We start from the raw sequence: 45,509 nt of genomic DNA, 5'->3' as shown, positions 1-45,509 counted from the left end.
TATTAAAGGAGTTATCAAATGGGCTAAGTAATACTTTATATAAGGAAAACGATGAAATTAATTGAGGTAAGTATTAACTCACCGTTAGGAGTTAGGAGTTAGGAGTTAGGATTAGGCGTCATTATTATTTTGAACCTTGCACTAGTGCAAGGTTAGTCAAACATTGCTTATCTACTGTTTATAACACCTCTTAAAAACACCTACTTATTACCTGTGTTTTATATGACTGATTTTTCATACATGAATGCTAAATTTCGTTTGCACACCATAAATATGCGACTAATCTCATATTTGAGTCATTTTTAATTACCCAAAAGGATATTCGTATGGCTGACACTAAAAAACCTGAAGGAACAACTAACTACGAAGCAGGAACAGAAAGTGAGGACTTTATTGTTGGTAGCCAAGACAATGATTTAGTCACCGCTGGTGACGGTGATGACATTGTTCTGGGTGGTGACGGTGATGATCAGCTATACGGTGAATCCGGTGATGATGTATTGGAAGGTGATGCGGGCGATGACACGATTGCAGGTGGCGATGGTGATGATTTAATTGCTGGTGGTGAAGGCAATGACACGCTTTTTGCTGATAGTGGTGATGACTTAGTTGAAGCAGGTTCTGGCGATGACACTGTTTTTGGCGGTGAAGGCAGTGACAGCATAGATGCTGGTGACGGAAACGATACGGTTTATGGCGGAGAAGGCGATGACATTATCCGCGGCGACTCAGGTAACAACGAGTTATATGGTGAGGCTGGCGATGACAAAATTAGCGCTGGCGATAATGCTTCTAGTTTATTTGGTGGTGAAGGTGACGATCAGCTTACCGGCTCGAATGAGAATGACACTCTAAGTGGTGGTGATGGCAACGATATTCTCTCGGGTAAAGCGGGGAATGACAACCTTGAGGGTGGTGCGGGCAATGACCAACTTATGGGTGGTGCGGGTAACGACACCTTACTTGGTGGTGAAGGCAACGATACTTTAGTTGGTGGTGAAGGCGCAGATCATCTTGCTGGTGGTGCCGGAGATGACCAAATTACCGATGAAGGTGGCGACACCGTTCTTGGTGAAGCTGGGGACGATACCCTTGTTGCGGCAGATTCAGGTAGCCACCAGATTTATGGCGGTGAAGGTAACGATACCCTAGTCGGGGGCGGTGCCAGCGATACCCTGTACGGTGGCGAAGATAACGATACCATTACTGGCGGCGGTGGTGACGATACGCTTTTTGCCGATGAGGGTAATGATAACGTTGAAGCAGGGGCTGGTAACGATACTGTTTTTGCGGGTACAGGCGACGACGTAATCGCGACGGGCGACGGTGCTGATACCGTTTATGGTGAGTCTGGCGCTAATCAGATTGACGCTGGTGCGGGCGATGATCAGGTCTACGGTGGTGTTGATAACGACACAATCACTGCGGGTGAAGGTAACGACACTGTCTATGCTGGCGACGGTAATGACAATGTTGATGGCGGTGCGGGCAATGACCAACTTGAAGGTGGCGCAGGTAACGATATCCTATCTGGTGGTAGCGGTGATGATGTACTGCTCGGCGGGGCTGGAAACGATAATTTAACTGGCGGTGAAGGAACAGACTTCCTTGCTGGCGGTGACGGCGATGACACCATTACGGGTGACGGCAACGATGTATTGTTAGGTGAAGCTGGCGATGACACCTTGATTGCAGCAGCGGAGGGGAGCCATCAGGTTTATGGTGGTGAAGGTGACGATACCTTAGTAGGAAGCGATGCCAACGACACTCTGTATGGTGGCGCCGATGATGACCAATTAACGGGCGGTGGCGGTGACGACCAGCTAGATGGCGGTGCGGGGCGCGACCGTATCTCAGGCGGCGCTGGCGCTGATGTATTACTTGGTGGGGCGGGTAATGACAGCCTATCTGGCGGTGATGGTGACGATAAGCTCTTCGGTGGCGAAGGCGATGACTTGCTAGAAGGCGGCGCAGGTAACGATGAAATTCATGCCGAATCAGGCAGCAATACTATCAATGCTGGCGAAGGTGATGATTCTGTATTTGGTGCCGCGGGTGATGACATTATAGATGGCGGCTTAGGTAATGACAGCCTGCAAGGTTTTGCGGGTAACGATACTATTCGCGGAGGTGAAGGTAACGATGTCATTCAAGGTGGAGAAGGTAACGATGTTCTTTCTGGCGATGCTGGAGACGATACCCTTATCGCAGGTACGGGTGATGACATACTCGATGGTGGAGCAGGTAACGACACCATTTATGCTGAATCCGGCACCAACCAGATAGATGCTGGCGAAGGTGACGATGAGATCTACGGCGGCACTGGTGATGACACCATTGATGCTGGCGAAGGACACGATAAGGTTTTCGCTGGTGAAGGAGATGATGTCATCAATGCTGGCAGCGGCGATGACTTCGTTGATGCAGGTGATGGTGATGACGTCATTGTGGGTGGGGAAGGTAACGATGTGTTATTCGGTGGTGCGGGTAATGACCGCATCACGGGTGGACAAGGCAGTGACTTCTTGGCTGGTGGAGCTGGTAATGATCACCTAACCGATAGTGGCGGTGATGTCCTTCTTGGTGAAGAAGGCGACGATACTATGGTCGCTGCAGCAACGGGTAGTCATAACATCTATGGTGGTTCAGGCGACGATACCCTGATTGGTAGTGATGCTAGCGATACTCTTTATGGTGGTGCCGACGACGATACCATCACTGGTGGTGGTGGCGATGATGTGCTGTTTGCGGGTGAAGGCAACGACAAAATTGATGCGGGTGAAGGCAATGACACTGTTTATGGTGAAGCCGGTAATAACACCATAGATCTCGGAGAAGGCAATAATACCCTTTATGGTGGCTCGGGTAGTGACACAGCTGTTGCTGGCTCTGGCGATGATTTGATGTACGGCGGCGAGGGTGACGATAACCTTTCTGGCGGTGCAGGTAATGATCAATTAGAAGGTGGGGCAGGTAACGACACCTTAGATGGCGGTGAAGGTGATGACCTGCTACTCGGTGGCGAAGGCAATGACACCCTGTTGGGCGGCGATGGTGACGACAAACTCTTCGGTGGGGAGGGAAATGATCACCTAGAAGGTGGTGCCGGTAATGATGAAATTCATGGCGAACTTGGTGATAACACCATTTTGGCAGGTGCTGGAGACGACGTTGTATTCGGTGGTACGGGTAACGATACTATCGATGGTGGTGAAGGTAACGATCATCTTGAAGGTGGTGCTGGTAATGATGTTATCAGTGGTGGTGAGGGTAATGACTTCATCGATGGCGGTGAAGGTAACGACAAGCTATCGGGGGGTGCAGGAGATGACACGATTGTCACTGGCCTTGGCGACGACAAGGTAGATGCTGGCGCAGGCAATGATGCCATTTATGCTGAAGGTGGTACTAACCAAATCGACGCTGGTGCAGGCGATGACCAAGTTTATGGTGGCACAGGCGATGACACCATCACTGCTGGTGAAGGTCACGATACCGTCTATGGCGGTGCTGGTAATGACCAGATCGATGGTGGTCAAGGCAACGATGTGCTATTCGCTGGCGCAGGTGATGATAAAGTCACTGGCGGTGAAGGCAACGATGAAATCTATGCTGGCGAAGGTAACGATAATATTGATGCTGGCGCGGGTGACGATACCGTTTACGGTGAAGCCGGTAATAACACCATTAACTTAGGTGAAGGTAATAATACCCTGTTTGGTGGCTCTGGTGATGATATTGCAACAGCTGGTAGCGGTGATGACGTAATGCACGGTGGCGCTGGTAATGATCAGCTAAGCGCAGGCGCAGGGAATGACCACGTTGAAGGTGGTGAGGGCGACGACAAAATTGACGGCGGCGCAGGTGATGACTTGCTGTTTGGTGGCACAGGCAACGACACCATCGCTGGTGGTGAAGGTGACGATAAGATCTTCGGCGGTGAGGGTGATGACACCTTAGAAGGCGGGGCAGGTAACGATGAGATTCATGGTGAATCGGGTGCCAATACCATTGATGCAGGTGCCGGGGATGACTTTGTTTATGGTGGTGTAGATAACGATACGATCACGGCTGGCGAAGGGAATGACTCCGTATTTGCCGGTGACGGTAATGATGTTATCGATGCAGGCGCAGGCGATGATTTTGTTGATGCTGGCGCAGGTAATGACACCATCGAAGGCGGTGCCGGTAACGATGTGCTATATGGTGGCGCAGGCGATGACAAGATGATTGGTGGTGAAGGTAATGACTTCCTCGCTGGTGGTGAAGGTAACGACTACATGGTCGATGATGGTGGCGATGTCTTACTCGGTGAGGCTGGCGATGACACCATGATCGCTTCTGATAGTGGTAGTCAGCACATCTACGGTGGTGAAGGTAATGATACGCTGGTCGGTGGCGCAGGGAATGACACCTTATACGGTGGCGCCGATAACGATAATATCACTGGCGGTGCGGGCAACGATACATTGTTCGCCGGCTCGGGTGATGACACGATCAACGCTGGCGAAGGCGATGATGTGGTTTATGGTGAAGCTGGCAACAACACCATTGATTTAGGTGATGGTAATAACACCTTGTTTGGTGGTTCTGGTGATGATACTGCAACAGCAGGTGCTGGCAATGACTTAATGTACGGCGGTGAGGGGAACGATAACCTTTCAGGCGGTGCAGGTGATGACCAACTTGAAGGTGGCGCGGGTAACGACCAACTACAAGGTGGTGAGGGTAATGACCTACTGTTTGGTGGCGAAGGTGATGACAAGCTATCAGGTGGTGAAGGCGACGATAAACTGTTTGCTGGTGAAGGTAATGACACCCTAGATGGTGGTGCGGGTAATGATGAAATTCACGCTGAAGCCGGTGATAACACGATATCAGCGGGTGAAGGTAATGACGTTGTTTATGGTGGTACTGGTGCAGATACTATTGATGGTGGAGCGGGTGACGATCGCTTAGAAGGTGGCGCAGGCAATGACACCATCAGCGGTGGTGAAGGCGATGACATTATTGACGGTGGCGAAGGTGACGATAACCTTTCTGGCGGCCGTGGTAATGACACCATCAGATCGATGTCGGGAAATAATACTGTTGATGCAGGTGAAGGTAACGACACTGTGACAACTGGTGCCGGTAATGACGTAATTGATGCTGGTGACGGTGATAATGTTATTGATGCTGGCGAGGGTAATAACCAAGTCACCGCAGGTGCTGGACGCGATCAGATTAATACAGGATCAGGTGACGATCGCATTAGCTCAGGCGATGGTAGTGATGTGATCAACGCAGGTGATGGTAACAACCAGATTGATGCAGGTGCTGGCAGTGACACCATTCTAACTGGTGCGGGTAATGACACTATCGTCGCTGGTGAAGGCAACGATGTGATTCGTTCTGGTGCTGGTGATGACAATATCGATGGTGGTGAAGGGCGCGATACTATTTATGCTGGAGATGGCAATGACACCATAGCAGGCGGTGAGGGTAATGATCGCCTATATGGCCAAGACGGTGATGACACTATCGATGGTGGTGCGGGTGATGACTATCTGGTTGGTGGAGAAGGCAATGACACCATTACCGGAGGCGAAGGGGACGATACCATTAAAGGAGACGCTGGTGACGATGTCTTAAGTGGTGGTGCCGGTGATGATCTCGTCTTTGGTGGTGAAGGTAACGATACCCTTGATGGTGGCAGTGGCATTGACCAATTATTTGCTGGTGACGGTGACGATATTTTGGTTTACGACAGTGAAGACCTTGCTGGTAGCGGTGGTGATAGCGTTACTTACAGCGGCGGCGATGGTTTCGATGTGCTGACTGTTGGTGCTGACAGCGGCGGCCAAAGTATCGATATGACCCAAACCGCATTCCAAGAAATTGAAGCAGTTAATTTAGATGTCAGCGATGCACAAATAAAACTGGCTTTGGATAACGTACTGGATAATGACGGTGCTGGTGATGTAAGTGGCAACTTTGTAGTTCAGGGCGCTGAAGAGGTGGAGTTAGAAGGCGATGGCTGGTCACTAACCGGTACAACCAATGATATGTCAGCAGAGCTACTTGAGTCGCTAGAAGGCAGTGATATTGATGCTGAAGCACTTAATGGCTACACCTTTAGCAATGAAGAGGGACAAGAAGTCACGATTTGGAGCGACAGTGATGCTGATAGCATCAGCTTCAATGGTTCAGATCTGTAAAGTGATAAAGCCCAGAGCTTAGCTCTGGGCTTTTCTTTACTTCGACATGCTCACAGGATGTGAGTAACGGAGGTATACCTTGCTTCGAAATGAATTGAAAAAAGCATTCGGCTTTTGCCGTCGAGATCTACGTTATGTTGGCCTATTCAGTCTTGCCATTAACTTTCTAGTCTTAACGCTACCTATGTACAGCTTACAGTTGTTTGATCGAGTTATGGGTAGCAGCAGTATTGACACATTAGTTGCGTTAGTCGTTATTGCCGTTGGCTTGTTAACCGTTCAAGCAGCGCTCGAGCATACTCGAACTGTATTGCTACAAAAATCAGGCCTAAAGCTAGATGAACGTCTTAGTCCATTTATGCTTTCAGAGAGTATTCGCCGCTCATCCACATCCAATCGTATCCAAAAACAGGGATTACAAGATTTAACCGAAGTGAAAAACTTATTGGTTAATCCATCACTAGCCGCGGTTTTTGATATTCCTTGGGTTCCTATCTTTTTACTCATTCTATTTATGCTTCACCCTGTTATTGGCATGATTGCGCTAATGGGTATGGCGGTGTTTATTGGGTTGTCTACTGTTGTGATGCTAGCGGCAAAGAAACCGAATGAGGAATCCCAAAGTCTCACAAATCGAACCAATATGGAGCTAAATGATTACCTACGTAATGCACCCATGTTGCGAGCGATGGGCATGGCAAATGATATTGGCCGAGTCTGGCAAGACAAAAACTCAGAGTTGCTTCAGTTACAGTGGTCGCTGAACTCAAAAATCGGCAAAGTGCTCACTTTTAGTCGTTATGCTCGTACCATTTTGCAAATAGCAGTGCTCACAGCAGGGGTGTACTTGGCGATAAACCAAGAGTTGGGTGCTGGGGCAATAATTGCCAGTTCTATTATTATGTCACGAGTATTAGCTCCCTTTGAGCAGGCCGTCATGGGCTGGAAAAGCTGGTTAAGTGGGTTTAAGGCATATCGGCGCTTAAAAGAGATGGATGATGATTACGCTCACGCGAAAACAGCCCTGCCAGAGCCTAAAGGTGAACTCAACTTACAGAATATTTCGGTTCGAATGAAAGGGCACAAAAAGCCTATTCTGCAGAATATAAATTTCAAGCTAGGTGGTGGTCACGCGTTGGCAATCATGGGGAATTCGGGTTCAGGCAAATCGACCTTAGCCTCTGTCATCATGGGTATCGTAAAACCCGCAGCGGGCAGTATTAAGATTGATGGGGCAGACATTGAGCAGTGGCCGGAAGATCAATTTGGTCAGCATATCGGGTTCTTACCGCAGGATGTTGGATTGTTGGCTGGCACCGTTGCGGAAAACATTTGTCGATTTTCTGATGCAAGTGACGAATCAATTATTCATGCCGCTCAGCTAGCCTGTATTCATGAACTGATTGTCTCATTGCCACAGGGGTATGATACTTACTTAGGTGAAGGTGGAGCGCAGCTTTCTGGTGGGCAGCGTCAGCGTATTGGCCTCGCTAGGGCTATTTTTTCAAACCCAAGTATCTTGATCCTCGATGAACCCAATTCAAACCTCGATCCTGAGGGTGAAATCGCACTCTCTATCGTGTTGCAATATTGTAAGGAAAATAAAATTACCGTCGTGATGATAAGTCACCGTCCTGGGTTCTTGCGTCAGATGGACTGGGTTATCTTCCTGAATGAAGGGAAAATTGAAAAAGCAGGTACTTGTGACAAATTCTTAGGTGCAATTGGTGGCATTGACGACAAAAAAGCCGTTGAGAAGTCCAAGTCTAAAGTGGTAATGAGAAAACAGGGAGGTGCAGCATGAAGTCAGTTAGCTTTGATACCAATAAGCCCATTATAGCTGGATGCCTGTTGATCCTCTTTGGTGTGGTTGGCTTCTTCGTATGGTCAATGACCGCGAAACTGAATGCCGCCTCAATTGCTAGCGGTACGATTGTGGTGGAATCTCAGCGCAAGAAAGTTCAGCACTTACAGGGGGGCTGGGTAAAGGCTATTTATGTTACTGAAGGGCAAAAAGTCAGTAAAGGGGATGTGTTGCTTGAACTTGCAAATAGTAAAGCAGAAGCCGACTTTTCGCGCTTATCCATTAAACACTACACCTTACTCACCCAGCAAGCGGAGATTAAGGCTGAACTTGATAGCAGCCAAGCTGCTGTAGATTGGCCAAAGAGTGATGGCCATTGGGCGTTAGCCCCGACCGAAGCAAATAGCATCTTAAATACTCAAATCATCAAACATCAACAAAGCTTGATGAAAGAGCAGCTAAGAAATAGTTATTACCAACAAAAGCGTCAATTGTTAGTTGAACAGCTACAAGGTAACCGTTTACAAGTCACGGCAGTAAAAACTCAGTTTGAGTTGATTAATGAAGAAATTGATATGACGAAAGGCTTAGCCACTAAAGGTTACGTCTCGAAAACAAAGATGTTGGAGCTAAAACGACATCGTGCAACGGTACAGGCTAAGTTGGCCGAGCTTAATTCAGAAACGGAGCTAGCAGCGCAGAAAATCTCATCACTCGAGTATGACTATAAAACTGAAACAGCAGAAATGCGGTCAGGGCTAATGGGCGAACAAGAGAATGTCGGTAGAGAGCTGCGTGATACAGAAAAAGCCTTAATAGCGGCTAGCGAAGTGAGGGATAGAATAACGATCCGTAGTGAGCATGAAGGAACCGTCGTGGGGATGAATGTTCATAGTATTGGCGGTGTCGTTAATTCAGGCGATGTCATTATGGAAATTGTACCGGATAGCGATGATTTAATTATTGAAGCGGTACTTAAATCAGAAGATATTGATGTTGTTCACCAAGGGTTAGCGGCAAAGGTAAGATTGAGCGCATACAACGCACGTAAAACTCCGCCAGTAAATGGTGAAGTGATTTATGTCGCAGCAGATAAAATTGAACCGAAGAATGCGCAAGAACAAAGTGGATATTTGATTAAAGTCCGGTTGAATGCAGAGCAGATTGCTTCAATGGAAGATATTGAACTTTATCCTGGAATGCCCACAGAAGTATTTGTTTTGTTGGAAAGCCGGACACTATGGGATTATCTAACCGCTCCATTAATGAGCTCTTATTATCGGGCGTTTAAAGAAGTATAAAGTGTCAGTGTTAGTACAGACATAATAAAAAAAGACACAAGGTGTGCTGCCTCGTGTCTTTTTTATTTTTGGGGTATTTGCGAGCGTTTTCTTATTTGAGTAATTGTTGTTACCCCGTATGTTGAATTTATAGTCAATGCCGCCTATGTTTTTTGCATCTAGATAAAATAAAAAAGCGAGAATACGGATGGATTCAATAGCTAATTTTATTTCTGTAATTAATGGTTTTGTCTGGGGTGTACCAATGTTGGTACTTATCCTTGGGGTTGGCATATACCTCACGCTCGGCTTGAAACTAATGCCGATTGTAAAAATAGGATCAGGCTTTAAACTCCTTTGGTCAGGCCGGATCCCAGAAAAGGAAGAAAACGTAAAAGGTGAAATTAGTCCATTTAACGCTTTAATGACCTCATTATCTGCCACTATCGGTACGGGGAATATAGCCGGTGTTGCCACTGCAATATTTTTAGGTGGGCCTGGCGCATTGTTTTGGATGTGGTGTACTGCGCTTGTCGGCATGGCAACGAAGTTTGCAGAAGCAGTATGTGCGGTGAAATATCGTGAAACGGATGCTAACGGCAACCATGTTGGTGGCCCTATGTATTACATCAAAAATGGACTTAGCAGCAAGTGGGCGTGGCTGGGTACGGCGTTTGCTATTTTTGGTGGGCTAGCCGGATTTGGTATTGGTAACACGGTACAGTCTAATTCTGTCGCTGCTGCTGTTGAATCAAGTTTCGGTGTTTCTCCCATGGTATCTGGCCTAGTTATGATGGTTTTGGTCGGTCTAGTTCTTATGGGGGGGATAAAGCGAATTGCCGATGTTGCCGGTAAGCTAGTACCATTGATGGCTGCTTTTTATATCGCTTCAGGAATTATCGTTTTAGCGATGAATGCCTCAGAGCTTCCCGCTGCTTTTAGTTTGATTATTACCAGTGCGTTTACACCCGTTGCTGCACAGGGAGGCTTTGCTGGTGCAGCTGTATGGGCTGCGATTAGATTCGGTGTCGCCCGTGGTATTTTCTCGAATGAAGCCGGGTTAGGTAGTGCGCCTATTGCACATGCCGCCGCACAAACTAAAAACCCTGTAGCGCAAGGGCTGGTGGCAATGCTTGGTACATTTATTGATACCATTGTTGTTTGTAGTATCACAGGTTTAGCCATTGTTGTATCAGGGACGTGGCAAAGTGGTGAAACGGGCGCAGCATTGACATCGGCGGCATTTGCTTCTGCACTGCCAGGTATAGGAAATTACGTGGTGGCAATAGCCTTATCTATCTTTGCCTTTACAACCATATTAGGCTGGAGTTTTTATAGTGAAAAGTGTGTCCAGTATCTCTTTGGTGTTAAGGCGATAGTCCCGTTTCGGGTGTTGTGGATTGTCGCAGTGCCCATTGGGGCAACCAGTTCATTAGAGTTTATTTGGTTATTGGCCGATACGTTGAATGCCATGATGGCGATCCCGAATTTGATAGCGTTGCTATTGCTAAGCCCCGTTGTATTTAAGTTAACAACGGAATACTTTACATTGCTGGCGCAAGAAAAACTGGAAAAGTCGGGTAAGGAATAATGCTCGTTAAATCTTTATAGTAGCTTTAAAGCCTGCTCACTGAGCAGGCTTTTGACCATTTGTAACTCCAATTACATGCTTATAAGGGTATAAAGCATGCGTGTAGTCATGGTTAAAAATGCTATCGAATAGCTGCTCTAACACATCACCCCCCTCAACATAAATGCAGTTAAGCCGCTGGGGATTTGGCGCTGTAATCCCAAATAATGAACTATATTCAAATACAAATTTAGTGGCTAATTATCAAGGCAAATGGTGCTGGTAGTTGTTCGAACATCTCAAGTGGCCAAGAAGGTAGTTGCATGAAAGCTTCAGATTTATTAGTGAAGGCGTTAGAAAATGAAGGGGTTGAGTACATCTTTGCCGTTCCTGGTGAAGAAAACCTTGATGTACTGGAATCACTTAAAGACTCTTCTATTGAGTTGGTTCTAACGCGCCATGAGCAAGGAGCTGGCTTTATGGCTGCGACCTATGGTCGCCTGACAGGAAAAGCAGGAGTCTGTATGGCAACACTAGGCCCTGGTGCTACCAACTTTTCGACACCTGCGGCCTATGCTCACCTCGGTGCATTTCCACTCATCATGATCACAGGACAAAAACCGATTAAAGCATCGAAACAAGGGCAGTTTCAGATCATTGATGTGGTTAAGCTGTATGAGCCTATTTGTAAGTTAAGCAAGCAAATTGTTCACGGTAATACTATTCCTTCTCTGGTTAGAGAAGCATTTAGAAGAGCTGAAGAGGAGCGGCCTGGTGCCATTCTTCTTGAGTTGCCTGAAGATATTGCCGCTGAAGAGACCAATGCAAAAATTATAAAATCGAGTGTGCGCCAATATGCCGTGGCAGATGAATATGTGCTTGATGAAGCGGTAAATAAGATCAAATCTGCTAACCAGCCATTGATCCTTCTGGGGGCTGGGGCTAATAGAAAAACAGCTTGGAAAGCATTAGAGCACTTTGCCAGTGACACCGGTATTTATTTTTTTAATACCCAGATGGGGAAAGGTGTGGCTGATGAACGTTGTAATTTTTTTCTAGGAACAGCTGCACTTTCTGAAAACGACTATCTACACTGTGCTGTTGCGAGGGCGGATTTAATTATTAATATTGGCCATGATGTGGTCGAAAAACCACCATTCTTCATGTCCGACAATGATAAAACAGTGATCCATTTAAATTACAAATCGGCTCAAGTCGATGAGGTGTATTTCCCTCAACTTGAATTAGTGGGCGACATTAGTCGAACCGTTGAACGCCTTAGCGAAAAACTGGCTGGTTGGAAGTGCCCTGAAGTGGCGTACTTTAAGCGGATTAAGGGCGAGATTGACCACCACACAGCAAAAGGCAACCAAGACGATTCATTTCCGATAACGCCACAAAGGCTTGTTGCTGATACCCGCAAGGTGATGGGCGAAGATGGGATTATCGCCCTAGATAACGGTATCTATAAAATTTGGTTTGCCCGAAATTATAAAGCCTATTATCCCAATACCGTATTGCTAGACAACGCATTAGCCACAATGGGTGCAGGATTGCCGTCGGCTATGATGGCAGCTCAGCTTAATCCTGGAAAACGAGTATTAGCCATTTGTGGTGATGGTGGTTTCATGATGAATTCACAAGAACTAGAAACCGCAAAGCGAATAGGATTAAACCTAGTCGTAATGGTACTCAATGATGGTTCCTATGGGATGATTCGGTGGAAGCAACAAGTTGCGGGCTTCACTGATTGGGGACTGGAATTTATGAACCCAGACTTTGTGTTATATGCACAAGCTTATGGTGTTATGGGACACCGGGTTACCAGTGCTGCAAGCTTTGAGAGCATCATGAACAATGCTTTTGAGGAGGGCGGCGTACATTTGGTTGATGTACCAGTAGATTATACTGCTAACAAAACAGTATTGATTGAAGAGTTAGCCTCGAAGGTTTGTTTACTATGACTCAAATTAATGTTGAAAATCCTTATAACCAAGCCGTAATTGACCAGGTTACACTTTCTAGCTGGAGTGAGTTAGATTCGTTTTTACAACAAGCCCATGAGACGTTTGTTGATAAAGCGCAGCGCACGCCAGCCCATGAGCGGATAGCGATACTAAATAGATGTGCTCAGCTAATGCGAGAGCAAAAAGATGATCTAGCGATGCTTATTGCTAGCGAAGGCGGCAAGCCTTTGACAGATGCTCAGGTAGAGGTCGACCGGGCAATTGATGGTGTGGAGCTTTGTGCCAAAGAGTTACTGAACTTAAAGGGTGAGCAGATCCCGATGGATTTGACTGCCGCGGGTTCGGGTAGATTGGCATTTACTTATCGCGAACCAATTGGTCCTGTTGTCGCGGTATCTGCTTTTAATCACCCGCTGAATTTGATTGTTCATCAAGTGGCGCCAGCAGTTGCGGTAAACTGTCCGATCTTAATTAAACCTGCCAATGATACCCCTTTAAGCGCAAAAAAATTTGTAGAATTACTTTATCAAGCAGGGCTAGAGCCTAAATGGTGCCGTTTCTTTTTGGCTAAAAGAGAAGATACAGAACGATTGGTGAGCGATCCAAGAACGGCTTTCTTCTCCTTTATAGGTTCGCCAAAAGTGGGGTGGTATTTACGAAGTCAATTAGCTCCTGGTACCCGTTGTGCATTGGAGCATGGTGGTGCAGCGCCAGTGATTATTGATCATACCGTTGATATCGACGCTATTTTACCTTCTATCGTTAAAGGTGGCTTTTATCACTCAGGGCAAGTTTGCGTCTCGATACAACGTATTTTCGTGGCTAACACCATTGTTGAAGAGTTTACGGATAAATTGGTTAAGCGAGTAAAAAAACTAGTCGTTGGTGATGCAAGAAAAGCAGATACCGACTGCGGTCCATTAATTCGCCCCGCAGAGTGCCAGCGCGTATCTGAATGGGTTGAAGAAGCAAGAAGCGGTGGCGCCGACATTTTGATCGGCGGGCGTGCGCTGTCTGCGACATTGTATGAACCAACGGTAATACTTAACCCTGCCGAGACCCTTAATGTTTCGTTAAAAGAAATTTTTGGCCCTGTAGTGTGTGTGTATGGTTTTGATCAGATCACCGATGCTTATCGACGCGCGAACGACGTTCCATTTTCCTTTCAAGCCGCAGTATACAGCAATGCTTTAGAGACAGTTTTACAGGCTCAGCATGCGTTAGAGGCCTCTGCGGTAATGATTAATGATCACTCAGCCTTTAGGGTTGATTGGATGCCATTCGCAGGGCGAAAGCAATCAGGTTATGGCGTTGGTGGAATTCCCTACACAATGCGAGATTTCACCGAAGAGAAAATGGTGGTCATTAAGTTACCTATACTGCCTTTGTGAAAATAGTGTAGTCATTACTATTTACTCTCTGTTAGGGCGAATTGTGATTCAAGTTTCTGAAACAAAGAGTCAACGACAATAGCAATGAGAGCCACAATGATTCCGCCTTGAAGTAAGAACGCCATATTGTCAGTTAGTAACCCTGCAATAATGACTTCCCCTAGGCCTTTGGCAGCAACGGTTGAGCCTATGGTTGCGGTGCCGATACTGACTATGGCTGAAATTCGTATTCCGGCGATGATGATAGGCATCGCCAGTGGTAATTCGACATGAAGTAGTTGCTGTCGCGAACTCATTCCCATTCCACGGGCTGCTTCGAGTACGTTTTTTGGGGTTTGCTGAAGACCTGTAACTGTATTCTCGAATATCGGTAATAAACCATATAGAAACAACGCGATGAAGGTTGGCTTCAGGCCAAATCCAAGCGACGGAATCGCTAACGCGAGTACCGCAACTGGCGGAAAAGTCTGGCCTAAATTGGCAACGGCTCTTGCCAAAGGGAGGAAGTCTTTACCTGATGGGCGTGTTACCAGAATGCCGCAAAGCACTGCAACGGCAGTCGCAGTAGAAATTGACAATAAGACGACGAGTAAATGCCAGCCAATTAGGTTGAGAAAACTATCACGGTAATAAATAGTAGGCGCATTATTTTGGTTAAATGAGGCAAGGTAAGGCTCTAGAAGCTCCATTCTGAAGGTCAATAATAGCAGCAAGGCTAGGGGGATGATCAGCCCTAGCCATTGTTTGTATGAATGAGAGTTCATCGTTTTGCACCCTTACAAAGCATATCTTCAAGCGATACTGTACCTACTATCGTACCAATGTCATTCACAACAGGGAGTACCTTAGTGCTCTCCCAGATATGCAATGAAACGGCATCACGTAAGTTTGTGTTATGCGATATTTTGGGGCCATCAATAGTCGTGGGTAAGTATTGGGCGCTTGTCATAACATCAGCAACTTTAGTCAGTGACAATAAACGCAAAGATCGATCTAATCCACCAACAAGATCACGAACAAAACCCTCTTCAGGTTGACGAAGAAGGGACTCTGGTGAACTGAACTGCAACAGTCGTCCTTTATCCATTACCGCAATGACATCGGCCATTTTTATCGCTTCTTCAATGTCATGAGTTACCATAATTGTGGTAATACCCAAGAGCTTTTGAATGCTTAAAAGTTCGGCTTGTAAGTGCTCTCTAGTTAATGGGTCCAAAGCGCCAAAAGGCTCATCCATTAACAGTAATTCAGGTTTAGCCGCTAAGGCACGCGCGACACCTACCCTCTGCTGCTCACCGCCAGAAAGTTGATGGGGGAATTTTTTAGAAAAAAGCTGAAAATCCAAGTGGAAAAGATCCAATAATTCTCTAACTCGCGCTGTTATTTCAGCCTTATTCCAATTAAGCAGCGATGGAACCGTTGCGATATTTTCAAAAACAGTTCTATGGGGAAATAATCCTACGCCTTGAATGGCATAGCCGATACGACGTCTTAGTTTATCATTTGGTAGATGAGAGACATCTTGATTATTAATGAGTACCTTACCAGAGCTCGGTTCCGTTAAGCGATTTATCATTCTTAACGTGGTCGACTTCCCACACCCTGAAGTGCCGATTAGCATACAGAATTGGCCGGTTTCAACTTTAAAGGAAACGTCGTTTACGGCATGTTGGTCACCGAATTGTTTACATAATGCTTGAACTTCAATCATGGTCGGTCATCTTTGAGTATTGCAATAACAGTATCAATCAGTATCGCGGAAAGAAAAGAAAGAAAGAGGGTAGGGATTGCACCTAAAATTACCAGGTCAGTGGCTGTTTGACCAAGCCCTTGGAAAATATACGTACCAAATCCCCCACCACCAATAAGCCCTGCTACAGCAACCAATCCGATATTCATCGTGACGACGACTCGAAAGCCTGACAAAATAATGGGGAGTGCCAGAGGAAATTCAATTTTAAATAGAATTTGGCGTGCGTTCATTCCCATACCATAAGCAGCGTCGAGTGTTTTTGAGTCTAATTTGTCGAACCCTACAGCAGTATTACTCACGATAGGAAGTAAGGAGTAGAAGAATAAAGCGATTACCGCAGGTGCGGCTCCTATGCCTCGAATACCATATTCTGATAATACTGGATAAGTTGAAGCCAGATAGCTGAGTGGGATCATGAGGATCCCAAACATGGCTAGGCTCGGTATTGTCTGCAATAAGTTAAGTATTGGAAAAATAATCGCTCGAACTGTTTTTGAACGATGGCACTTTATACCAAGTGGGATCCCTATAATAAGCGCGGGTATTATACTGCCGAATGAAAGCTGTAAGTGACGGATAGCCTGTTGCCAAAAAGTGTGTTGATTTTGATATTCTTTAATGATGGACAAGTCATCCCAAGTTCCTGATATTAAAAGAGTTGCGATAGCCGCCAGATAACAGGTAATTAAACTTAGGCGTTTTAAAGGTGTAACCTGAAGCTTAATAAGCGCATCTGTAATTAATAATGCTAAAAAGAAGCTGCTTAACCAAAAACTACTGTCTAATGAAGCTCGCGCAAAAGGAAGGGCTTCTGCCAGTGATTCTGTTGCAGTAATACCAGCAAGATATATCAGGTAAAATGCAGCAGCTGAACTAACCATTAGTTGGGTTTTTAGCGTGTTAGCATTAGAGGCACTTACGAAGATACAGCCAGCAAGCAAGAGTAAAACAATAAGATGAACGGGCCCTAGAATATCATTCAGGAATAGCCCCTCTCCGGGAATGATACGGTTTGGTTGAAGGCTGATAAAAGGCAGGGCAAACAGCGAGAGCAACAAAAGTACACTCACTGTTAGACCTAGCTTATCAAGAGATAAGAATTTCAATCGTGTTCCTTGATACAAGTTAAATAGTGCAGATATTATTTAATAAATCCTTTTGATTGCAGGTAGCTCTCGGCCACACTTCGCGAACTTTCTCCGCCAATAGCGATACGGCTGTTTAGGGTCTGCAGTGTGGTAATATCGAGTGAAGCAAAAATAGGGCGTAGGATCTCAGCTATTTCAGGATGTGCTTTGAGGATACTTTCACGGATTAAAGGCGCTGGAGCATAGACTGGCTGTACACCTTTATCATCTTCCATGACAACGAGGCCAACGGAAGCAATAGCCCCATCAGTGCCATATACCATTGCAGTATTGGTTTGATCTGTTTTAAGTGCTGCAGCTCTAATCGTCGCGGCAGTATTGCCACCAGAAAGTACAAGTAACTGGCTTTCTTTCAATTTGAATTCATATACATCTTGAAAAGCAGGTAAAACGGCAGGGTTTGAAACAAACTCCGCGGAAGCCGCTAACTTGATGTTGCCACCACTTGTCACATAACGTCCAAAATCTGACATTGTTTTCAACTGATTAGGCTCGGCGATTTCCTTACGCACAGCCAAAGCCCAAGTGTTGTTTGCATTAGCAGGTGCTAGCCAAATAATCTTATGGGCATCGTAGTCTAATTTTTTGGCCATATCATAGCCTTGGTTGAAGTTTTTCCAGGCTTCATCGGCAGAATTATTGAAGAAAAATGCAGCATTACCGGTGTATTCAGGATAAATATCAATTTCTCCTGCAATCAGAGCCCTACGTACAATCGGTGTTCCCCCTAGCTGCACGCGATCCTCTACATTCAGTCCTGAGTGTTTTAGAGAAAGATAGATAACATTGCCGAGTAAACCACCTTCGGTATCAATCTTTGAAGATACGACAATGGTGTCCTTAGCAAAAACACTAGGAGATGCAGTTAGTGCTAAGGCAAACAAAGCAGAGGCGATTTTACTATTCATCAACATCTTTCCTTATGTAAGTTGATTTTATTCAGTATCAAGGTGCTCAGGTTTAAGTTGCTTATCAGTGAGCCATCGAGCCTAAAATAACTAATTTTACAGTTAGTTACTAGATCTACTATCGTAGTTTGGAATATTTTGGTGCATGCGTTTGTAATGTAATATCGATCTAACGCAATAACACGAACCCGCCATTAATTTCTTTAGTAACAAAAGGTCATTACACCTTTATGGTGTAGATAGGAAAGGATTGGCTTCGAAAAGCCTTTTTACTTGGTGTTGAAAGCCTGTTTACTGAGCAGGCTTTCTTATATACAAAGGGGGGGGGTTATACGAGCTGACCTTGCTGGTAATCTTGAACGGCTTGTTCAATTTCTTCCATGCTATTCATTACAAATGGACCATAATGAACAACAGGCTCGTCAATAGGGATACCTGAAAGTAAAAGCATTCCACTGTCTTTAACGCTATTGATGGCCAAACCTTCTCCATGGTCGAGTAGGGCAAGTTCGCCCACTTTTACTACTTGTCCCTCAATTTCAACACGACCTTTGTAGACATATATCATGGCTTGGAAATCTGGGTTCAGGCAGCTAGATAGCTTTGCTCCTTCGGCTGCTTGCCAATCGGCAATGGTTGTCGGAACGCCAGTTTTTTGAAGTGGGCCGTTAATGGTCTCCCCCTGAACGGTTAGATCTCCAGAAATTAACCGTAGTAACCCATTCTCACCTAATCGTTTTTCAGTAATTGCTTCTGGCTGGAAGTCAGCATATTGGGCTGGCAGCATCTTTTTAGCTGCTGGCAAGTTAATCCAGATTTGGAAGCCATGTAGAGAGCCGTCAGTCACCATCGGCATTTCACTGTGAATCACGCCTTTTCCTGCTGACATCCACTGTGCACCACCATCTCGTAGCTCACCCACGTTTCCCATATGGTCTTTATGCTGGAAGTGGCCGTTTAGCATATATGTGAGAGTTTCTATGCCGCGATGCGGGTGAGCTGGAAAGCCACCGATATAGTCATCAGGGCTTACAGATTTCAACTCATCAATCATTAAAAAAGGTGAAAAGAGACTATTATTAAACCCGTGTACACGCTGGATTTTCACACCGTCACCATCAGACGAAGAGTGTGATTGAATGATTTGCTTAATACGACGAATTGCCATGATCTTCCCCTAAATTGATTGTCTGTTTGTAGTGTAGAAAGCAATCACGACGACCAACAGAGGGTAAAAGCGAACGGCTTGTTTGAAAAACTTGAACGACTATTAAGTAGGAGATGAAGGTGATTGAATATATGAAAGGCTACCAATGTTCAGATATAGCTTACATCGATAGTCGGGGGAAAAATGTTCGTTTCATTTGCACCAATGTGACTAGAGCTGTCAGGTTGATCTGATATCGTTCTGCCCCGTGTTTGTTAGCGAAGTACAATTGTGACAAGTTTTTAGGGTACTAAAATTAAGCCGCCGAAAAACATAGTGGCGGCTTATATTTGTTTTACTTTGCGAACTCTAAAAAGTCTGCTTACTTCATTTTTCGACTACATCGACTTTCTTGCTCTGCACTTTACACTTCAAATTGTCTATTGGTCCTTTGTTAGTTAACCGAAGCATTCACCGATTCAATTAATATCCCTTCATCAGCGTCTTGGCTTGTTGATATAAAATGAAGGTAACTAACGCCATTTGGACTGGTGTTATTAATTTCAAGCCTTTCCACGAATTTTCCATCAAGTAAGACTCGAGTCGTCGAGTTTTTCTTCACGCCATTCCAATCTAAGCTGAGGGTATACCAACGGTTTGCTTCGAGTTCATGCTCACCAATTTTTTCTCCTGGAGCAACATTTAATGTATACACAGCGTAGTGCGCCGTTGTTTCATCAACAGCATTGAACAGACGATCAGTGAGGCTGATTTGAGTGCCGCCACTGTATTCATTTAGCATAAAGCGAATATCAACTCGACCGTTCTTTCCATTCGGGAAGTTCCACGTCGCACCGCCTTTTTCGTAATTGAGGTCGTTCTCGATATGAATAAGCTCCGAATCGCTCACTCTCTTGATTTGAAGCGCTTGATGTTCAGGCTTATCGATAAGATCAACAAGGTGAGACGATTGTTTACGATCATAGCTGACGTGGCCTCTTACCTCAGGGATATAGCTATGAACGGTCCAATTTTCTAGGTCGTTTACAAAATTATCACTTCGTTCTTTCTCGTAAAGCCAACGCGTATCCATGATCATCAAGCGGCGATGCTCTTTATGTTGCCCAATTGAAATAAGAACGCGATGCTCATCTAATTCTACAAATTCACTTTGTTGTTTACCTCTATCACCCTTGCCCTCTAAAAGTGCATAGTCTTCACTATTGCGGTGCTCATCTAGGATAACCTCTCGAAATCCAGTCCATGTTTTACCATCATTGTTTGAGATTGCAGCATGGTGAGAGTCACGATTGGTAAATACATCTTCCCACATATCATCTTGGGTTCCCTTATGCTCAGGTAAGGGCATCGTATTTGTCCAAAGCGCCAGTAAACGCCCATCTTTCAAGCGGCCGATGGTTGGCATCGTCAATGTACCGAAAAAACGCGAAGGCTGGGATTCTGTCCATGTATCGCCATAATCTGACGAGAACGCTTCATAGTATTGGTCTTGAGAGGTACGTACTAGAATCCAAAGTCGACCATTTCTGAGCTCAACAATTGACCCTTCAACGCCACTATTGCGCCATCGCACCCCTTGGTGAATCTCGTCTTTTTCATGCGGTGGTGCTGATATTGTGTCTTGAGAAGCGCGCCAAGTTAGACCACCATCATCTGAAATATGTAATGTTGTGCCTACGCGCATATCGTGTGATGGAATTAAAATGCGTTGACCATTATTCACGAAGGTTGGATTACGCATAATGCCACCAAGAGTCAGGAGGTTCTCTTTATCACTTTGCTCCCAGTTATAGTCAAGTTGACCATCTTTAGTAACAGCGGCCCACTCACCATCAAGTCCTCCATTGGAAATAAAAACGTAGCCATTGATTGGCTGTACTCGGATGTACTCTCCCGTATTTGGGTTAGGGGCTATAGCGGGTGACTCAATTGGAATCCCTCCAAAGTTAGGGGGGTAAGATGCTGACGCCAAGCTTTCTTCCCATGTAAGACCATTATCGGTACTTACCAACATTTTACGGCCTTCGTAACCTTCTCCACCATTATAGTGACGAATTTCATTATCACTTGCTCGCACTAAACCTCTTCCTGCATCGGCGGGAGGTATACCAACTATCTGTGGTGGTTGGATACCTTCAATGTTTGCCAAAACGGCCTGTGGTAAAAACAGCAGCAGCAATATTAATTTATGTAACTTCATTTTTTTCTCCTGATATACAACAAAATAACGCAATTATTTAGACAGCTATTAAGGTTATTCACTGCCCTATAAGTAGGGCGTGATTTTTTATATGCGTTAAACTCTTGAGTACAAATAATCACCCATTAGGCAGTAAACACATTATCGTCAATGAAACCAAACTCCGGTCAATGGTGTTATTTAAAGTGTGGCTCCATTATGTGTTTGTGGAGTTAAGCTTCAATACAAAAGATATAAAATGTAGCTTTACTTCACTGTTTTGTTGGCGAGTATTGAAAGAAATGAGATGTTGAGCTAAATAATTGCCCCCTAAATTTATGGTCTATTTGTTGGGTAGAAAGCAATCACGACCACCTGTATTAACTATGGTATTTCTGACGGTATATTTAATAAAAAGGCATATTGCTGACTATATGAAAAAAGCTATATTTTGGGGTTGTTACTGTAATTGCTCTGCTGGCGATGGCTGTTATAGGGGGAATAAAGTAATGACCAAATGTACTCTAATCCAACTATGTAAGAGATGATGAATGCTGGTGGATAAGTAAACGTAATTACGGTGTACCGTACTTAATTTCTGCGATGCTTTTTTGATAATAGGGGACATGGCGCCTTCTTTACACTTTTCACCTTTAAATTCAACACTATATTTCACGTATTGAGAAGTTGAATTATACATGTATGTAACTATGTGCACTTGAGTCAGGAGTTGAATAAAAACTCCATTTCATTGCCGTTAAAATTGATATTTGTAACATTGCTGTATAACAATAAGCACGCTCATAAAGCGAATTTCGGACGTAAATTCAAAAATTCGACTTATTTAATAATTATTCACTGAGCGTTCAAATTAATATCAGTTGGCAATAGCCTGAGCATGAATTGTGCTTAGGTTTTATTTATATTGGAGTTTATACATGACACGCATAAAAACATTATCTGGCGCTATCGCGCTAGCTTTAATGTCTTCTTCTGTATCGGCACAACTATTAATAACGGAATACGTTGAAGGTAAGAGTAATAATAAAGCGATTGAGGTGACAAACTTATCAGAGTCTGGAATTAACCTCTCAGAATATAGCATCAAGTTGGCAATGAACGGGGCTAGCTCTTTTGGTAGTCAGATTGTCTTAAATGATGTCACTTTGCCTAGTGGTGAAAGCTATGTATTTCACCACAGCTCAGCGGCACAAGAAATAAAGGATGTTGGCGATCAAGCTTCAGGTAGCTTGAACTTCAATGGCGATGATGTTGTTGCTCTATTTGATGGTGAACAATTAGTCGACAGCTTAGGTCAGCTTGGAGTGCGTGAAGATTTTGCCAAGGATGTCACTTTACGTCGTGACCCGTCAATATCTTCAGGAAGAACAGATGTTGAAAACGAGTTCGATGTTGACCTAGAGTGGGTCAGCTTCCCAACAGATACCTTTGATGGGCTAGGGTGTAGCGGTCTTGAGGCGTGTGATGGTTCAACACCTCCACCGAACCCTTTCGTTTGTGATACCGAAAATTTAGTTCCAATCTATGATGTACAGGGTGACGGTGGTAGCAGCCCGCTGGTACCAGAAGGAAGTTTTGAAAGCCCTGAGAAATATTTTGTGAGTGGTGTTGTTACTGCTCGAGGCGAGAGTTTATATAAAGGCTTCTATTTGCAAGACCCGGATGGGGACGGTAATGAAAACACATCAGATGGTGTGTTTGTCTTTTTGGGCGGAGGCACAGCACCAAATGCCATTCAACCGGGGGCTGAAGTGTGTTTGGAAGCAACCGTGAAAGAATACTACGGTAATACTCAGTTAGATGTACGTGATAGTGCATTTGAGGTATTGAGTATTGATAACCCAATTCCAGCTCCGACCCGTTTTAGGGTGAAAGAAGGTGAAGACTTGCATACGGCGCTTGAGCGCCATGAAGGCATGCAGGTTTTACTGGATGCTGATAGCCCGTTGGTTATTACGCGCAATTTCAGTTTTGACTATGCTTCATACCGCAACAACTCAATGTTGGCACATAATTCACCACTGTATAACCCAACTCATATTTATGCTGCAGAAACCGATGCCGCCAAGGCGCTAGCCGAAGAAAACGCAATTAGCCGCGTATATTTAGAATCAGATTATAAAGCAAAGGATGGTGAGCTACCTTGGTTTGATAACTTAAACCCAGTAGATGGTTATCTTCGCATGGGGGATAAACCTACAGGGCTAACGGCAATGGTCGGCTATAGCTATGGTGAGTATCGTTTAGTGACGACTAATATCATAGCCAGCGGTGATTTATTACGTTTACCTGAAAATGAAAGGGTCGATGAGCCACTATCAGCAGACGAAAATGGACTTAAAGTTGCTGGATTCAATGTACTGAATTATTTTACGTCATATGCCGAGGATGGAAATCCCAACCATATGTGTTCAGAAGCATCGGTCAGCCCTAATGACAATTGTTACCGTGGTGCGCCATCGGTTGAGGAGTTTACTCTTCAGCAAGCAAAATTAGTGAATGCGATTGTGGCAATGGATGCGGATATTGTCACGCTAATGGAGCTGGAAAATAACGGTTTTGATGAAAACAGTGCGTTGGCGTCACTAGTGAGTGCTTTGAACGACGCACAACCTGATAAGAAAGATCACTACCGCGCTGTGAAGGTACATAAATCGGATCTAACGTTTAAAAATGAGCCGGGCTTTGAGGGGGTAGAATACTTCGGTACTGACGCCATCACCGTCGGCATTATTTATCGTCATGATAAAGTTAAAGCCAAAAATCAGGCTCAGCAAATTGTTCTTCCTGAGCAGCACGCCCCACTTGATGGCGGTGGCGTCAAGAGTGCTTACCAGCGTCACGCAATGATGCAGACATTTAATATTCCGGGCGAGAAAGATGATTTAACTGTGCTAGTGAATCACTTTAAGTCGAAAGGCTCTACTTGCTGGGAAGATGATGTAATTTTTGTTGATGAAGATGATGTACAAGGAAGCTGTAATAATTTCCGCGTTTCTGCGGCAAAGGTTCTAGGTGAAGCCGTGCAAGCTATTAGTGGTGATGTGCTTGTGATGGGCGATCTCAATTCCTATGGGATGGAAGATCCAATTCTGACGCTGACTTCATTCAATGATGAAGATAGAGGAGGGAAGATCTTTACAGCGTCGTACACCACGTTAGACGGTAAAGAGTATGAGGATGAAGGCCAATTAGTCGAAAAAGGGTATGGATTGGTTAACCTCAAACATAAAACCGACTACAGCTATAGTTATGAAGGTGAGTTAGGTAGTTTAGATCATGCGCTTGCGAGCCCGTCATTAATTGACAAGGTTGCAGCTGTGGAAGCTTGGCATATCAATGCCGCAGAGACTAACTTGTTTGAATATGGCAGTGAGCACACGGGTGAATTAGAAAAATCAGACAATATTTACTCGTCTTCAGATCATGATCCGATCATTGTTACTCTGTCGTACAACGATACCGACGATAAACAGGAAGAAAACGGCTCCGGTGGTGGTGCTAGTGTGCCTGTGTCTGCTCTATTTGGTTTAATGTTAGTAGCAATACTGAGAAGAAGGCCATTACTTAGAGGGTAATCATAGGAGAAGGTAAAACCGTTGAATAAAACAGCCGACGAAAGTCGGTTGTTTTGTTTTACGCGTAGTAAGTGGTATCTGACGCTAAAAAATCAGAAGGCCATTAATTAATGGCCTCCTGTTAACTGTTGGTAGTTACTGAGCTAATGAATAGAAAATAGCCGAAATAGAAATCATACCAATCACAACAATGAATACGTTGCTAATTGCACCAGAATACTGGCGCATAGCGGGTACTTTCTTAATTGCATACATTGGCATAATGAACAATAGCATTGCGATAATTGGGCCACCAAGGCTTTCAATCATACCTAAAATGCTAGGGTTGATGGTTGCGACTGCCCAAGTTGTTAGTAGCATAAATAATGCGGTGAATGTATTAAGCGCTTTAGGCCCAACTTCCTTACCACGACTACGAGCAGTTTTAATAACAAGGCCATTTAAACCTTCACTTGCACCAAGGTAATGGCCAAGGAATGATTTTGTGATGGCAATGATAGCAACAACAGGCGCAGCATAAGCAATCATCGGTGTATCAAAGTGGTTTGATAGGTAAGTCAGAATCGAAACATTTTGTGCCTTTGCTTCTGCTAAGTTTGCTGGTGATAAGCTTAGCACGCAGCTGAAAACGAAGAACATCACCGTTACAACCATCATGATGTGGCTGCGTGCAAGAATGCGTGAACATTGTTGCTCCGCTTTAGCGCCATACTCTTTTTGTTTTGCGACGGCAAATGAAGAAATGACTGGCGAGTGATTAAAAGAGAACACCATAACGGGCAGAATTAACCAAACCGCCATAAAAACAGACGTCATTCCACCTTCAGCAGGTACTACTTGTTCAAAGATCGCGCTGTTCCAGTGAGGGACAAGGTAAAGCGCCAACATGAGCAGCACACCGACAAACGGGAAGACCAAAATACTCATTGCTTTAATGATTAGTTGCTCACCTAAACGGACAATAGCCATTAGCGCAACAATAAGTACGAGTGCAAGAATTGCTCTTGGTGGTGGCGTGATATCAAGTTGGTATTGCATGAAGCTTTCAACGGTATTAGTCAGCGCCACACTATAAACCAGCAGAATAGGGTAAATAGCAAAGAAATAAAGTAGCGTGATCACTTTACCCATGCCAGCGCCAAAGTGTTCTTCAACCACTTCAGTGATGTCTGCACCAGGGTTAGCGCTAGAAAGTACAAATCGAGTCATACCACGGTGGGCAAAAAAGGTCATAGGTAACGCCAGTAGCGTCATCACTAATAGTGGGATAAGGCCACCTACACCTGCGTTAATCGGCAGGAATAGCGTACCAGCACCTACAGCGGTACCGTATAAGCCTAAGACCCAAACAGTATCACTTTTACTCCAACCAGCTTTTGTCTTGCTTGTTGATTGAGCATGAACAGTATTATTTTTCACAGAGTCCATTATGGACATCTCCTTTATAGGTATAGTTTTTTATATAGCCTTAAAAGGGTTCTCGCTGCATATCATCCCTGCTTTGCGTACGCTCTACGTTGGCGAACAACAAAGGGATATGAGCAGAATTCAGTACAAGGATGTACTGGTGTTCAATAGAACATTGAAGAAAGCAATTGTGACTCATGAAAAAAAAGCTTACAAAAAGCAAGACTTAATTTTTTGACATCCTGGGTCTTAAGGTACATTTCCGTGTGAGCGTAAAGCAACTTTTTGATATCTGCTCGATATCTCTAATTAATCAAACCTTTAAAAATACATATGGAACCCTAAATAGGACGCAGGGAGTATAGGGGATTATCCGTAGTACAACTATGGCTTTTCGCTATATGCATGTCTGATTGCACAAATAATATGCATATGTAGTAAAGGATAAAAAGGAGAGTTATGAGTAATTGTGGTCAAAGGTAAAAAGTTGTTAATACTGGATTATTTCTGTTACAGGGAAGGTACAGTAAATTGTATCAGACAAAATAGCAGTCTGAGAGGCTGCGCTAACTCTCTATTCTATGGGTGTTTATTCGCTAAAAGGAAATACCACAAAGCCATTTTATTGAGGTCATTTTAGAGGGGGGATGATTTGAGACAATCGAGATGAAGAGAGGTGGTGCAGGGAAAAATTGCGGACAAAGGTCGAACTTTGCCCACAACTTATGAAGATGGAGTAATTAAAGAATATTAGTCACGGAAGTTATCAAACTGGAATGATTGGCCAAGTTCAGCACCACGAACGAGTGCCATAGCTGCCTGAAGATCATCGCGTTTCTTACCCGTTATACGTACTTTTTCGCCTTGAATAGAGGCCTGTACTTTTAACTTTTCATCTTTTAGCATTTTCACGATTTTTTTCGAGACCGATTGCTCGACACCTTGCTTGAACTCGACGTTACAAGCAAAAGACTTACCTGTACGGGTCGTTTCTTTTTGATCCATTGATTGTGCATCAACAAAACGTTTTGCTAGGTTGCCACGAAGAATCGCAATCAGTTGATTTAATTGATAGTCAGATTCTGTTGTGATTTTCACGACTTCTTTTTCGAGCTTGAAGCTTGCTTCGACACCGCGGAAGTCAAAACGCGTTTCTAGTTCACGAGATGCATTTTCTACAGCATTTCGGATTTCAACGAAATCTACTTCAGAAACAATATCAAAAGATGGCATGTGCTTAATCCTAGTGAGTATATTTATATGATATATCAATTATTTTATCTGGCACTGGCGAGATAAGCCAATGCCAGAGTGGTAAATTGAGTGTTATGTTACTGACGGGTTGAAATTGCTTCAGCCAGCATATCTAACATCGTTACTGTATCATCCCAGTGAATACAAGGATCAGTAATAGATTTACCGTAAGTCAGGGCATCAAGGTTGTCAGTGTCAACAGGCTGGTTACCTTCAAGGATGAAGCTTTCAGCCATAATGCCTGCAATGTAATTACTGCCGTCTTTAATCTGTTCACAGATATCGGCCGCAACATCAAGTTGGCGCTTATGCTGTTTTTGACAGTTGCCATGGCTGAAATCAACCACTAAGCGTGTTGGTAAATCGAACGAGTCTAATGTTTCACAAGATGCAGCGATATCTTCACGGTGGTAGTTTGGCATTTTGCCACCACGAAGGATAATGTGACCATGAGGGTTACCAGCAGTACGGTAAATGGTCATTTCGCCACTTTTCGCTGGTGAGCAGAAGACGTGAGATTCACGCGTTGCACGAATGGCATCAACAGCAATTTTAATATTACCATCTGTGCCGTTTTTGAAACCAACTGGGCAAGAAAGGGCAGAGGCCATTTCTCGGTGAATTTGAGATTCAGTCGTACGTGCACCAATTGCACCCCAAGTGATCAAATCGGCAAGGTATTGGCCAGTAATCATGTCAAGGAACTCAGTGGCTGTCGCCATACCAAGACGGTTAATATCAACAAGCAGTTTACGTGCAGTATGTAAGCCCTTAGCAAGGTCAAGGCTACCATCAAGGTTTGGATCAGAGACAAGACCTTTCCAGCCGACAACGGTACGCGGTTTTTCAAAATATGTACGCATCACAATGCAAAGTTGATCGCGGTATTTATCTTGTACATCTAGCAATCGTTTTGCATAGTCGATAGCAGCATCAGGGTCGTGAACCGAGCATGGACCAACGACAACGAGAAGGCGCGAGTCTTGCCCAGTTAGAATCGCTTCAACTTGACGACGAGAGCTTGCAATATGTGCTGCAATTTCATCGGTGATTGGGTAAGCCGTTTCAACCTCTTCGGGTGTTGGCATAAGGCCAAGGCTAACGGTGCGTAGTTCATCTGTTTTCATTGGCATAATCGGTTGCCTATCTCGGTATTACAAAAATTATTGACGCGTAAAGATAGCCCAAATGGCCGCAGGAATAAACCAAACTTGTGATATAGCTTAGTTTTTTATTCTTTTAAATTCATCATGTATGCACAAATTACCAATGTGGATCAATGAAAGGTTGCTTTTTAAGCAAGGCGTCGCGTTAATTGTTGATAAGAAAAGAATGGTTTGACTGTTTATGCTTTCTTAGTGGGTATATTTGCATTTTGTGGTTTTTCTGCTTGCCTCATAAACAGTGAGTGCGTATGTTGAGAATTAGACATGGAAGTTGCGATTAATTTTATTAACTTCTGATTTTGGCTAACTAAAGTTGTAATGGTGCCTTTTATGACAAACAGCACTCAGTCAGGTTTACATTTTACCGAACTGCTTAAATCCTCCTCTCAGCTTGATAAAGCAGGACTAGAAATTGGTCTAGTTTCAATGGACGATTTGATTCAAGAATTAAATATCCACCCCTATGCCGCCGCTTATGCTGTAGATTTGGCTGAAGAACCACAAAAACAGCTGCTTGAACGCTGTAATGGGAATCCCGCAGAATATTTTGTATCGACGCTTACACAGCAATTAATTACAGCTGCAAAGGTAGCGGGTGACGCACCGTTACGTGTGCGCTTAAGTGGTGCTGACTCACATCAGCGACAGTCACTATTTGGTTCTGAACTTGAAAATGATGAAATTAATCCGTTAATTGGCTTACGTGGTGTGTCCCGCTATGCGGATAAATCGACACGGAAAAGCTTTGAACTTGAATGTGAAGTGATTAAACGTGCTCGCAATGCTGAGGGCATGACGAACATTGAGTTAGTGATCCCATTCGTACGTACCTTTAGCGAAGCGGCAACCATTATTGACCTTTTGGCAGAGCAAGGGTTGTGTCGAGGGGCTGATGGCTTGAAAGTGAATTTAATGGCAGAACTGCCTGCAAATGCATTATTAGCTGAGACTTTCTTACAATACTTCGATGGCCTCGTTATTGATATCGACCAGCTAGCTCAGTTTTCCTTAGGTCTTGATCAGACGCACCCTTCATTAGAATACCTGCACGATGATCAGAACGAAGCTATTTTATTACTCGTTCGTCAGGCATTGAAAGCGGTGAGTACGACTGGTAAAACGTGCGCAGTTGTTAGTCACTACATTAATAATGCACCAAAGTTACAGCGCTGGTTAATCGACCATAACGTTGAAACAGTGATTACGCAGTAATATGTTAGGCTGCTAGTTATCTAAGGATCTGATTTTGTCAGATCCTTTTTTTTAGATTAAAAATTATTTCTCTGCCCCATTAGCGAATGAGCGGCTTTTTCCTGGCAGTAATCTTCCCCAGATAGCGATGACAATAACGGCGAAAGCGATTCGTGCCCATAGAATTGCCATGATATCTGCCCCCAGCAATAATATGAGTAACGTGTCTTCGATGACACTATGGCAAAGGCCAAGAAAGCTCATGACCAGTAATGTATCGCGCTTAGATATATGGCCTTGTTTCACTTCATCAATGAGTAATCCAGCCCCAAATGATAACCCTAATGTTGCACCAATTACCGTAATGTTTGCGGCTTCTTTCCCAAGCGTTAAGCTACGAAGTAGAGGGTAGAGCGCTTTATGCATTAAGGCTTCAATACCTACCCAACGCAAAAGTCGTAATAGCGTAATTAAGCCACTTAGAATGACCAAAATTGTTAGTAGCATCTGGATTTGATCGACTGACCAAGCGGTTAAACCTGCATCAATTGAAGCGGTAGGCTGCCAAATTAAATTAATCGGCTGCTGCTGCCAGTCTCCCCAAAGGTAGATTTGATTAAGTATGGCCCCTAGTACTATTGCTCCACCAACGCGGACAGCGATTGTTGCTCGCCACGAGACGCCTGTCGCTTTTGCCACTGCACCTTCAACAGGCAGGGCGTGACCGATAAGTATCATGGTGCCAAGCACTGAAGCATCGGCGACGGTGATAACTTCATTTCCTGCAATACTATAGAAAACAACCATCGCGGTGTAGATGTTAGTCAGAAGAGCGACAGCCCAAACAAGTCCAAGGCTTTCAGACAGACCAACCACTGACATAATGGGCGACAATAAGCTGGCAAGCCATTGCGTTGCCCCAAACATTTCAAGTACTTTGACAATAATTGTCGCGGGAATAAGTACTTTGAGTAAGGCAAAGTAGACTCGGCCAATATCTCGAAATAGTTGAGAGACAGTAGATTGAACGTTAGTTAAAGGCATTATAATCCCTGTTAATTATTCGCGCACGAGTACATTTTTCAGTGGTATTTTATCAATATCTTTAACGGTATTAGAGTCATCTTATGCATGAAGGCGGGTTTGAATTCGATTGCTGTTTTCATCTTGAATACGCCTCAGATATTGTGGGTTGACCCTACAGGATCAATGACATGAGAGCAACGGATAATGGATTAGGGGGGATGTAAGCGGCGATGTACAGTGCTGCATGTGCGTTGAACTGGCATAGTAGGGCGATAGCCTTAGCCAAGTATTGCAGCTTTAGTTAGTAACCTTTTGTTAACCACCTTACACATAGTCTTTTCTCCAAGTTAGAACGTCAATGCATTTCGACACAGGAGAGAAGATGAAATTATTCGCGTCAATACTAACAACGGGAGCCATCGCAGGTTCAATTTTGGGCTTGGTTGTTCTCCAGCCAGTCTTGGCAGAAAACGCTCAACAGGAGCAGGTCAAACCCGCCTTAGACGACATATCAATTCACACCAAGTCTTCGAAAGATACTCAGCAATTTTTGCGCGGTGTAACCAAAACGATACCACTGCAATCCATTTCTATTTTGTGGCGCGACTTCGAGAACAAGGTCGTTGAGACAAATAAGCTGCCTGCTGGGAGTGATCGAGTCATCGTTTTATATCAAAACTTTAACAGCGATTTTACTGAGGCTAAAGTGACGATAGGTTACCCAACTCAAAAAAGTGAATTGTCCAATGCTATGGTTGAGCTTCCAACCATAGAGAAGGCTGATTTGCTATTGAGTAGAGGAAAGCACAGTGAATCTGAACTTATTGATGCTTGGAGCCGAATCAACTTCCAGAAATCGGTCGAAGCGTTGGTCGAAACTCACTATCTCAGCCCACTGGGGCTGCCGGAATCTAGCCAATTGTCTGTCTACTATAAATAGTGGGCTTGAAGGAGATACATTATGGAATTTATGTCTCAAGTTTTTTCTGAAACGACAATTATCTTCGCCGAAACCTGGGTAGATGATAGCTTTGTTTTTATTGCTATCGCGTTATTCCTGATCGAGCTAGTCCGCTACGGTTTCAAAAAGAAGCTCAGTTGGAACATGGTGGGTGACAGTGCGACTAATTTCGTCACGCTGTTTTTCCTTTTGGTGACAGTATTTTTTGTCGGGTTGGCTTACGTCGCAGCGTTCGTATTTGCATATGATAATTTCAGCCTTACCCAGCTGCCACTCACCGGCTGGACCATTCTTGGATGTTTGATTTTGGCTGATCTGGCCTACTATTGGGAACATCGGTTCCTTCATAGTAATGGTTTTGCATGGGGTACCCATTCGGTTCATCATAGTTCGCCGTACTTTAACATCTCAGTCGCCTATCGGTTTGGTCCGCTTGACTGGTTCTTCCCCTTCTTTTTTCATCTGCCCTTGATTCTAATGGGCTTCAATCCATTCGTGGTGCTGATGTGTGAGACTTTTGTCCAGCTATTCCAGACTCTGCTGCATACCGAGACGGTGAAGAAGCTCCCAAGGCCGATTGAAGCCATTTTTAATACCCCGTCACATCACAGGGTTCACCATGCCACCAATAAGCAGTATCTGGATAAAAACTACGCAGGAATACTGATCATCTGGGATCGAATGTTTGGTACCTTCGCCCGTGAGGGTGAAGAGGTGAAATATGGCGTTTACCCACGGATTAACTCCGTCAATCCGTTTAAAGTATACCTTCATGGCTATGCGAAACTGATAGAACAGTTGTGGCATGCGCCAAGTTGGGGCTACCGACTGCAAATTCTGATAAAGCCGCCTATCTGGGTATGGAAACAGGAACAACAAAGGAATAAATGATAACCATGAACATTAGTGCCCTGCTAATCGAAGACGACAGAGATTTGGCTGAAGCTATCAGTGATTATATGGAACTGGACGGTTTTGAGTTTGATTTTGCCTACAATGGAGCTGCAGGGCTTACTCTGGCGTTAGCTAATCAGTACGAGGTTATTCTCACTGACATAAACATGCCAAAAATGAATGGTATTGATGTGTGTCAGTCGCTTAGAGATAAAGGCATCAGTACGCCAGTACTGATGTTAACGGCTAGAGATACATTAGATGATAAGGTGACAGGCTTTGCGGCTGGCTCTGACGACTATCTGGTTAAACCGTTTGCCATGGAGGAGCTAAAAGTCCGACTTCAGGCATTAATTCGACGCTCACAAGGTGCTGTTACTTCGTTAAAAGTCAGTGATCTGAGTGTTGATTTGGATAAACATCTGGTGGTTCGCGGAGGGCAAGCTGTAAAGCTTCCCCCTGTATGCTGGAAAATACTGGTATGCCTGATGCGCAGTAGTCCGAATGTGGTCAGCAAAGCCAAGTTGGAAGATGAGGTTTGGGGAGATGAATTGCCAAGTGCTGACAGCCTTAAAGTTCATCTGTTTAAGCTTCGTCAGGCCATTGATGCGCCATTTGAAACCAAATTAATTCACACCGTACATGGGGTGGGCATCGCAATAAGAGAGGGTGATGCATGACCAGAGTCAGTATAAAGCGCGATATCTATCTCTACCTTTTTGGCATCGTAATCAGCCTAACGGCCATATACGGGTTGATGATCAATCAGAGCTACCACATCGGGCTGAACGAATCGGCTAAATATGGTTTTCTTTATGAACTGAAGGCGTCGGAAAGTGAGTACCTCAAATCTGGCCAACTGCCCCAATCTCAGGCCAGCACGTTTCAGATTTATCTCGAACTCAATCAGATCCCGCAAAAATTCCTCACAGCTTTCGACTGGAACACATTCGTTAACGACGCAATTTATGAGCACTACGCGCCTGCGACAGGTAGTGCTACTGGCGAATATCTTTACGCCGCTTCACATTATATCGCCAGTGTGGATAAGACCTTATATGTCGTCTCTCAGTATGACGAAGCTATCTACCTTGAACTGTTCGAACTCAGCCCGCCTGACTCGGTCAGCCAGTTTAACTCTGCTTTTATTATGATTGGTGGATTATTATTACTGGTGTTTCTTATCATTCGCTTGTTGATCTATCGATTAACTAAGCCCATTTTGGCTCTGTCTCAATGGTCAGAAACGTTGGATTTAAATCAGACCGACAAACTGAAATGCTTTCGCTACCGCGAAGTAGATCTTCTTGCCAATCAATTGGTCGAAAGTGTTCGTAGTGAGCGAGATGCCATAGAACGCGAGGCGTTTTTCCTTCGAGCTGCCAGTCACGAACTCAGGACGCCAGTGTCTATTATGTCAGCCAGTAGTGAAATGCTAGAACGATTGTCTGAATCGATGCCACGAGGTGGGCAAAGAGCAGTAGCCCGAATTAAACGCTCCGTTGCAACAATGCAGACGTTGATCACCACGCTTTTGTGGATGAGTCGCAACACTCAAGATGATGTGGAGCCGACCAACATCAATGTCCATAAGTTGGCAACGGAAGTGATCGAAAGCCACCGCTACTTAATCGACAACAAAAAGATACGTATTGAACTGAACATAAAGAAAGAACCTTTGCAGATTAGGGCTCCACTAGCACTGGTTGAAATAGTACTCGCCAATATGGTTCGTAATGCTTTCCAACACAGTACGAATGGTATCGTGAGTATCTCTTTATCAACTGATTCTATTGGTGTAACGAACCCCATCGAAGACATTGCAATTCATGAGTCTCAGTCAATTGAAGCCTCATTTGGCATTGGCTTAGTTCTGATAGAAAAAGTGTGCAGCAACCAAGGTTGGCACTTCTCACATCGACAGGAAAATAGCGTTCATTTTGCCTCTGTTATTTTCCACCACGATAAAGCTCCCCTTGACGTAACCAAACGTTAACCTCTTATCTATTATCCTTGTTCCCAAGTTAAGCATTAGGAATTAAAAGCATGGGAACTTGGATTTTAGAAACACTACTTTGGTCGATGGTTACTGTCGTGGTTTGTGTGGCTATATGGGGCGTCACTCTGCCAAATATCTTGATTGCATTGGGCATTTCAGTCGGCGTATCTCTATTGCTTGGCAACAGCTGGCGCAGCTGAACGTAGTTAGACTCGCTATTTGCAGAGGAAGCGGATGATATTCCCCAACTTCCTGCAAAAGAGAATGCATCAAAGATAAAAGCTGTCGCTTTTTCTTATCTTTATCGAGAGTTAGGTGTGATCAATGAAAATATATATTATTAAAGCATCCGCAGGCAGTGATTATTCAAAATACAAGGCATCAACAGGTGGACCTCCGCAGAATATCTTTGCCGCCGCTGCAGCAACGCCGAAATGGTACTCGATAGATATGGTCGACGAAACGATTGGTGTAAAAGCGAACCTAAATACGGATGCGGACTTAATCGTGATTTTTATGTCTACGCCTGATGCCTATCGAGCCTATGAGCTATCACAAACTTATCGGGAAAAAGGAAAAACGGTTGTACTTGGCGGCCTGCACCCCACGTTTAATCAGCAAGAGGCATCACAGCACGCAGACAGCCTTATTATTGGTGAAGTGGAAAACTATTGGGTTCAGTTTCTTCGTGATGCCGAATTTGGTTGCTTGAAGGTTAAGTATAAAAGCCAAGAGCCTTTCGATTTAAGTCTACTGAATCCTTACCCAACCAATATCATTGCCCCTTCGGTATATGATTATATTTGGTCTGTTGTGGTGACAAGAGGGTGCCCATTTAAGTGTAATTTCTGTCTGGTGCCTCGATTTTTCAATCAATTTCAACAAAGACCAATTGCTAATATTGTCAAAGAGCTTGAGCACCTAAAAGCCCTTGGCGTGGAGTGGGTTGAGCTTCATTCAGATAACCTTACCCATGACAGAGAATATGCAATGGCACTCTTTAAAGCGATAGAACCGCTTAAGATGAGTTTCTATGGTGAAACCACTGTATTAATAGCACGGGATGAAGCCTTGTTGAGTGCAGCCGCTAAAGCTGGCTTTAAGTCAGTATTGTTAGGGATTGAAACGCCTTCTGAAGAAGCACTGAAAGCGCAGAAAAAAGGCTTTGTTAAGCCTTCGAAAATGAAAGAATACATTGCCACAATCAAGCAGCATGGCATTGAGGTGTGGGGGGATTTTCTATTTGGTTTTGATGAGCATGATACATCCATCTTTGAGCAGACTCAGGCGTTTCTGAATGAGATCAAGGTTGATAAGGTGATTCCACACTATATGATCCCATTCCCTGGCTCAAAGACGTATTCCAACTTAGAGAAAGAAGGGAGAATATTGACTACCGACTGGTCTAAGTACGACGGTAGCAATACAGTTTTTCAGCCCAAAAATATGACACCCAACGAGCTTGCTGATGGTATTTATTGGATTTGGAAGAACAACATTAGTATGCGGGATAAACTAAAAGCTTGGTTTAGTTAATAAGACCCATAGCATATGGAAAATAAGGTGTATGCAGGACACCTTATACTTTCGAACGACATCGCAATAGTTGTGATATCAGGTTTGTTGGGGGACGTTATCATCCCCCTGTAAATTGTTAGCGCAGTAGTACACTTCTTAGCGGTGTTTTATCTATACCTTTAACGATAACGTAAGACATTAGACAGGTCAGTATCAACACCGATACATCGGCCAGAAAGCCAGAAAACCCAAGTATACCGAACGTGTTGAATAGGTAGATAATCACTAGTAAGTGAACAAGGTAAATACCTAGAATATCTTTACCAAGCTTAAGGGCTTGAGTCGAGCGGCCAAATTCAGGCCTGCTAGCGAGCATAAAGAAGATACCGGCTGCCCAAAGCGGTGTGCCTAGCAAGAAGTCATTTATATTAAAGGCTACGTCATGTTGCTTTAGTAGGAATAGCGCTTCTAATAGGTGTAGCCCCATGCCACCTACCGCAAGTAGTGCCGCGATAGTGAATGGCAGTTGGTAGTTATGTTTTCGTGCCATAAAGCCAACAGCAACCATTAAAGTACTTAAGAAAGGACCATTACGAGTGAATATTGGAGCCTCTAAGCCAAAAATAGGCTGATAACTTCCCGCCATCAGGCCATAAAGATACAGAGCGATAGCAATAGGAAAAATCAGCTTTTCTTGTTTGAATTCACAGCACAACGCGATGATAGCCAGACCACTTAATAGGCCAGGGATATACCAAAGGTGAACTATTCCACCTTCAAATAACGTATTTAAAGGGTTTGAAGCAAGAAACCCCCAATAGCCGCTGCGCTCAGCAATATAACCTTCAGCAAAGAATTTCGATAGATTAAAAGGTAAAGCGAGGTAAATCACACTCCACGCCAGCCAAACTTTCAGTAACGGTAAGCTATAGCGCTTTAACGTACTTAAGGCACTTTCGCTCAGCTTAGGCATGATGAAATAACCGGCCAAAATGAAAAAGAATGGAACCGCAAAACGACCTAGTTGATTAAGGAGTAAGCCTACCCATGGTAGTTCATCGATCAGAGGTGCATCCATTAATGGTTTTGCATGGATAACAATGACAGCCAATAGGGCAATTAAACGCCCCCACTCAAAACTTGCAATTCGGTCTTTGTGCATATTCAAAAGTTAATCAATCAAGCGAAAAAAGTGGGGCGAATGTAGCAGCCTTAGTCGCAGAAAAGGAGTGATTTAATCAAAGAAATATCAGCTTTGTGTAAGAAGTGATTAAAGCGTGAGCTGGCTCTCAGTGATCCACTCACTGCTGTGTTCTAGGCAAGTTGAGGTGGTCAAAGTATCGACATCTCACTTTAACAGATAGCGATGTTTTGTAATTCTCACACGGATAGTATCACCTATGTAGGTCTAACTCTTTTTCTGAATTACCGACAAATAAACGCTTTCATTTCGTTTCTGGTTGAATGACAACGTTTCATAAAGGTTGTTTCGAGCCTTAACGCGTGTTTTCTTGTGCCAAATCAGGCTCTTTACTGCATGTTAATATTTCAGATCTCACTTGTGCTCGTAGTGCTAAGGCCGCGTTCCAGTCGTTGCCATTGGGCATGACGGGTTTGCTGATGATAACGTCGATATGCCCACGACGAGGAAATAATGATTTATCTCTTAATATTGAGCGAGTGCCCCGTAAGGTAACCGGCAGAATGGGCAACGTGTGTTGGGCCGCAATTTGAAATGCCCCCATATGAAAGGCATGGATTCCCGCCATACGATATAACGTGCCCTCAGGGAAAAGTGTCAAAGGGCTGTGACTTTGCGCACTTGCGCTGAGATTTTCGGTATCTTTTAGGCTTTGTTGGGTGTCAAAGCGGTCGACAAAATGGCTGCCGAGTTTGGTTAAAAAAATGCGGGCAAACGGGTTCGCTTTGAGTTCCGCTTTAGCGACAAACTGGTGTTCTAATTCGGTCGCCGCAACCAATACCAGTCCATCGAGGTAACTTGCATGGTTAGCCACAATGATAAAGGGCTCGTCACCCTTGGCAGGAAGGTTATGTTTACCCGTTATGGTTAAGGGGATGCCTGTTAGTCGGATCAGTGTGCGAGCTCCCCAGCGCGTTACTTTCCAACATTGGTGGCGAGTCGGAATGAACGCCACCAAGCACCATACTAGCGGGGCGAGTAGTGCCATTATTAACCACATGTAAGTAGCAAAGAAAAAATCGCGGAGCAGTTGTGTGAAACGATAGAGAGAGGGACGTACCCCCGCGATAGCCATCCGTAACGTCTGTTGCCAAACAGGTCGCTGTGATGCATTCAGGTTATGGTCTTGATATAACGTTTTACAGGCAGAACGGCGTATTTTTCCGCTTGATGTTTTCGGTACGGTATGGGCTGGGCAAATGACGATATCATCAACTGGGATCCCCAATAAGTTGATGGCGAGATCTTGGATTTGTTGACGCAGTTGTTGTTGCTCGTCGGTATTGATGAGCTTTGACTCGGCTAAAACAACCAGCTGTTCGGTACCCGTTTGAGGATTATCTGCTGCAATGGCGGCAATGCAGCCTTTTCTTACGTCAGGCAGTTGGCTGATTGCTGCCTCTAATTCATGGGGGTAAATATTGCGCCCCGCTTTAATGATGATGTCTTTTATTCGCCCAGTTAGAAATAGCTCACCTTCCATGGTCAGCGCTCGGTCTCCTGTTTTTAACCAGCCATCATGGTATAGCTCTGTCGTTTTTTGCGGATCGTGATAGTAGCCCGATGTTGATGATGGTCCTTTAAATTCAAGCTCTCCCTCTTGACGTTCAGGCAGTTCGTTGCCAAGCGCATCGACAATGCGGATTTGGTGACCAAGCAGCGGCAACCCAAGCCCTACAAGCTGTAGCGTATCCGCTTCGCCATCTCTAGCGGCTACTGCGGTGCCTGAACGCATCATGACTTTTCGCTGAACGGTTTCAATGCGAGGCGGTCGGGAGTGGGCAGGGAATGTGAGTCCAACAGATGATTCGGCCAAGCCATAGACGGGTGACATTGTTTCTGGGCGAAAACCGTATTGGGAAAAACGGGCTGTAAATCTGGCCATGGTTTGTGGGCTGATAGGTTCTGCACCATTCCATGATAATCGCCAACGATTAAGATCGAGGCCTTCTAGATCACTATCTGCAATTTTATTCAGGCACAATTCATAGGCAAAATTGGGGGCTGGCGAGAGAGTACCGTTATGGCGATGAATCGCCCATAGCCAACGATGTGGCTGTGATAAAAAGGCTAAGGGGGACATAATGACGAGTGGCATGGCGTGGTATAAGCTTCCCAGCCAAGCCCCGATTAACCCCATGTCATGGTACACGGGTAACCAACTTATAAAGACATCATCAGGACTGGCTCTTACGGCCTTGCCCATCGCACGAATGTTTGCGAGTAGATTAGCATGGGTCAACATAACCCCTTTGGGAACACCAGTACTACCGGAGGTGTATTGCAGAAAAGCGATGTCATTGGTTGCAGCGTTGCCTACATAGACTGGCGTGTTGTGTTGGTGTAACTCATTGAATGTGACGACAGATGACATCGAGGGCACTTGAAGTCGCAGCAGGTGTGACAGCGGTTTTGCTTCTGTCACGGTAATTAACAACTTGGCTTCCGCATTTTGCAGTATTTTAGCATGTCGTTGGAGGTGATCTTCCAGTTGTGAGAGCCTAGCGGGGGGATAGATAGGAACAGGGATTGCACGCGCATATAAGATGCCAAAAAAACAGTAGAAGTAATCGTTACTGGTGGGCAGCATGATAGCAACGGTGTCACCGGGTTCGATGCCATGCGAAATTAACCCTTTTGCGACATTTTGCGCTTTGTCGCGTAGACGCTGATAACTGATTGTCTGCGTTTCGTTGGCATTTTGGTAAACGTAAAGGTGAGGCCGAGTTGGGTGATGGTCAACGTGCCAATCTAGTAGTTCTTGAAGGGTCATGACATGGTCAGGGGTCGCATCGACTGTATCGAGGCTGATTTCTCCAACGGTATCTTGTAGGTCTATGGGCACCTGTTGTGCAGCCAATACTTCATTGAGTAAGTCTCTTGGGGTATCAATGCGGGCGAGTGATTGATCGGAAAGGTTCAGCGTAAAACACTGCGCTGTGCGTTGAAGCAATTCGGCTCTTGTTAGGCTATCAAACCCTAATTCATGATCAAGTTTGCTATCGAGATGGATCACATTTGTGGTGTGTTGCGAGGGTTGAAGCTCTTGGGCTAATTGAGTGACAAGGCCAAGTATTCTCTGGGCGGTGTGTTTGGGATCCTGAACTGATTGCGTTGAGCTGTGCGCTGGGCTATCCGACATACTTGCCACCTTATCGCTATGGTCTTGAACAATACCAACATGGGCGCTTTCGCTAACTGAAGTTATTGTACAAAAGTGTAGCTAACATCGGTGAAAAGGTGTTGATATGACGTCAGATGTTAATAAAGAAATGTTGGCACAGATCCATTCGGCTGTAATGTAGAATAGGTATCGAGGCTTATTCAGGCTCTCACCAGTACCCTTATAGTGCTGGTGAGTAGTCGAAATGATGATGTTTATGATGAGCAGCTAATTTCGAGTTCTTTGCCCCAGTCGGGAGGTGATTGGGCAAAATGCGTAAACCGGGTATGTTCTGCGTATGGGGTTGCGAGTACTTCGAGTAGTTGTTCAACTAGGCTATTATCACCTTGCTCTGCAGCATCAATGGCTTGTTGGGTAAGGTAGTTACGAAGAATGAATTTAGGGTTGACGCTTTGCATCATCACCAGTCGCTCGCCATCAGGTTGCGGCTCTTTTTCCAACCGCTTAGCGTATTCCGATAGCCATTGTTCAAGTGGTGCCGTGTTGTGGAATAATTCAGTCAACGTATGGCTTGGGTTAGGCAGTTCAGAATGTGGGATAGAAGACAGCGTTCTGAAGAATAAAGTGTAATCAACGGCTTGCTGAGACAGAAGATCAAACAGGTGGTTAAATAAGTCGGTATCTTCTTTTTCTTTCGCGATTAACCCAAGTTTGCGACGCATATTTTGGCTATATTCACGCTGTAATTGGGTTTGATAAAGCGTGAGTCCGGCATCAATTTTGTCTTTGTGTAGTAGAGGGGTTAGTGCATAGCCTAGAGCTGACAGATTCCATAGGGCAATACTCGGTTGCTGGTTAAATGCGTATCGGCCTGAATAGTCGGAATGGTTACAAATATACCCTGGATTATAATCGTCTAAAAAACCATATGGCCCGTAGTCGAAGGTCAGGCCAAGTACCGACATATTATCAGTGTTCATTACACCGTGAGCAAACCCGACCGCTTGCCAATCAGCAATTAGCTTGGCTGTAAGTGCAACAATGCGCTGAAACATGAGTGCGTAGCGTTGTTCATCATCTGGCTCTTCGCTAATTTCGGGGAAGTGATGCTGTATAACGTAGTCAGCAAGCTGCTGTAATTCAGCATGTTGATTGGTGTAAAACAGGTATTCAAAGTGACCAAAGCGAAGGTGACTTTCTGCTACACGAATGAGCGTGGCACCACGTTCTATCTTTTCTCGATAAACAGCCGTTGAGCTGGATAAGACTGCCAGCGCATGGGTGGTTTTTATTCCTAACCCTGCCATTGCCGCGCTTGCAAGGTATTCACGTATACTCGAGCGTAATACGGCACGACCATCGCCTTGACGAGAATAAGGGGTTAAGCCAGACCCTTTTAAATGGATATCCCATTTACAGCCTGTAGACGTTAATACTTCACCAAGAAGTAGCCCGCGCCCATCACCCAAATCAGGATTATATTGCCCAAACTGATGCCCTGTGTATTTCATTGCTATTGGGTCAAAATGAGGGTGTTCATCGTTGCCTGTAAACAAGTCGATAAAATACGGTGTATTCGCCTCTGTAGGGTCCAGCTCAAGTAATTGACACACTTCACTGTTCACACTAATAAGAAATGGGTCACCAAGAGGTTGAGGTGTAATGCGGGTGCCAAAAGTGGAAGGCAATGCGCTATAGGTGTTATTGAACGTTAACTGTGACAGAGTTTTCATTGGCTGCTCGTTGATACGCTTATCTCTTCTTTAAGCGTATCAACTTATCATCAGGTTACAACGGAGAGAAAGTAGGGGTAATAATAAGGCGCTGGTGGCTAAGGCTCAATAGCTTCTATATCAATAATCTTTGAACGATTCATAATGACTTTCCAACGGCGCACACGAACTATAAACTTCATGGATCATTTTAACCATACAGTGGTCGTTATAACGTTTTAGATGAATTTAGCCTTGTAATTTGAAGCTCGCCCTAAGATATACAACACAGATAAAAAGAAAGGGTAAGAAAGGAATAAGGAAATTTTTTCATACATCAAAACTAGGCCGCTTACCGTTAGAAATGATACAAGCAGTAATAGCATTAATATTCTATGAATGTTTACATGAGCTGCTGAAAATTGTGCATATAACTTTATCATGTCTTAGTTTCTCATATGAAGTTAAAAATAATAATAAATAATAGTAGGGTTACTGTTATTATGTTGATATTTGTTTTTAACTCACTTCTGTTACGACGACTATCACAAGTTTCAATATGTTCATTTACTTCTTTGTTGATTTTTTTAGCGTATAATAATCGCTCACTCAACCAGTTAACATCAAAGGTCCCGATATTACAGATGGATTCAAGTTCAAAGTCTTTAAGCAATGCTTTGTAGTCTTGACGAAACGGAATAATTGAAAAGTCTGATGTACCATCATTGTAATAATTGTAAATTACAGAGAGGTTTGGCAGTTTAGCTGAAATCATAAACGAGTCATTATTACTCGATGTAAATATTTTCTCAAAGCCAAGGGGCGGAAATTCATTAATTGCAACTTCATACTCTCTATTCATTTTAGTCTTAATATTTAAGGTTGTAATATGTTCAAGTGAGATTAATACCCCTATCTTGTGCAGATTAGATATTTATCTTACGCCTTTCTTTCATGCGTTCTCTTCGTGCAATTCGTTCTTCGTGTACTGCCTGCTCTCGCTTTAGTACCATAAGACAATATTTTTTCCTAGATTCCGTCCAATGGTAGAAGGAGGGTGATGCGTAATTACTCGCTAAATCCCAGTGTTCTGCTGCATTTATATAATCGTTTTCTCTTTCAAATTCTGCTGCTAAATTAGCAGCGTTGAGATATTTATTTTCCATGCGCTTTATCAATTAATTTTTTCAATTCGAGTAAGGATCCTGTATATAATTTTTTTTGTACAACCATGTACCATATATCATACTGAGGGTGATCATTTAGGATGTTACAGTTTTTATATTTAACTTTGGTTATTTTTCTACTTTTCAGTTTGTTTAAGGTCGGTGTTTCAATAGGAAGATCCTTTTTGACATCTAATCTCCAATCAATACATTCTCGTACTTTATCTAGTCTACCTGTTATGAATTTGCCATTTATTTTTACTTTCCAATCATAAGGATCACCAGTTTTACTCTCAATATAGTAGCCACGATGAAAGCAACGCTTAGTATGGTTATAAGTATGTTTTTTCTTTTGTAAATTACTAAGGTGATTTTTATTCATATTACATGCCCATACAAGATCTTAGATCTCAACAGAAATTTTGGATAAAATTAACTTAACCTTTTCGGACATTAAATGATCATAGTTTTCAATAAAGAAATCTGCTTGTTTTATTGAAATTAACYGTCGTTGCAACTCACAAGCTCGATAATCCTCTAAACCCCAAGGATAGTTGGATAAGATTTTGTCTCTTAAAGTTGTTGCAATAACTTCGTCAATTGTATTTGAGGCCATTAATAATGGAAGTTTTACTTTTGTCATTTTTATACCTTTCTGTTAAATGACACCTAATCACGAAAGATAAGAAATATCCTTTTTATTTCTCGATAAAGAGTTGTTAACATTTAACGCCTCTCGAGCAACAAAAATAATCCATCGCTTAAAAGGTAGATTCCCATCTAATTTGAAAGTTTCGTCAATACCATAAGTAACTCTTGTTTCAGATTTTTGTGATATATCTGCATATGAGTTTGAATAAATAGTAGTATCAATGAAAATGAATATGTTTATTTTTTGTAAACTACCTGTAATGGCATAACCAAACTGGTCTTCAAATTGAACTTTTGCTTTCTGTATACCATGTCTTATTATTATCTCTAATGTTTCGTTAGCACTTAATGGTTTAATTGAAATTTTTCTTTTTCTTTCTTTAAAGTAATGTTCTTCAATAGATGTTTTAAATTTTGGCATGACATTGCTTAACAATTACCTTTTTACTCTATAATATAGACTGACTTATTTTCATTGTAGCGATCTAAGGCTAGATATAACTCTGAAACATTAACCGTATGAGCATCAATCAACCTCGCATACAACCACTTTCCAAATGCTTCTTGACGGTCATAAATATAAGGTAGACTTAATCTTCCTATATTTTTCCCGTTTTTAATATAAAGTTTAAAAATAATAAATCCACACTGCTCAGATGCCTTATGCAATATTATCGTAACAAGTTTTAGGTTTGCAGTTACATGAATTCCGCCATTGGAATCCTGTTCACACGAAACATGTTTAAAAGAGCTACGAGTCAAAATAGCTTCAACGTTCTTTAAATCATCAATAGAGACAGTTGATCTTTTGTTCATATAAACATGTCATTAGTTAGTTATTTCAAAGATAGGACTATGATTAGCTATATACTCACGCGATGACATAGCAATTGAATAAAATTGCACTAAATGTGACTAGCGTCACGGTGTTTTCGTGGGGTATTAACAATTTGAAATACAAATTATGCCCAATGTTTCATACTGTTAAGGTATGTTGTGTACTCTTTATTGTACAAAAGTGGTCTATTTATTGATTGAATTACATTGAAATTTAGGCAGGCGCTCGTCACATCTAGTCTTTATGTGTATTAGATTTGAGTGTAGGTAATGCATTAGGGAAGGTTTGCCGAAGTGTTGAGTATTGGGGGGCGACACTCTTAAAGCCTTAAAGTAAGGTTACACCAGACACCAGCGTTGTGACTATGAACAGCGGCCAAAAAGGTCGGTAACTTATTTGAACGTTCCACATTTTAATTTCATGTCGTACAGATT

At 43.7% G+C, this 45,509-nt stretch carries 33 protein-coding genes; 14 read left to right on the top strand and 19 right to left on the bottom strand.

Translation table 11 applies throughout. The features are described from left to right. Positions 1–326: 326 nt before the first annotated feature. From L4D09_RS22355 to L4D09_RS22330, 6 genes are all read left to right on the top strand, one after another. A complete protein-coding gene (locus L4D09_RS22355) occupies positions 327–6,200 on the top strand; it encodes a beta strand repeat-containing protein (RefSeq protein WP_428459745.1) in 5,874 nt (1,957 codons plus the stop codon). Between the two features lie 79 nt (positions 6,201–6,279). Further along, positions 6,280–8,004, top strand: coding sequence for a type I secretion system permease/ATPase (locus tag L4D09_RS22350; protein WP_428459744.1), 1,725 nt, complete (start codon positions 6,280–6,282; stop codon positions 8,002–8,004). Next, the gene (locus L4D09_RS22345; RefSeq protein ID WP_428459743.1) at positions 8,001–9,305 is read left to right on the top strand and encodes an HlyD family type I secretion periplasmic adaptor subunit; all 1,305 of its coding nucleotides are present in this window, start codon (positions 8,001–8,003) and stop codon (positions 9,303–9,305) included. The genes L4D09_RS22350 and L4D09_RS22345 overlap by 4 nt, the downstream gene beginning before the upstream one ends. A 187-nt stretch (positions 9,306–9,492) precedes the next feature. Beyond that, positions 9,493–10,875: an alanine/glycine:cation symporter family protein gene (locus L4D09_RS22340; RefSeq protein WP_428459742.1), complete on the top strand. Its 1,383-nt coding sequence runs from the start codon at positions 9,493–9,495 to the stop codon at positions 10,873–10,875. A 302-nt stretch (positions 10,876–11,177) separates the two neighbouring features. Beyond that, the gene (locus L4D09_RS22335) at positions 11,178–12,818 is read left to right on the top strand and encodes an acetolactate synthase large subunit (RefSeq protein ID WP_428459741.1); all 1,641 of its coding nucleotides are present in this window, start codon (positions 11,178–11,180) and stop codon (positions 12,816–12,818) included. Further along, positions 12,815–14,212, top strand: a complete 1,398-nt coding sequence (locus L4D09_RS22330) for an aldehyde dehydrogenase family protein (RefSeq protein WP_428459740.1) — start codon at positions 12,815–12,817, stop codon at positions 14,210–14,212. Before L4D09_RS22335 ends, L4D09_RS22330 begins: the two co-directional genes overlap by 4 nt. Before the next feature lie 17 nt (positions 14,213–14,229). Here the strand turns inward: L4D09_RS22330 and L4D09_RS22325 are convergent, their stop codons facing one another. The 6 genes from L4D09_RS22325 to L4D09_RS22300 all read right to left on the bottom strand — a co-directional run bounded on the left by L4D09_RS22325 (position 14,230) and on the right by L4D09_RS22300 (position 21,389). Continuing rightward, complete coding sequence (locus L4D09_RS22325; protein ID WP_428459739.1) at positions 14,230–14,976, bottom strand: ABC transporter permease; 747 nt, start codon at positions 14,974–14,976, stop codon at positions 14,230–14,232. Continuing rightward, complete coding sequence (locus L4D09_RS22320; RefSeq protein WP_428459738.1) at positions 14,973–15,923, bottom strand: ABC transporter ATP-binding protein; 951 nt, start codon at positions 15,921–15,923, stop codon at positions 14,973–14,975. Before L4D09_RS22320 ends, L4D09_RS22325 begins: the two co-directional genes overlap by 4 nt. Continuing rightward, positions 15,920–17,071 (bottom strand): ABC transporter permease, encoded by a 1,152-nt coding sequence (locus tag L4D09_RS22315; RefSeq protein ID WP_428459737.1) that lies wholly within the window; start codon positions 17,069–17,071, stop codon positions 15,920–15,922. Before L4D09_RS22315 ends, L4D09_RS22320 begins: the two co-directional genes overlap by 4 nt. A gap of 35 nt (positions 17,072–17,106) precedes the next feature. After that, positions 17,107–18,021: a glycine betaine ABC transporter substrate-binding protein OsmF gene (gene osmF, locus L4D09_RS22310; protein ID WP_428459736.1), complete on the bottom strand. Its 915-nt coding sequence runs from the start codon at positions 18,019–18,021 to the stop codon at positions 17,107–17,109. A gap of 328 nt (positions 18,022–18,349) precedes the next feature. Further along, a complete protein-coding gene (locus L4D09_RS22305) occupies positions 18,350–19,189 on the bottom strand; it encodes a pirin family protein (protein WP_428459735.1) in 840 nt (279 codons plus the stop codon). A 433-nt stretch (positions 19,190–19,622) separates the two neighbouring features. Further along, positions 19,623–21,389: a sialidase family protein gene (locus tag L4D09_RS22300; protein ID WP_428459734.1), complete on the bottom strand. Its 1,767-nt coding sequence runs from the start codon at positions 21,387–21,389 to the stop codon at positions 19,623–19,625. A 917-nt stretch (positions 21,390–22,306) separates the two neighbouring features. On the opposite strand from L4D09_RS22300, the gene L4D09_RS22295 reads away from it, so the two are divergent. Next, on the top strand, positions 22,307–24,967 hold the full coding sequence (locus tag L4D09_RS22295; RefSeq protein ID WP_428459733.1) for an ExeM/NucH family extracellular endonuclease: 2,661 nt from the start codon (positions 22,307–22,309) through the stop codon (positions 24,965–24,967). Between the two features lie 135 nt (positions 24,968–25,102). On the opposite strand, the gene L4D09_RS22290 is transcribed toward L4D09_RS22295, so the two are convergent. From L4D09_RS22290 to L4D09_RS22280, 3 genes are all read right to left on the bottom strand, one after another. Beyond that, positions 25,103–26,395: an HAAAP family serine/threonine permease gene (locus tag L4D09_RS22290; RefSeq protein WP_428459732.1), complete on the bottom strand. Its 1,293-nt coding sequence runs from the start codon at positions 26,393–26,395 to the stop codon at positions 25,103–25,105. 729 nt (positions 26,396–27,124) lie between these two features. Continuing rightward, a complete protein-coding gene (locus L4D09_RS22285; RefSeq protein ID WP_428459731.1) occupies positions 27,125–27,607 on the bottom strand; it encodes a YajQ family cyclic di-GMP-binding protein in 483 nt (160 codons plus the stop codon). 98 nt (positions 27,608–27,705) lie between these two features. Continuing rightward, complete coding sequence (locus L4D09_RS22280) at positions 27,706–28,761, bottom strand: 3-deoxy-7-phosphoheptulonate synthase (protein ID WP_428459730.1); 1,056 nt, start codon at positions 28,759–28,761, stop codon at positions 27,706–27,708. Positions 28,762–29,124: 363 nt separating this feature from the next. On the opposite strand from L4D09_RS22280, the gene L4D09_RS22275 reads away from it, so the two are divergent. Further along, on the top strand, positions 29,125–30,006 hold the full coding sequence (locus L4D09_RS22275; RefSeq protein WP_428459729.1) for a putative PEP-binding protein: 882 nt from the start codon (positions 29,125–29,127) through the stop codon (positions 30,004–30,006). Positions 30,007–30,069: 63 nt separating this feature from the next. Here L4D09_RS22275 and L4D09_RS22270 read toward each other — a convergent pair whose 3' ends face one another. Then, positions 30,070–31,029: a nucleoside recognition domain-containing protein gene (locus L4D09_RS22270; RefSeq protein ID WP_428459728.1), complete on the bottom strand. Its 960-nt coding sequence runs from the start codon at positions 31,027–31,029 to the stop codon at positions 30,070–30,072. 364 nt (positions 31,030–31,393) lie between these two features. Between L4D09_RS22270 and L4D09_RS22265 the strand changes: the two genes are divergently transcribed. The 6 genes from L4D09_RS22265 to L4D09_RS22240 all read left to right on the top strand — a co-directional run bounded on the left by L4D09_RS22265 (position 31,394) and on the right by L4D09_RS22240 (position 36,401). Beyond that, positions 31,394–31,951, top strand: a complete 558-nt coding sequence (locus tag L4D09_RS22265; RefSeq protein ID WP_428459727.1) for a hypothetical protein — start codon at positions 31,394–31,396, stop codon at positions 31,949–31,951. Positions 31,952–31,972: 21 nt separating this feature from the next. After that, the gene (locus L4D09_RS22260; protein ID WP_428459726.1) at positions 31,973–32,863 is read left to right on the top strand and encodes a sterol desaturase family protein; all 891 of its coding nucleotides are present in this window, start codon (positions 31,973–31,975) and stop codon (positions 32,861–32,863) included. Between the two features lie 5 nt (positions 32,864–32,868). Next, positions 32,869–33,546, top strand: coding sequence for a response regulator transcription factor (locus L4D09_RS22255; RefSeq protein WP_428459725.1), 678 nt, complete (start codon positions 32,869–32,871; stop codon positions 33,544–33,546). Further along, positions 33,543–34,862: a sensor histidine kinase gene (locus tag L4D09_RS22250; RefSeq protein WP_428459724.1), complete on the top strand. Its 1,320-nt coding sequence runs from the start codon at positions 33,543–33,545 to the stop codon at positions 34,860–34,862. Before L4D09_RS22255 ends, L4D09_RS22250 begins: the two co-directional genes overlap by 4 nt. A gap of 50 nt (positions 34,863–34,912) precedes the next feature. Next, complete coding sequence (locus L4D09_RS22245; protein WP_428459723.1) at positions 34,913–35,065, top strand: hypothetical protein; 153 nt, start codon at positions 34,913–34,915, stop codon at positions 35,063–35,065. 124 nt (positions 35,066–35,189) lie between these two features. Continuing rightward, positions 35,190–36,401, top strand: a complete 1,212-nt coding sequence (locus tag L4D09_RS22240; RefSeq protein ID WP_428459722.1) for a B12-binding domain-containing radical SAM protein — start codon at positions 35,190–35,192, stop codon at positions 36,399–36,401. 118 nt (positions 36,402–36,519) lie between these two features. On the opposite strand, the gene L4D09_RS22235 is transcribed toward L4D09_RS22240, so the two are convergent. The 9 genes from L4D09_RS22235 to L4D09_RS22195 form a co-directional block, all read right to left on the bottom strand. Beyond that, positions 36,520–37,545, bottom strand: a complete 1,026-nt coding sequence (locus L4D09_RS22235; protein WP_428459746.1) for an acyltransferase — start codon at positions 37,543–37,545, stop codon at positions 36,520–36,522. A 334-nt stretch (positions 37,546–37,879) separates the two neighbouring features. Continuing rightward, positions 37,880–40,726, bottom strand: coding sequence for an AMP-binding protein (locus L4D09_RS22230; protein WP_428459721.1), 2,847 nt, complete (start codon positions 40,724–40,726; stop codon positions 37,880–37,882). 236 nt (positions 40,727–40,962) lie between these two features. Then, positions 40,963–42,441, bottom strand: coding sequence for a protein adenylyltransferase SelO (locus L4D09_RS22225; protein WP_428459720.1), 1,479 nt, complete (start codon positions 42,439–42,441; stop codon positions 40,963–40,965). A gap of 433 nt (positions 42,442–42,874) precedes the next feature. Further along, entirely contained in the window at positions 42,875–43,282 is a 408-nt protein-coding gene (locus L4D09_RS22220; protein ID WP_428459719.1) for a hypothetical protein, read from the bottom strand. A gap of 64 nt (positions 43,283–43,346) precedes the next feature. Further along, complete coding sequence (locus tag L4D09_RS22215) at positions 43,347–43,586, bottom strand: ANR family transcriptional regulator (RefSeq protein WP_428459718.1); 240 nt, start codon at positions 43,584–43,586, stop codon at positions 43,347–43,349. Then, a complete protein-coding gene (locus L4D09_RS22210) occupies positions 43,576–43,968 on the bottom strand; it encodes a DUF3319 domain-containing protein (protein ID WP_428459717.1) in 393 nt (130 codons plus the stop codon). Before L4D09_RS22210 ends, L4D09_RS22215 begins: the two co-directional genes overlap by 11 nt. Before the next feature lie 21 nt (positions 43,969–43,989). Then, positions 43,990–44,229 (bottom strand): hypothetical protein, encoded by a 240-nt coding sequence (locus L4D09_RS22205; protein ID WP_428459716.1) that lies wholly within the window; start codon positions 44,227–44,229, stop codon positions 43,990–43,992. A gap of 30 nt (positions 44,230–44,259) precedes the next feature. Continuing rightward, positions 44,260–44,658 carry a hypothetical protein gene (locus tag L4D09_RS22200; RefSeq protein WP_428459715.1) on the bottom strand — a complete coding sequence of 133 codons (399 nt, stop codon included), beginning with the start codon at positions 44,656–44,658 and terminating at the stop codon, positions 44,260–44,262. A gap of 23 nt (positions 44,659–44,681) precedes the next feature. Next, positions 44,682–45,053 carry a hypothetical protein gene (locus tag L4D09_RS22195; RefSeq protein ID WP_428459714.1) on the bottom strand — a complete coding sequence of 124 codons (372 nt, stop codon included), beginning with the start codon at positions 45,051–45,053 and terminating at the stop codon, positions 44,682–44,684. Between the last annotated feature and the right edge of the window lie 456 nt (positions 45,054–45,509).

Source organism: Photobacterium makurazakiensis (assembly GCF_050336715.1).
In the GTDB taxonomy this organism is placed as follows: Bacteria; Pseudomonadota; Gammaproteobacteria; order Enterobacterales; family Vibrionaceae; genus Photobacterium; species Photobacterium makurazakiensis.
Note: the sequence above shows the minus strand (reverse complement) of the source record. Positions and strands in the feature narration are given on the sequence as shown.

Bases quoted from the DNA above. Each gene is read 5' to 3' on its own strand.
- L4D09_RS22355 (WP_428459745.1), top strand. From the start codon at position 327: ATGGCTGACACTAAAAAACCTGAAGGAACAACTAACTACGAAGCAGGA.
- L4D09_RS22345 (WP_428459743.1), top strand. From the start codon at position 8,001: ATGAAGTCAGTTAGCTTTGATACCAATAAGCCCATTATAGCTGGATGC.
- L4D09_RS22340 (WP_428459742.1), top strand. From the start codon at position 9,493: ATGGATTCAATAGCTAATTTTATTTCTGTAATTAATGGTTTTGTCTGG.
- L4D09_RS22335 (WP_428459741.1), top strand. From the start codon at position 11,178: ATGAAAGCTTCAGATTTATTAGTGAAGGCGTTAGAAAATGAAGGGGTT.
- L4D09_RS22330 (WP_428459740.1), top strand. From the start codon at position 12,815: ATGACTCAAATTAATGTTGAAAATCCTTATAACCAAGCCGTAATTGAC.
- L4D09_RS22325 (WP_428459739.1), bottom strand. From the start codon at position 14,976: ATGAACTCTCATTCATACAAACAATGGCTAGGGCTGATCATCCCCCTA.
- L4D09_RS22320 (WP_428459738.1), bottom strand. From the start codon at position 15,923: ATGATTGAAGTTCAAGCATTATGTAAACAATTCGGTGACCAACATGCC.
- osmF (WP_428459736.1), bottom strand. From the start codon at position 18,021: ATGAATAGTAAAATCGCCTCTGCTTTGTTTGCCTTAGCACTAACTGCA.
- L4D09_RS22305 (WP_428459735.1), bottom strand. From the start codon at position 19,189: ATGGCAATTCGTCGTATTAAGCAAATCATTCAATCACACTCTTCGTCT.
- L4D09_RS22300 (WP_428459734.1), bottom strand. From the start codon at position 21,389: ATGAAGTTACATAAATTAATATTGCTGCTGCTGTTTTTACCACAGGCC.
- L4D09_RS22295 (WP_428459733.1), top strand. From the start codon at position 22,307: ATGACACGCATAAAAACATTATCTGGCGCTATCGCGCTAGCTTTAATG.
- L4D09_RS22290 (WP_428459732.1), bottom strand. From the start codon at position 26,395: ATGGACTCTGTGAAAAATAATACTGTTCATGCTCAATCAACAAGCAAG.
- L4D09_RS22285 (WP_428459731.1), bottom strand. From the start codon at position 27,607: ATGCCATCTTTTGATATTGTTTCTGAAGTAGATTTCGTTGAAATCCGA.
- L4D09_RS22280 (WP_428459730.1), bottom strand. From the start codon at position 28,761: ATGCCAATGAAAACAGATGAACTACGCACCGTTAGCCTTGGCCTTATG.
- L4D09_RS22275 (WP_428459729.1), top strand. From the start codon at position 29,125: ATGACAAACAGCACTCAGTCAGGTTTACATTTTACCGAACTGCTTAAA.
- L4D09_RS22270 (WP_428459728.1), bottom strand. From the start codon at position 31,029: ATGCCTTTAACTAACGTTCAATCTACTGTCTCTCAACTATTTCGAGAT.
- L4D09_RS22265 (WP_428459727.1), top strand. From the start codon at position 31,394: ATGAAATTATTCGCGTCAATACTAACAACGGGAGCCATCGCAGGTTCA.
- L4D09_RS22260 (WP_428459726.1), top strand. From the start codon at position 31,973: ATGGAATTTATGTCTCAAGTTTTTTCTGAAACGACAATTATCTTCGCC.
- L4D09_RS22255 (WP_428459725.1), top strand. From the start codon at position 32,869: ATGAACATTAGTGCCCTGCTAATCGAAGACGACAGAGATTTGGCTGAA.
- L4D09_RS22250 (WP_428459724.1), top strand. From the start codon at position 33,543: ATGACCAGAGTCAGTATAAAGCGCGATATCTATCTCTACCTTTTTGGC.
- L4D09_RS22245 (WP_428459723.1), top strand. From the start codon at position 34,913: ATGGGAACTTGGATTTTAGAAACACTACTTTGGTCGATGGTTACTGTC.
- L4D09_RS22240 (WP_428459722.1), top strand. From the start codon at position 35,190: ATGAAAATATATATTATTAAAGCATCCGCAGGCAGTGATTATTCAAAA.
- L4D09_RS22235 (WP_428459746.1), bottom strand. From the start codon at position 37,545: ATGCACAAAGACCGAATTGCAAGTTTTGAGTGGGGGCGTTTAATTGCC.
- L4D09_RS22230 (WP_428459721.1), bottom strand. From the start codon at position 40,726: ATGTCGGATAGCCCAGCGCACAGCTCAACGCAATCAGTTCAGGATCCC.
- L4D09_RS22225 (WP_428459720.1), bottom strand. From the start codon at position 42,441: ATGAAAACTCTGTCACAGTTAACGTTCAATAACACCTATAGCGCATTG.
- L4D09_RS22220 (WP_428459719.1), bottom strand. From the start codon at position 43,282: ATGAATAGAGAGTATGAAGTTGCAATTAATGAATTTCCGCCCCTTGGC.
- L4D09_RS22215 (WP_428459718.1), bottom strand. From the start codon at position 43,586: ATGGAAAATAAATATCTCAACGCTGCTAATTTAGCAGCAGAATTTGAA.
- L4D09_RS22210 (WP_428459717.1), bottom strand. From the start codon at position 43,968: ATGAATAAAAATCACCTTAGTAATTTACAAAAGAAAAAACATACTTAT.
- L4D09_RS22200 (WP_428459715.1), bottom strand. From the start codon at position 44,658: ATGCCAAAATTTAAAACATCTATTGAAGAACATTACTTTAAAGAAAGA.
- L4D09_RS22195 (WP_428459714.1), bottom strand. From the start codon at position 45,053: ATGAACAAAAGATCAACTGTCTCTATTGATGATTTAAAGAACGTTGAA.